The 53,612-nt window shown below is 69.9% G+C and carries 56 protein-coding genes and 1 pseudogene; 29 read left to right on the forward strand and 28 right to left on the reverse strand.

Going from position 1 to position 53,612, the window contains the following annotated elements; translation table 11 throughout:
* Positions 1–136: 136 nt before the first annotated feature.
* The 10 genes from AC07BS_RS29400 to AC07BS_RS29445 all read right to left on the reverse strand — a co-directional run bounded on the left by AC07BS_RS29400 (position 137) and on the right by AC07BS_RS29445 (position 9,346).
* Positions 137–2,452, reverse strand: coding sequence for a hypothetical protein (locus tag AC07BS_RS29400; RefSeq protein WP_478935012.1), 2,316 nt, complete (start codon positions 2,450–2,452; stop codon positions 137–139).
* Between the two features lie 93 nt (positions 2,453–2,545).
* Positions 2,546–3,052 carry a hypothetical protein gene (locus tag AC07BS_RS29405; RefSeq protein WP_478935013.1) on the reverse strand — a complete coding sequence of 169 codons (507 nt, stop codon included), beginning with the start codon at positions 3,050–3,052 and terminating at the stop codon, positions 2,546–2,548.
* 2 nt (positions 3,053–3,054) lie between these two features.
* Positions 3,055–3,762, reverse strand: a complete 708-nt coding sequence (locus AC07BS_RS29410; RefSeq protein ID WP_478935014.1) for a hypothetical protein — start codon at positions 3,760–3,762, stop codon at positions 3,055–3,057.
* Positions 3,762–3,983 (reverse strand): hypothetical protein, encoded by a 222-nt coding sequence (locus AC07BS_RS29415; protein ID WP_478935015.1) that lies wholly within the window; start codon positions 3,981–3,983, stop codon positions 3,762–3,764. The genes AC07BS_RS29410 and AC07BS_RS29415 overlap by 1 nt, the downstream gene beginning before the upstream one ends.
* Positions 3,984–4,072: 89 nt before the next feature.
* Positions 4,073–4,282, reverse strand: a complete 210-nt coding sequence (locus tag AC07BS_RS29420; protein WP_478935016.1) for a hypothetical protein — start codon at positions 4,280–4,282, stop codon at positions 4,073–4,075.
* A 209-nt stretch (positions 4,283–4,491) separates the two neighbouring features.
* Positions 4,492–7,203, reverse strand: coding sequence for a DUF2637 domain-containing protein (locus tag AC07BS_RS29425; protein WP_478935017.1), 2,712 nt, complete (start codon positions 7,201–7,203; stop codon positions 4,492–4,494).
* Positions 7,204–7,426: 223 nt separating this feature from the next.
* The gene (locus AC07BS_RS29430) at positions 7,427–7,903 is read right to left on the reverse strand and encodes a hypothetical protein (RefSeq protein ID WP_478935018.1); all 477 of its coding nucleotides are present in this window, start codon (positions 7,901–7,903) and stop codon (positions 7,427–7,429) included.
* A 134-nt stretch (positions 7,904–8,037) separates the two neighbouring features.
* The gene (locus AC07BS_RS29435; protein WP_478935019.1) at positions 8,038–8,214 is read right to left on the reverse strand and encodes a hypothetical protein; all 177 of its coding nucleotides are present in this window, start codon (positions 8,212–8,214) and stop codon (positions 8,038–8,040) included.
* 156 nt (positions 8,215–8,370) lie between these two features.
* Complete coding sequence (locus AC07BS_RS29440) at positions 8,371–8,628, reverse strand: WhiB family transcriptional regulator (RefSeq protein WP_478935020.1); 258 nt, start codon at positions 8,626–8,628, stop codon at positions 8,371–8,373.
* A 478-nt stretch (positions 8,629–9,106) separates the two neighbouring features.
* Complete coding sequence (locus AC07BS_RS29445) at positions 9,107–9,346, reverse strand: hypothetical protein (protein ID WP_478935021.1); 240 nt, start codon at positions 9,344–9,346, stop codon at positions 9,107–9,109.
* Between the two features lie 193 nt (positions 9,347–9,539).
* On the opposite strand from AC07BS_RS29445, the gene AC07BS_RS29450 reads away from it, so the two are divergent.
* The 5 genes from AC07BS_RS29450 (at position 9,540) to AC07BS_RS29470 (ending at position 14,486) form a co-directional block, all read left to right on the forward strand.
* Complete coding sequence (locus AC07BS_RS29450) at positions 9,540–10,265, forward strand: GntR family transcriptional regulator (protein WP_478935022.1); 726 nt, start codon at positions 9,540–9,542, stop codon at positions 10,263–10,265.
* A 619-nt stretch (positions 10,266–10,884) separates the two neighbouring features.
* Entirely contained in the window at positions 10,885–11,667 is a 783-nt protein-coding gene (locus AC07BS_RS29455) for an aminotransferase class IV family protein (RefSeq protein ID WP_478935023.1), read from the forward strand.
* A 48-nt stretch (positions 11,668–11,715) separates the two neighbouring features.
* The gene (locus AC07BS_RS29460) at positions 11,716–12,651 is read left to right on the forward strand and encodes an SUMF1/EgtB/PvdO family nonheme iron enzyme (protein ID WP_478935024.1); all 936 of its coding nucleotides are present in this window, start codon (positions 11,716–11,718) and stop codon (positions 12,649–12,651) included.
* A 267-nt stretch (positions 12,652–12,918) separates the two neighbouring features.
* Positions 12,919–13,929 carry an AAA family ATPase gene (locus tag AC07BS_RS29465; RefSeq protein ID WP_478935025.1) on the forward strand — a complete coding sequence of 337 codons (1,011 nt, stop codon included), beginning with the start codon at positions 12,919–12,921 and terminating at the stop codon, positions 13,927–13,929.
* Complete coding sequence (locus AC07BS_RS29470) at positions 13,926–14,486, forward strand: P-loop NTPase family protein (protein ID WP_478935026.1); 561 nt, start codon at positions 13,926–13,928, stop codon at positions 14,484–14,486. Before AC07BS_RS29465 ends, AC07BS_RS29470 begins: the two co-directional genes overlap by 4 nt.
* Here the strand turns inward: AC07BS_RS29470 and AC07BS_RS29475 are convergent.
* The 7 genes from AC07BS_RS29475 to AC07BS_RS29505 form a co-directional block, all read right to left on the reverse strand.
* Positions 14,449–15,387, reverse strand: a complete 939-nt coding sequence (locus AC07BS_RS29475) for a DUF1932 domain-containing protein (RefSeq protein ID WP_478935027.1) — start codon at positions 15,385–15,387, stop codon at positions 14,449–14,451. The two genes, AC07BS_RS29470 and AC07BS_RS29475, sit on opposite strands and share 38 nt — an antisense overlap.
* On the reverse strand, positions 15,338–15,988 hold the full coding sequence (locus tag AC07BS_RS29480) for an HAD family hydrolase (protein ID WP_478935028.1): 651 nt from the start codon (positions 15,986–15,988) through the stop codon (positions 15,338–15,340). Before AC07BS_RS29480 ends, AC07BS_RS29475 begins: the two co-directional genes overlap by 50 nt.
* Positions 15,989–16,094: 106 nt before the next feature.
* The gene (locus AC07BS_RS29485) at positions 16,095–16,265 is read right to left on the reverse strand and encodes a hypothetical protein (protein WP_478935029.1); all 171 of its coding nucleotides are present in this window, start codon (positions 16,263–16,265) and stop codon (positions 16,095–16,097) included.
* Between the two features lie 140 nt (positions 16,266–16,405).
* Positions 16,406–17,443: a ParB/RepB/Spo0J family partition protein gene (locus tag AC07BS_RS29490; protein ID WP_478935030.1), complete on the reverse strand. Its 1,038-nt coding sequence runs from the start codon at positions 17,441–17,443 to the stop codon at positions 16,406–16,408.
* A 125-nt stretch (positions 17,444–17,568) separates the two neighbouring features.
* A complete protein-coding gene (locus AC07BS_RS29495) occupies positions 17,569–18,837 on the reverse strand; it encodes a ParA family protein (protein ID WP_478935031.1) in 1,269 nt (422 codons plus the stop codon).
* A 408-nt stretch (positions 18,838–19,245) separates the two neighbouring features.
* A complete protein-coding gene (locus tag AC07BS_RS29500) occupies positions 19,246–19,800 on the reverse strand; it encodes an N-acetyltransferase family protein (RefSeq protein ID WP_478935032.1) in 555 nt (184 codons plus the stop codon).
* Positions 19,793–21,052, reverse strand: a complete 1,260-nt coding sequence (locus AC07BS_RS29505; RefSeq protein WP_478935033.1) for a hypothetical protein — start codon at positions 21,050–21,052, stop codon at positions 19,793–19,795. Before AC07BS_RS29505 ends, AC07BS_RS29500 begins: the two co-directional genes overlap by 8 nt.
* 217 nt (positions 21,053–21,269) lie before the next feature.
* On the opposite strand from AC07BS_RS29505, the gene AC07BS_RS29510 reads away from it, so the two are divergent.
* From AC07BS_RS29510 to AC07BS_RS29525, 4 genes are read left to right on the forward strand one after another with little or no spacing between them, the layout of a single operon-like run.
* A complete protein-coding gene (locus AC07BS_RS29510) occupies positions 21,270–21,581 on the forward strand; it encodes a hypothetical protein (protein ID WP_478935034.1) in 312 nt (103 codons plus the stop codon).
* Positions 21,578–21,808: a hypothetical protein gene (locus tag AC07BS_RS29515; protein WP_478935035.1), complete on the forward strand. Its 231-nt coding sequence runs from the start codon at positions 21,578–21,580 to the stop codon at positions 21,806–21,808. The genes AC07BS_RS29510 and AC07BS_RS29515 overlap by 4 nt, the downstream gene beginning before the upstream one ends.
* Entirely contained in the window at positions 21,805–21,999 is a 195-nt protein-coding gene (locus tag AC07BS_RS29520) for a hypothetical protein (protein WP_478935036.1), read from the forward strand. Before AC07BS_RS29515 ends, AC07BS_RS29520 begins: the two co-directional genes overlap by 4 nt.
* 49 nt (positions 22,000–22,048) lie before the next feature.
* A complete protein-coding gene (locus AC07BS_RS29525; protein ID WP_478935037.1) occupies positions 22,049–23,014 on the forward strand; it encodes a transcriptional regulator in 966 nt (321 codons plus the stop codon).
* 50 nt (positions 23,015–23,064) lie between these two features.
* Here AC07BS_RS29525 and AC07BS_RS29530 read toward each other — a convergent pair whose 3' ends face one another.
* On the reverse strand, positions 23,065–24,312 hold the full coding sequence (locus AC07BS_RS29530; protein WP_478935038.1) for an XRE family transcriptional regulator: 1,248 nt from the start codon (positions 24,310–24,312) through the stop codon (positions 23,065–23,067).
* Positions 24,313–24,687: 375 nt separating this feature from the next.
* Between AC07BS_RS29530 and AC07BS_RS29535 the strand changes: the two genes are divergently transcribed.
* From AC07BS_RS29535 to AC07BS_RS29555, 5 genes are all read left to right on the forward strand, one after another.
* A complete protein-coding gene (locus AC07BS_RS29535; protein WP_478935039.1) occupies positions 24,688–26,028 on the forward strand; it encodes an aminotransferase class III-fold pyridoxal phosphate-dependent enzyme in 1,341 nt (446 codons plus the stop codon).
* Positions 26,007–27,251 (forward strand): SIR2 family protein, encoded by a 1,245-nt coding sequence (locus AC07BS_RS29540; protein WP_478935040.1) that lies wholly within the window; start codon positions 26,007–26,009, stop codon positions 27,249–27,251. Before AC07BS_RS29535 ends, AC07BS_RS29540 begins: the two co-directional genes overlap by 22 nt.
* A gap of 99 nt (positions 27,252–27,350) precedes the next feature.
* The gene (locus tag AC07BS_RS29545) at positions 27,351–28,673 is read left to right on the forward strand and encodes a UDP-glucose dehydrogenase family protein (protein WP_478935041.1); all 1,323 of its coding nucleotides are present in this window, start codon (positions 27,351–27,353) and stop codon (positions 28,671–28,673) included.
* A 44-nt stretch (positions 28,674–28,717) separates the two neighbouring features.
* Complete coding sequence (locus tag AC07BS_RS29550) at positions 28,718–29,182, forward strand: GNAT family N-acetyltransferase (protein ID WP_478935042.1); 465 nt, start codon at positions 28,718–28,720, stop codon at positions 29,180–29,182.
* A 203-nt stretch (positions 29,183–29,385) separates the two neighbouring features.
* Entirely contained in the window at positions 29,386–30,237 is an 852-nt protein-coding gene (locus AC07BS_RS29555; protein WP_478935043.1) for an SDR family oxidoreductase, read from the forward strand.
* A gap of 75 nt (positions 30,238–30,312) precedes the next feature.
* Here the strand turns inward: AC07BS_RS29555 and AC07BS_RS29560 are convergent, their stop codons facing one another.
* Positions 30,313–31,017 carry a hypothetical protein gene (locus AC07BS_RS29560; protein WP_478935044.1) on the reverse strand — a complete coding sequence of 235 codons (705 nt, stop codon included), beginning with the start codon at positions 31,015–31,017 and terminating at the stop codon, positions 30,313–30,315.
* A gap of 11 nt (positions 31,018–31,028) precedes the next feature.
* Positions 31,029–31,205 carry a hypothetical protein gene (locus AC07BS_RS29565; protein WP_478935045.1) on the reverse strand — a complete coding sequence of 59 codons (177 nt, stop codon included), beginning with the start codon at positions 31,203–31,205 and terminating at the stop codon, positions 31,029–31,031.
* 611 nt (positions 31,206–31,816) lie between these two features.
* On the opposite strand from AC07BS_RS29565, the gene AC07BS_RS29570 reads away from it, so the two are divergent.
* Positions 31,817–32,107 carry a hypothetical protein gene (locus tag AC07BS_RS29570; protein ID WP_478935046.1) on the forward strand — a complete coding sequence of 97 codons (291 nt, stop codon included), beginning with the start codon at positions 31,817–31,819 and terminating at the stop codon, positions 32,105–32,107.
* Between the two features lie 589 nt (positions 32,108–32,696).
* On the forward strand, positions 32,697–34,094 hold the full coding sequence (locus AC07BS_RS29575) for a replication-relaxation family protein (protein WP_478935047.1): 1,398 nt from the start codon (positions 32,697–32,699) through the stop codon (positions 34,092–34,094).
* 312 nt (positions 34,095–34,406) lie between these two features.
* Here AC07BS_RS29575 and AC07BS_RS29580 read toward each other — a convergent pair whose 3' ends face one another.
* On the reverse strand, positions 34,407–36,302 hold the full coding sequence (locus AC07BS_RS29580) for a trypsin-like serine peptidase (protein WP_478935048.1): 1,896 nt from the start codon (positions 36,300–36,302) through the stop codon (positions 34,407–34,409).
* Positions 36,303–36,628: 326 nt separating this feature from the next.
* Between AC07BS_RS29580 and AC07BS_RS29585 the strand changes: the two genes are divergently transcribed.
* From AC07BS_RS29585 to AC07BS_RS29605, 5 genes are all read left to right on the forward strand, one after another.
* Positions 36,629–37,045 carry a hypothetical protein gene (locus tag AC07BS_RS29585; protein ID WP_478935049.1) on the forward strand — a complete coding sequence of 139 codons (417 nt, stop codon included), beginning with the start codon at positions 36,629–36,631 and terminating at the stop codon, positions 37,043–37,045.
* 571 nt (positions 37,046–37,616) lie between these two features.
* On the forward strand, positions 37,617–37,883 hold the full coding sequence (locus tag AC07BS_RS29590) for a Scr1 family TA system antitoxin-like transcriptional regulator (RefSeq protein WP_478935050.1): 267 nt from the start codon (positions 37,617–37,619) through the stop codon (positions 37,881–37,883).
* Positions 37,847–38,200, forward strand: coding sequence for a Scr1 family TA system antitoxin-like transcriptional regulator (locus AC07BS_RS29595; RefSeq protein ID WP_478935051.1), 354 nt, complete (start codon positions 37,847–37,849; stop codon positions 38,198–38,200). The genes AC07BS_RS29590 and AC07BS_RS29595 overlap by 37 nt, the downstream gene beginning before the upstream one ends.
* The gene (locus AC07BS_RS29600; RefSeq protein WP_478935052.1) at positions 38,197–38,442 is read left to right on the forward strand and encodes a DUF397 domain-containing protein; all 246 of its coding nucleotides are present in this window, start codon (positions 38,197–38,199) and stop codon (positions 38,440–38,442) included. Before AC07BS_RS29595 ends, AC07BS_RS29600 begins: the two co-directional genes overlap by 4 nt.
* Before the next feature lie 135 nt (positions 38,443–38,577).
* The gene (locus AC07BS_RS29605; RefSeq protein WP_478935053.1) at positions 38,578–38,808 is read left to right on the forward strand and encodes a hypothetical protein; all 231 of its coding nucleotides are present in this window, start codon (positions 38,578–38,580) and stop codon (positions 38,806–38,808) included.
* Here AC07BS_RS29605 and AC07BS_RS29610 read toward each other — a convergent pair.
* Complete coding sequence (locus tag AC07BS_RS29610; RefSeq protein ID WP_478935066.1) at positions 38,790–39,716, reverse strand: Fic family protein; 927 nt, start codon at positions 39,714–39,716, stop codon at positions 38,790–38,792. The genes AC07BS_RS29605 and AC07BS_RS29610 overlap by 19 nt on opposite strands.
* A 590-nt stretch (positions 39,717–40,306) precedes the next feature.
* On the opposite strand from AC07BS_RS29610, the gene mobF reads away from it, so the two are divergent.
* The 3 genes from mobF to AC07BS_RS29625 all read left to right on the forward strand — a co-directional run bounded on the left by mobF (position 40,307) and on the right by AC07BS_RS29625 (position 43,819).
* Positions 40,307–42,220 carry a MobF family relaxase gene (gene mobF / locus AC07BS_RS29615; protein ID WP_478935054.1) on the forward strand — a complete coding sequence of 638 codons (1,914 nt, stop codon included), beginning with the start codon at positions 40,307–40,309 and terminating at the stop codon, positions 42,218–42,220.
* Positions 42,221–42,360: 140 nt separating this feature from the next.
* Positions 42,361–42,552: a hypothetical protein gene (locus AC07BS_RS29620; protein WP_478935055.1), complete on the forward strand. Its 192-nt coding sequence runs from the start codon at positions 42,361–42,363 to the stop codon at positions 42,550–42,552.
* Positions 42,553–42,961: 409 nt separating this feature from the next.
* On the forward strand, positions 42,962–43,819 hold the full coding sequence (locus tag AC07BS_RS29625) for a hypothetical protein (protein ID WP_478935056.1): 858 nt from the start codon (positions 42,962–42,964) through the stop codon (positions 43,817–43,819).
* A gap of 98 nt (positions 43,820–43,917) precedes the next feature.
* On the opposite strand, the gene AC07BS_RS29630 is transcribed toward AC07BS_RS29625, so the two are convergent.
* Positions 43,918–44,946, reverse strand: coding sequence for a hypothetical protein (locus AC07BS_RS29630; protein WP_478935057.1), 1,029 nt, complete (start codon positions 44,944–44,946; stop codon positions 43,918–43,920).
* A gap of 372 nt (positions 44,947–45,318) precedes the next feature.
* Here AC07BS_RS29630 and AC07BS_RS29635 point away from each other — a divergent pair, with 372 nt between their 5' ends.
* The 3 genes from AC07BS_RS29635 (at position 45,319) to AC07BS_RS29645 (ending at position 47,307) form a co-directional block, all read left to right on the forward strand.
* Positions 45,319–45,585, forward strand: a complete 267-nt coding sequence (locus tag AC07BS_RS29635) for a hypothetical protein (protein ID WP_478935058.1) — start codon at positions 45,319–45,321, stop codon at positions 45,583–45,585.
* A gap of 40 nt (positions 45,586–45,625) precedes the next feature.
* On the forward strand, positions 45,626–45,859 hold the full coding sequence (locus AC07BS_RS29640; protein WP_478935059.1) for a hypothetical protein: 234 nt from the start codon (positions 45,626–45,628) through the stop codon (positions 45,857–45,859).
* A gap of 62 nt (positions 45,860–45,921) precedes the next feature.
* A complete protein-coding gene (locus AC07BS_RS29645; RefSeq protein ID WP_478935060.1) occupies positions 45,922–47,307 on the forward strand; it encodes a hypothetical protein in 1,386 nt (461 codons plus the stop codon).
* A 175-nt stretch (positions 47,308–47,482) separates the two neighbouring features.
* Here AC07BS_RS29645 and AC07BS_RS29650 read toward each other — a convergent pair whose 3' ends face one another.
* A complete protein-coding gene (locus AC07BS_RS29650; RefSeq protein ID WP_478935061.1) occupies positions 47,483–48,121 on the reverse strand; it encodes a Cap15 family cyclic dinucleotide receptor domain-containing protein in 639 nt (212 codons plus the stop codon).
* Between the two features lie 2 nt (positions 48,122–48,123).
* Positions 48,124–49,029 carry a nucleotidyltransferase domain-containing protein gene (locus tag AC07BS_RS29655; protein ID WP_478935062.1) on the reverse strand — a complete coding sequence of 302 codons (906 nt, stop codon included), beginning with the start codon at positions 49,027–49,029 and terminating at the stop codon, positions 48,124–48,126.
* 479 nt (positions 49,030–49,508) lie between these two features.
* Between AC07BS_RS29655 and AC07BS_RS29660 the strand changes: the two are divergent.
* A pseudogene (locus AC07BS_RS29660) lies at positions 49,509–49,660 on the forward strand (transposase); the annotation flags it as partial.
* Positions 49,661–49,766: 106 nt separating this feature from the next.
* On the opposite strand, the gene AC07BS_RS29665 reads toward AC07BS_RS29660, so the two are convergent.
* Genes AC07BS_RS29665 through AC07BS_RS29675 form a run of 3 tightly spaced genes read right to left on the reverse strand, consistent with a single transcriptional unit; the run spans position 49,767 to position 53,087 of the window.
* Positions 49,767–50,546: a VOC family protein gene (locus AC07BS_RS29665; protein WP_478935063.1), complete on the reverse strand. Its 780-nt coding sequence runs from the start codon at positions 50,544–50,546 to the stop codon at positions 49,767–49,769.
* Positions 50,547–50,589: 43 nt separating this feature from the next.
* On the reverse strand, positions 50,590–50,733 hold the full coding sequence (locus AC07BS_RS29670; protein WP_478935064.1) for a hypothetical protein: 144 nt from the start codon (positions 50,731–50,733) through the stop codon (positions 50,590–50,592).
* The gene (locus AC07BS_RS29675; protein ID WP_478935067.1) at positions 50,733–53,087 is read right to left on the reverse strand and encodes a helicase associated domain-containing protein; all 2,355 of its coding nucleotides are present in this window, start codon (positions 53,085–53,087) and stop codon (positions 50,733–50,735) included. The genes AC07BS_RS29670 and AC07BS_RS29675 overlap by 1 nt, the downstream gene beginning before the upstream one ends.
* Here AC07BS_RS29675 and AC07BS_RS29680 point away from each other — a divergent pair.
* A complete protein-coding gene (locus tag AC07BS_RS29680) occupies positions 53,025–53,216 on the forward strand; it encodes a hypothetical protein (protein ID WP_478935068.1) in 192 nt (63 codons plus the stop codon). The genes AC07BS_RS29675 and AC07BS_RS29680 overlap by 63 nt on opposite strands.
* Positions 53,217–53,612: the final 396 nt, after the last annotated feature.

A 53,612-nucleotide genomic window follows, 5' to 3' on the forward strand; every position in this document is an offset into this window, starting at 1 on the left:
CGTTCGTGTTGTGGGATTCCGCCTTCTCCCCCTCCTCCTTTCTCCCTCCCCTCCCCCCCCCCCCCCCCCCCCCCCCCCCCCCCCCCCCCCCCCCCCCCCCCCCCCCCCACCAATCAGCGGCCAATGAAGGCGTCGGTCAGGACAGGCTCGCCAGGGCCTGCTGGACGGCTTCGAGGTAGTAGCCGCGGGGCTGCCCGTCGAGCTCGGAGATGCGCTCGGAGGACAGCTCCACCTTCGCGTCGCGCAGCTCGCGGCTGAGCGTCTTGCCCAGTTCCCGGAGCCGGCCGCGGTCGTCGCGGTCGTCCCAGCGTCCCCACCGCGTCGGGTGGTCCTTGCGGAGGTGGGCGTGGATTTGGTCCATGGTCAGGTACGGCGGTTCGCTCTCCTGGAGGAACGCCTCCGCGATGGCGAGCAGGATGGCCGGGACATCGGCCCCTTCCACTCCTCCACCGCCTTCGGCGCCGGGAACGGTTCCGGTGGTGCAGGCGGTCTGGAGCTCCAGCCAGTCGTCGAGCAGGCCGGCTTCGGTGAGGGTGCGGGTCACGTCGGGCAGGCCGGCGGTGGCCCGTTCGGCGCCGATCGTGGCCGCGTAGTCGGGCTGGATTTCGCGGACCTGGTAGCGCACCGGGCGGTCGGGCATGCCGGGCAGGCCCTGGGCGTAGATCTGTCCGGCGTCGTTGCGTTCGGTGTGGGTGGCCGCGCGGATCAGGTCGGCGCGGTAGCCCTCGGCGAGCGCGCCGCCGCCGAGGAGTTCGGTGACGTCTACGCGGCGGCAGGCGCCGAGCATCTTCGCCGACAGCTTCGGGCCGATGGCCTCGCCGAGGTAGTCCTTCGTGCCGAACTGGGAGCCGCCGAAGACCCAGATCGCCTCCTTGCGGCCGAGGAGCAGCAGGCGGATCAGCAGGACTTTGGCCTTGGGGGACAGCTGGGGCCACTCGTCGACGAAGAGGCAGAAGGCCGGGTGTTCGGGGCTGACGCGCCATTTGTTGCCCCACCGGTTGGCGGCGCGTTGCCGGGCGCGGGCGGAGCACAGGGTGAGGAAGAACTGAAGGACGGCGCAGATGAGGTCGTCGTCCATGCAGGCGTCCAGGGTGATCGCGGGGCCCAGGTCGCCGACGCCGGTGCCGACGGGGTCGAGGTTGACCACGACGGCGTCGCGGGTGGAGGTGACGGCCTCGGCCATCGCGAGCATGATGCCGGACTTGCCGCCGCCGGAGTCTGCGACCATCAGCAGCATCAGCCCGGCGAGGGCGAAGACGAGGGGGGTGGCGTCCATGGCGACGCCGAAGTCGAAGGCGTCGGTGATCGAGCCGGACAGCGGGGCTCGGTAGGGGACGGTGGCCACCAGGTCCGGCGTGAACGGGTCGCGCATGATGATGCGCACGGTGCAGGAGTCGCCGAAGTCCGGATCGCCCTCGATGAGCAGACCGTTGCGGCGCACCTTCAGCAAGGTGATCAGGCCCTTGTAGGTCTCGTCCTTGTTGAGGTCGTCCGGGCTGCCGGTGGTGAACGACACCCGTACCGACCACCCCCACGGCTCCTTGACGGCGGTTTCGACGGCTTCGACGTCGCCGCCCTCGTGGATGATGGCGCGGCGCAGGGCCTCGGAGGCTTCTTCAGCAGTGGTGGCCTGGGCGATCGGGTACGGCTTGAGCTCGTCCTCGAGCGTGGGGTCCTCGCCGGTGACGGCGGCGGTGCCCGGGGGCGCGAGCAGGGGGTGCATCAGGTCCGCGGGCAGGGCGCGCTGGGTGAGTTCGACGGGGTGCCGGCCCAGCCACCAGGCGCCCGCCGCCACGAGCGGGAGAGCGAGGGGGAGGACGAGCGGAGCGGTGATGGCCAGAGCGCCGATGCCGAGGGCGGCGGGGAGCGCGCCGAGGCTCATCCGCTGGAGGGCCTTGACCGAACGGGCCCGGCGGATCTGCTCCGGGGTGGGCTGGACCTGCGCGGGATCGAAGGGAACCTTCTCCAGGGCGGTCAGGCCGGCGCGTCGGCGCAGGAGCTCGCTCATCAGGTCCCGCATCTGCTGCTTCTCGCCGCTGTCGAGGCCGAAGGCCGCGGCGTCCGCCGTGAGCTTCTTGAGCTTCTTGTTCACCTGCTGGACGCCGGCGCTGGCGTCGTCGCGCTGCTGGATGTACTCGTCCAGGTGGCGCTTGACCAGGCGGCGGCGCAGCTCCTCGTCCGACATGTAGGCGGCGCTCGTCCAGTGCAGGGACAGGGCCCAGGCGTGGCGGAGCCCGGGCCCGGTGTGTCCGGCGATGAAGCCGATCACGGTCCGGGCGCAGTGTGCCGCGCGCTGTGCGCCCTGGCGGGCGCGGGACGGGCCGTCGGGGGCGTCGTCGTTGTGGGGGCCGGGCTCGTCATCGTCGACCAGTTCGGCCCACACCCACTCGCCCTCGTACGGGGCGACCTCGCTTGGGGGGCGCCGGGTGGTGCGGTCTTCGGCGGTGCTCACGAGTTCCTCCGTTGCATGGGGCTGGTCCGGTCTGCGGCGGCCGCCCACAACCCGCCGGGCGTGGTTGTGAGCGACCGTCACGGGCCGGGGTGCTCAGCCGCCGAAGACGTAGAGGCCGACGTTGTTGCCGGTCAGGACGGTGGCGCCGACGATCCAGCCCATGAAGCCGAGGCTGGTGCCGTAGCAGATGGCGACTCCGGCACCCAGGCACATCTCCTTGAGGTCCCTGGCCCGGCCCTTGGCGGCGAAGAGCTTCACCGCGTACCAGGCGATCCCGCACAGGCCGATGCCGGCGCCGCCGGCGGAGACCTTGGTGACCTGGGTGTGGGGCGGGTTGGGGGTGGTGACCGCTCCGGCGACGCCCTGGACGGCCTTTTCGCCGCCGACGTTCATGGCGCCGCGCAGGGCCCCGGCGATCTCGCCGAGGATGCCGCCGCTGTTGACGGTGACGAGCAGGACGAAGAAGGCGACGAGGAAGAGCGTCTTCTTGTCCCGCAGCCATCGGTACTTGAACCCGGCGACGATCACGACGGTGCCGATCGCGCCGAAGATCAGGGCGCCGAAGCTCGCGTTGGCCGGGCTGTTGTGAAAGATGTCCATGCTCAGGCTCCCGTGAGGATACGGACGATGGGACGTCCGGTGACGATGAGCAGACCGCCGATGGCGGCCCAGATGGCGGGGCGGGTGACGATCCAGCCCAGGCGGGACCGCAGGAACTTGAGGGCCCCGGAGACGAGCGCGGAGCCGACCGACCACCCGAAGTGGCACACCCAGCCGAGGAGCCCAGGGGCGTACTGGCCCAGGAAGACCGCCCCGCCCACGCCCAGCGCCATGCCCGCGGGCACCAGGGGCGTGGTGAAGCCGTAGGTGGTGATGGTCCGGGCCACCCACACGGCGGCCGTGTGGTCGCCGACGGGCACCAGCGTGGCGACCGCGAGGCACAGGAAGTTCCGCTTGAGCTGCAGGCGGCCCCAGTCGACGGGGTTGCCGTCCGCGTCCCACTTGTTGCTGCGCTCGATGACCGTGGCGACCAGGTCGGTCCAGCCGAACCCGAACATGCCGCTGATCGCGGCCTCCGCGCTGCGGCTGGCGATCTCGGTGTAGTCCACGCGCTCGAGAAACCCAGCCGCTGGCGCCGCGTCGGGGAGGTGGCTGGGGGGCGGCGGGGGCGGAGTACTGCCGGTCACGGCGCATATCGGGCTGGTATCCGAGGCCACGGGGCAGGTGGGGAGCAGCGGGCAGGTGGTGCAGCAGCCGGGGCCACCGGTGCCGGCCGGGCCGGGCTTGGTGAAGTCGATGCCGGTCGTCATCAGCGGCTGCCCCCGTTCAGGAGCTGGCGGAGCAGGGCGCGGACGCGCAGCTCGTCACCGCCGAGCAGGACGACCGGGTACGTGGCGGCCGCCGGGGCGCCAGCAACGCAGGACGATGAGCGGCCGGGGAGAAGGGTGCGCGTCGCCGTGGCGGCGAAGGTGCTGCGCGAGGTGGTCAGGTACGGGGCGGTGCGGCGGCGGAGGGACGGGAGCCACAGCATGCTGAAGCGGCCTCTCAAATAGGGGAATACGGGCCCGAGCTGGAGGAAGCGGCGGGAGCCCGGGGCTGGACGGCCCCGGGCGGGCTGGGTCAGGAGAACCAGCCGCTGCGGCGCCGGCCGTGGTCCTGCCGGGCACGCTCGGCGTCCTCCCACGCCTGGCCCTGCCGGTCGACCGCCTGCACGCTGCGCTTGTGTCCCTCGCGGCGTTTGCGGGCCGCCTTCTCGCTGGCCGATTCGCGGTCCTTGTAGGCGGTGGCGGCCAGTTCCTTGTCGTTGCCGAACAGTCCGAAGAAGGCCATCAGCGTTCATCCCCGATCAGGGGACGGACGGCGGTGCCGTGGTGCGTCATGCTGCTCTCAGCTCCTTGCAGTTCGAGGAGTCAGGGAGGGGATCCCGGCCGGGCCCTGGAAAGCGGGCCGGGATCCCCGGGTCGGCCTGGCGGCCGTGGCCGTCCCCAGACCGGCGGGCTGGGGACGGCAGTGAGTGCCAGGACGGGGTGGTCTCGGTCTCAGCCGGTCTCGCGGAGGTAGAGGTCTCGCGCTGCGGCCAGGCGCTTGGCGGCGGTGGACTTCGGACGGCCGGTCCGGGCCATCGCGTCGTCCAGCGAGACCTTCAGTTCGCCGCCGCGAGACCGCATGAGGTCGAGCAGGAGCTTGGTCTCGGTCTTGGGATCCCGCAGCGTGGAGACCGGGACCTCCACGCTGGTCTCGCTCCCGGCCCCGGTCTCGGATTCGGCGGTCCCGGTCTTGCCCGGCGTGGTCCCGGTCCCGGTCTCGCCGTGCGTGCTGGTCTCACCCGGAGCGGTCTCCCTAGGCACCGGGCCGGTGGTCTCTGTGGTCTCGCCGGTCTCATCCGCCGGGATCCGGCACTGCGCGCCGGTCCCGCCCTGGCAGATACCGCTCGCGGCGGGAGGCGGCGTGGTCTCGCTGGTTTCCCCGGAGGGAAGAGCGAGACCACTGCTGCGAGGCCCAGCCGTGGTCCCGTTCCCGGCGCGGGTCTCCAGCCGTTCCAGGACCACGGTCTCGGTCTCGCCGGTCTCACGAGCCGCGAGACCGGGGAAACCGGCGGGAGTGAGACTGGCCGAGACCGGGACCACCCGGAACGTCGCCGGAAGCGGCGTTCCGTTCCGGGCGGCGCGCAGCGCGCGCTGCCGGGCGAGCTCGGTCTCGGCGGCGGTCCACGCCAGGTCCACGGTCGTCAACGAGGCGTCGTTGATCGTCAGGGACCATGCGGCGAACGAGCGCCTCGGGTAGCGGACCCAGCGGATGAAACCGATCCGCGGCCGCGCCTTGGCGACCATCTCGTTCTCCCGCAAATACTGCCGGTGGATCAGCGACGCGTACAGCTCCCACAGCAGCATGCCGACGATGCTCATCGCGGCGAACGCGATGGCCGCCTGGGTCGGCGCACCGCCGGGGCCGCAGTTGTGGGCGTAGTTCATCCCGGCCGCGCCGAGGGCGAAGATCCACGTCATGATCCGGTACTTGAGTCCGGCGTCTCCCTGGCTGCGGGCCTGGTGGTACATCCAGCCGGTGAAGGCGGTCGTGAGCTCCCACGCGGCCGCGAAGCCAAGCGCGAAGATCATCCACCAGCCGAAGGCGTCCATGGCGTAGCGGGTCTGGGAGTACCAGGCCACGGCCATCGGGGCGATGATCGGCCCGCCGACCAGCACCCGGCGCGCCTGGTTGCGCACCAGCGCCCGGGCCCGCTCGGTGAGCGTCGGGCGGCCGGCCCGCTCGGCCTTCCGCTTGGCGCGAGCCTCCTGCCGGCGCCGGTCCAGGGCCTCGCGGCGCTTGTCCCGGGCGTTCTGGCGGATCTTCTTGCGTTCCAGGCGTCGTTCGGTCCGGGAGGTGGCCCGGCGCATCAGCGTCTCGGCCTCGGCCAGCATCTGCTCCGCAGCCTCCTGCGCGCCGGCCGCTTCCGTCTGCTGCTCCTGGGCCTGGGCTAGGAGGGCCTCGGCGGTCTTGTGCTGCTCGGCCGCTGTCCGGCGGGCGTCGGCGAGGATGCGGTCGGCCTCGGTCTTCGCACCGCTGGTCATGCGGTTGGCGTCCTCGGACGCCGTCTGCCGCACCCGCTTCGCGTCGTCTTCGGCCAGCCGGCGCACCCGCGCTGCCGCCGCGGCGGCGGATGCGCGTTCCTGCTCGGCGTCCTCCCGCTCGAGCCGGGCCTGCTCTCGTACGCGCCCGGCATCGGCCTCCGCCGTCCGGCGGATGGAGGCGGCCTCGCTCTTCGCCGCCTCCCGCACCTGCACGGCCTCCTGCCCACTGGCCGCCAGCAGCCGCTGCGCACCCTCGGCGATCTCCTCGGCCCCGGCACGGGCCCGCTCCACCAGCGCGGCCGCCTCCGACGCCGCGCGCTGCTCGAGGCCGGCGGCCTGCCGCCGGGCCTCGCCGAGGAGCTGCTCGCCCTCGGACCGCGCGGTGGCCATTACCTCGGCGGCATGAGCCTCGGCCGCCTCGCGCTGCTCTCGGGCTTGGCGCTCGGCTTCACCCCGCAGGCGCCCGGCCTCCTCCTCGGCCTCCTGGCGCGCCCGGCCGCCAGCCGTCTCGGCTTCGGTGATGATCCGCTGCGCGGACACCTCGGCCTCCGCCACCAGGGCCGCGGCCTTCACGGTGCCCGACTCGCGGACCTCGCGCGCGGCGGCCTCGGCCTCTTTAACCAGACCCGCAGCGCGGGACTCCGCTTCCGCTAGCCGCTCCTCGGCCTGCTCGCCGGCCTGCGCACGCAGATCGTCGGCATCGCGCTGAGCGACGGCGAGAAGCTGTTCGCTCTCCTCGCGGGCCTGCCGGGCGGCCTCGTAGGCGGCATGCGAGCGCTGGTCAGCAGCGGCAATGAAGTCGCTGGCCTGCTGCGAGGCGTAGGCAACGGTCTTGCGAGCACGCGCGTCGGCGTCCTCCCGGACCCGCTGCGCCTGCCGCTTGGCCTGGACGACCACCTCCACCGCGCGCCGCCTCGCGACGCCGAGAAGGCGCACCGCCTTCGTACGGTCAGCGCTGGTGCTCGCCAGCAGGTCCCGGGCCTGCTCGGCGGCGACCGCGAGGATGTCGGCGGCGCGATCCTGCGCATCCGCCAGGTACTCGTCGGCCGCATCCCGTACGAGCACCGGCTGTTCCATAGATGCCGGTGCGGGGGCGGCCGGGGGCTGGGGCGCCTCCAACGAGGCGGGGGTGCGGCGCCGCCGCTGCGGCGACACCGGCTTCTTCTTCGCGCGACGTGCCACGCCGCGACTCCTTTCTCAAGCCGGCCCAGCGCCCCGAAGTCGGGGCGCTGGGCCGCGCCGACCGACCGCGTGCGGTCTGCCGGATGATTCGGGCGTGTTGCGGGCGGCGGCGCGCGGTGATCCCGGCCCCAGCAGGAGCTGACCTTCCGCACGCCGCGCCCCTAGCGCTGCTGTTCGCGCCTGTTGCCGACGGCCGACTCGATGCGCTGGCCGGCGATGGGGCTCACGACGAGCCGCGCGTCCGTTCCGCGAGGCGCGCCCGCATGTCCGCGGCGGTGCGCGGAACCCGCCGGTGGGCAGGCACCCGCGCGTCGGCCGCCCGCACCTGGGCCAGGAGGCAATCGCCCAGCAACTGCTCGGCGGGCGTACGGCCATCAGCGGCCTGGGGGTCCGGAGCGGTCACCCGGACCGAGACACGGTCGCCGACCATGTGGCCGACGGCCTCGCACTGGCCGGGCTGTCGCCTGACCGTCCCCGGAGCGTTGATCTTCTGGGCTAGCTCCGGCAGCAGTCCGGTGCTGGCAGGCGACAGGGAGATGTGGACGCCGATACCGGCCGGCTCGGCGTCGACGCGGACGTTCACGCCGCGCTGGGCGAGCGCCAGAACCTGGTCGGCGACGCCGAGCGCGCGGTCGATCAAGTCGAGGACGTCGTCAACGGCGCCCGCCACGGCGGGCTCCGGTGCTGCAATGATGGTCACGAGCGGACTCCTTGGGATTCGTCCGTATCACTGCGGGCCCAGGCGTCTGATCCACACCTGGGCCCGCGCCGTGCTCTGCCATCACCCACCCCAACAGGGGACGGGTGGTCGAACCGCCGGGCTGAAGCCCCTGGTCACAGCTTCTTGTTCTGCCCCCGGTACGTGGTGGGAGCGGCACCGCGGCGCTCGCCGCGCTGGACGCGGGCTTCGGCGGCGGTCTCCGGGGCGTGGTGGCGCTCGTAATCCCGGCGCGCTTCCTCATGGAGCCTCTCGACGTCCGCCGACGTCTGGTGTGCGATCCTCTTCGGCACGGGTCTGTTCCCTCTCAGTCGGGGTGACTCGTACGACGGCCCTGGGGCGCTATCCCGGGGCCGTCGCCTTGTTCGGCCTCTCGTCACGAGCGACCGCGGCCCCCGGCACCGGCCACCGCGAAGGGTGGAGGTGTCGGGGACGGTGGTCGCTGGTGATCAGGCGGTCGCGTTGCGAGCCCGGTTGCGGGCGGCGCGGCGCTTCATCGCGCGGCGCTCGTCCTCGCTCAGCCCGCCCCAGACGCCGTGGTCCTGGCCGGACTCGAGCGCCCACCGCAGGCACTGCTCCATGACGGGGCAGCGGCGGCAGACGGCCTTGGCTTCTTCGATCTGCAGCAGGGCCGGGCCGGTGTTGCCGATGGGGAAGAACAGCTCGGGGTCTTCCTCGCGGCAGACGGCGTTGTGACGCCAGTCCATGACGTGCTCCCTTCGTCGGGCTGGTTGGCCGGTCGGGCCAAAAGCGGGGAGTGTCCCGCTGCTCTCCCGCCGCCACCGGGCTGGAAGGCCGGTGGAACCTGGGGGCGTTGGGTTGTGAAGTACATGGGTGGACCGCAGGTTTGGTGATCCGGTAGCTCGCCCTGACCGACAGGGCCAGGGGGTGGGCGTCCCGGTGCCCGCACGCTTCCTGCGCCGTACGGGCCGCCTTTTCTCGGAGGCGGGGCCTGTATGAAGCCGAGCGGCTGGCGGTCGCTCGCACTTGCTGGCGGCAGCCCCCTGTGGTGGAGGAGCTGGCCGGCAGCGTTGAGAAGGGAACGGTCGCTTCCTTGGAGCCTTTTCAGGGGCTCTTCCGGGCGATTGGAGGAGAGAGGTCCGGTCCTGGCCGGTCCCTGACCGCCACGTCCCGCCGCTTCGGGCAGTACGTGAGGGCCAGGCAGAGCCAGCGCCGCGGGGAGGGCTAGCGGTCGAGCTGCTCGACGGGCTCGGCGGGGAAGCGTCGGCGGACCGCCAGGCCCACGACGACCCGGTCTCCGCTGGCGTGGCGGCCGAGGATGCACATGCCGTTCCCGGCGGCCTCGCTGAAGGAGTCGTCCTCGCTCTCCACCAGGTGCTCGAGGGTCTCGAAGTCCGCGGTGGACCAGCTGTCCGTGTCGGTCATGTCGCCGTGCTCGGCCAGGAAGTGAGAAGCGGTCTGCATGGTCGTTCCCTTCTCGTTGAGCTGCGGGCATCGCTCGGACTCAAGTCGCGAGCGTGTTACGGGATTTAAGGCGGTATGCGGGCCTTTGCTGACGAGCGGTTCCCGGCATCCGCTTATGTAGGTACTGTAGGTACATAACTTGGGTTGCGCAAGGTTCTGTACCTACAGAAGAGTCATAGGCGAAGATGGATCAATGAGCAGCCGCAGCAGCGCACGCTGGGAGAAGGTCTACGCCGACATCCGGCGCCGCATCACCCACGGCATCCTCAGGCCCGGTGACCAGGTACCCGGCGAGTTCGCCCTGGCCGAAGAGCACGGGGTGAGCCGCAATACGGTGCGCACTGCGCTGACGCGGCTCACGCAGGAAGGGCTCATCACCGAAGGCCGGGGCCGGCTGGGCCGGACCGTACGAGCGTCCGAGACGGTCGAGTGGCACCTCCACGTGCCGAGCCGGGCTACTTCGGTCATGGGCAGCACGGCCGAAGGCTCGCAGCCCGACGTGACGGTCAAGGTCAGCGTCGAACCCGCTCCCCCGCCCATCGCCGCGTTGCTCGACATTCCTGAAGGGGTGATGGCCGCATGCCGCGTCCACACCACATCCCTGGAAGGCGTGCCGTACCAGATCAGCGCCACGTGGTTCCCCGAAGACCTGGCCCGCGACACCCCGCTGCTCGACGAGACGGACACCAGAGACCCCGGCGACATCCTCACCGCCATCGGCCACCGGCAGGAAACGGTCCGAGACCAGATCGCCATCCGGATGCCCTCCCCCGAGGACTCCCGCCACCTGGACCTTCCGGCCGGCACCCCCGTCGCCGAGCACACCCGCACCGGACACGGCCGGGACCGCCCGCTGCGCGTCACGGTCACCATCGCGCCCGGCGACCGCAACCTCCTGGTGTACGAGATGAACGGGTAAGGACGGTCTCGGACCCCTGCCGATCATGCTGGTGACCTCTTTCTCCGCCTGCCGAGTTGAGAGGCCCCATCTCACCGGCTGAAGCGACCTGACAGAATCACAGAGCGTTGTCGAAGTACGTGCACATGCAGCCCTACGCTTTTTCGCATCCCCGTTCACATCCCGATCGGCTCCTCCGCGGCTGCTGCGATGACGAAGGCCGTGGTCGGCGCGCAAGACGATCTCTCGGCGCTGCCGGCGTCATTCCAGTCGCTCCTCGTGCGCCAAGTCGTCGATCAGGGGGTTCCACTCGCGCCCGCCCTTCGGCGGGCGCAGCCATGCCCTCCGTCTCTGGCGCACCTCCCATCCGGGCCACGCGACTGCCATGACCTCGCCAAGGAGGTGGAGGCGGATGTCGCGCACCACGGCCCCGCGGCGGAGCCATGCCGGGACCGTCGGTTGCAACTGCCGCTCACCGGCGGATTGGGAGGGGTCGATTGAATCTTGTTGGGCCATGACAGCAATCTGTCGTCAGCGGCGCACTCCAGGAATGTCCTCTCGCCGCCCTGGCACCGAACTTTTCCGAACTTTCGTTCGTGACTAGGGCTTTCGTGCCCCGAGTCGCTGCCAGACTGGCCGCATGGCCGAACTCAACGGAACCCCGGTGTCCCCCGCCGACCTCCAGACCCTTGCCCTGACGAACTACGGACACTTCACCTCGATGCGCGTCGACGACGGCGCCATCCGCGGTCTGACCCTGCACATGGAGCGTCTCGTCCGGGACTGCCGGATCGTCTTCGACACAGACCTCGATCCCACCCGGGTGCTCGCGTACGTACGGCAGGCCGTTGGCCAGCGCACAGGCTCCTTCACCGTCAGGGTCACGCTCTTCGACCCGGCGCTGGAGATGGGGCATCCCGGGGCCGACGCCGATCCCCAGGTCCTGGTGACCACCCGACCGGCGGGCGCTATGCCTCCGCCTCCGCTCAAGGCAAAGACGTTCACCTTCAGCCGGGACACCGCTGCGGTCAAGCACATCGGCCTCTTCAGCCAGCTCAGGCTGCGGCGCGAAGCCCAGCGCGCGGGCTTCGACGACGCGGTGTTCGTCGAAGCCGACGGCCATGTTTCCGAAGGCGGCACCTGGAACCTCGGCTTCGTCGACGCCACAGGCACCGTGGTATGGCCCGAGGCACCTGTGCTGCCGGGCGTCACCATGCAACTGCTGCAAGAAGCCCACGACACGTCGATCACCGCCCCCGTCGCGCTCGCTGACCTGCCACGCATGCGAGCGGCCTTCGCGACCAACACGTCCATCGGCGTGCGCACGATCAGCGCCATCGACGACACGGAATTCAGCACGGACGATCCCGCCCTGGACACGCTGCGCAAGCTCTACGCGGAGATCCCCGGCGAACGCCTGTAGCAGGCGGAGAAGGCAGCTGTCGGCATCCACTCAGAGGGAGGGGAATCCGTGCCACTCGTTACCCAGTGGACGGGCAGAGAGGTCAAGGCACTGCGCGAGGCGGCCCGGATGAGCCTCATGGAGTTCGCCGACAAGCTGGGCGTCTCCGACCGCATCGTCTCCAAGTGGGAGAAGGGCGGAGCCGACAGCATCCCCCGCATGGTCAACCAGGCCGCGCTCGACACCCTGCTGGCCAACGCCGGCCCCGACGTGCACGGCCGATTCGTCGGCATCCTGTCCGCAGGCGATACCGTTCCCCACCAGCTCATCGAGCCGGACTCCGCCCCGATCACAGCCGGGCAGTACGCGAAGCACCCGCGCGACGGAAAGCTGATGGCCCACGTGGGCGAAGGAATCTTCCTCTCCGGACAGGAGAACGAACCGGTATGGGTCGACGCCTTCTCCATCGACGTCTTCCCAACGACCAACGCCGACTACGCGCGGTTCTGCGCCGCGACCGGACACCCGGCCCCACGCCACTGGGAAAACGGGCGATGCCCGCGCCCCCTCTACGACCACCCCGCGGTCTGGGTCTCCTGGAAGGACGCCGCCGCGTACGCCGCCTGGGCCGGTAAGGCCCTTCCCACCGCCCACCAGTGGGAGAAAGCAGCACGCGGAACCACCGGCGCCATCTACCCATGGGGCGACCAGAAGACCGCAGCCAAGTGCAACGTGCGCGAGACCGGCATCGCAGGCACCACCTCGGTCTCCCGCTACCACAGCGGCGTGTCCCCCTACGGCGTCTACGACATGGTCGGCAACGTCTGGGAATGGTGCTCGACGCCCACCACACCCGGACGATACGAGCTGAAGGGAAGCGCCTTCACCAGCCCCCTCTTTCGAGGCGAGCCCTCGCACTACAACGACGCCGACGACTTCATGCAGGACGACGACACCGGCTTCCGGTGCGTAACCCCGGCGGACCAGACGCCATCAGAGGGCTGAGCAGGACAGACGACGTAAGCCTCCGCCAGTCCCCGATGGGCCCCGCCCGGCAGGCCGCCGTGAACCCACAGACCTCACCGTACGGGCAGGCACCCCCTGGCCCGTACGGTCCTGGCGCTACCGGTGCTGTCGCCTCCCCCTACTTGGCAAGATGCTCTCCCAGATGATCACGCTGAACGCCACTGCATTCGCGTTCACATTTTCGTCTGCGTCATTTTCGACGACCCGGACCTAATGTCCGGACTCATGAGAGCAGAGGTCGTGGCAATGGCCAAGCACCGCCCGGGCTGGCGACCGGACAAGCTACGCGATCAGCGCGAGCTGCACGGGCTCACGCTGGAACAGGCCGGCGAGCAACTGCGCCTGGTCGCCCGGCAGGCCAAGATCACCGAGCCAGCCGGGAACCCTTCGACGCTGTGGCAGCACGAGAACGGCGAGGTGTACCCGGGACCGCCGTACCGGCGCGCGTACTGCCTGCTCTACGGAGCGACGGAGGTCCAGCTCGGATTCCGCAACGCCCTGCCCGGCGAGGAACAGCCCAAGCTGGAGCTCACGCCGCTACCAGAGCAGCGCTCCGGCGAGCACGTCCTCGCGGTCGAGCGGGCGTTGCAGCGGCTCGCCCCCGGCATGGAAGGTCTTGACCATTTGGACTGGCAGCAGCGGGTGATGGACGCCTGGAAACGCCGCCACACCGGGGGTGACCCGCATCGCCCGTGTCTGGTGATGGTGGGCGGGTTCGCCGGCTCCGGCAAGACCGAGCTCGCGAAGTTCCTGACGACGCTGACCGGGTGGCCGCTCCTGGACAAGGACCCGCTGACCAGGCCGCTGGTCGAGCGCCTGCTCGTCGCGCTCGGATCCGTCGCTCACGACCGGCACACCGAGACCTACCGCACCGAGGTCCGGCCGGTGGAGTACGCGAGCTTGATGCAGGCGGTCTACGCCACGGTGCAGTGCCGGATCAGCGCAGTGGTCACGGCCCCCTTCATCGCCGAGATGACGGATCACGCGTGGATGCTCCGCTTGATCAACAAGTGCGGCGCGTACGGCGTCGATGTCGCACCGGTCTGGGTGCAGTGCGACCCAGAGTCGATGCACGAGTACATCACCCACCGCGGCGCGGCGCGTGACACGTGGAAGCTGGAGCGGTGGGAGGAGTACCTGCAGACGATCGACGTGGACCTGCGGCCAGCGGTGCCGCATCTGCTCGTAGACAACCGGATGGGGGCGGCCATCTCCCTCACCGACCAGGTCAGGCACGCATTGGGGGCAATGGCATGAGAGGCAGTCAGGGAATCGTCCTGTACGGGCCGCCGGCGGCGGGGAAGGACACCGTCACCGCAGCGATGGCGAACGCCGACCGCAAGTACACGCAGTTCACGCGGCTGAAGATCGGCAGCGGAAAGACCAACGGCTACCGCATGGGCACCGCAGACGACCTCGCGCGGCTGGAAGCGGCCGGGGACGTGATCTACCGCAACCAGCGATACGGGAACGTGTACGTGATCGACCGGCCCGGCCTCACCGACGCCTTCTCCTCCGGCGTGCCTGTCGTCCACCTCGGACAGGTCGCCGGCGTCCGGGACCTGCTCGCCGGATACCCGGCCCAGTGGCTCACCGTGCTGCTGTGGTGCCCTCGCGCCGTCACCGAGGAGCGCTCGCGTGGCCGTGGGGACGCGGACACGGCGACGCGGATCTCGGTGTGGGAAGAGACCGAGAAGGATCTCAAGCGGCACGCCGATTTCCGGTTCGACCTGGTGCTGCGCACGGATCTGACGCAGCCGCCGCAGGCCGCCCGGCTCATTCGCCAGGCTCGGGCCCGTCATTCGTCGGTGTGAGGGGGGCGGCGAGCTTGTCGAGCGCGGTGTCCAGCGTGAGCTCGCCGTCGTCCTTACATTCTTCCCACCGGGCCAGCACGGCGGCGGTGGCACGCATCATGTCCGCGGGCAATCCGGCGGCCTCGAGGACATCGGCGGCCTCCAGCATCTCCGGCCCCCACCTCCAAGACCGGGCAGCAGTCTTCGCGACGTACTCGGTTTCCAGAAGGTACGAGCCCGCCCGCTTCCCGGCGACGTCGAGGAGCGCCTGGTCGACGCCGTGGTGGCGGGCGAGGCCGAACGAGACGGCGGCCAGGGCACGGGATGCCTTCTGGAACGCGGTGTACGACAGCTTCAGCGCGCTGGCCTGCCCGATGTCCTCGCCGAGGACCCGGGTGGAGACGGCGGTGCCAGCGAAAAGGTCCTCGACATCTTCCACGGCGGCGCTGGGTCCGGACAGGTACATGCGGGGCTTGCGACCCTGAGTGGGCGGAGAGCCGATCACCGAGGCGTCGACCACCGCCCACGCCTTGGGAAGCAGCCCGGCGATGCGCTTCACCCGTTCGGGGCTGATCGCGTTGGCCTCGACGTACACCCCACCAGCGAATCCGTGCTCCGCGACCTGCCCGGCGACGTCCTCAGCGGCCGCTGGCGGACACAGGCTGATCACCATGTCGGAGCGGTCCAGGAGCTCGTCCAAGATGTAGACCGCCTCGAGTCCATACTGCTCGGCCCGGGCGACCGTGCGCTCGCTGCGTCCGGCCGGGCACCACAGCACCGCCGTGGCATTCATCTTGGCGCGCGCTGCGACGGCTGCGCCCATGGCGCCGGGGTGGAGGATTCCCACGGTCTGCTCGAACTGGGGCATGCGCCTACCTCGGGATCTCGTGGAGCAGGATGCCGATCGCATCGAGGACGTCATCGACCGTGTGGTCCGGATCGGGGAGTTCGGCGGGCCAGGGACGGCCGCGCAGCCAGATGCTGCGAAGACCGGCCTGCCGGGCTCCCGTCATGTCTGTGACCGGGCCGTCTCCGCAGGCCCAGCCGCCCTCGGCAAGGTCGCTGCCACAGCGCGCGGCCGCGAGGGCGAAGAGCTTCGGGTCGGGCTTGCGCGTATCGATGTCACCGCTCACCGCCACGCCGTCGAGCAGGCCGGCGATGCCCGTCGCTGTGAGTTTCGCCCGCTGGATGTCCGAGCCGCCGTTCGTCACCACGCCGATGCGCCATCCCGCGGCCCGGAGTCCGGCGAGCGCTTCAAGGACGCCTGGCTGGCATGAGACGGAGGCCGCCATGCGATCGACGTACGCCTGCCACAGCTGCGCATCGGACTGTGGGAGCGCGAACGCTTCACACAGCCGTGCGAAGTCCTCGGGGCCAGCGCGATCAGCCAGCTCCACCCGCAGCCATGCCTCGATTTCCGCGGTGTAGTTGAGGTCGGCGCACAGCGCACGTACGGAGGCGGTGAGGGCGGAGCGGCGGTCCAGAAGGGTGCCGTCCAGGTCGAAGAGCGCGAGGCGGGACACGGACACGGACCCTACCGGGCCGAGCACCGCGGCGGCCGTGCGGCTTCCTATTCAGTCAACTCGGAGGGCAGGCAAGCGTTCGCTGGCCCCGGGTGGTGGGACGTACTTAGTCCGGAAGCTCAATCTCCAGCTCTTTGATCTTCCCGCTACTGCTCACCTCAGCGGTGATCTCCTCGTCGTGACGGGCACCCGCGTCGCGCGCTGCACGGACGAAGTCCTCCAGCTCCTCAAGCGTCATGTTTTTCCATCTCCCCGTGGCTTTCAGCATGCGCGGCATGAGCACCATCCTGGCCCACGGGACGGCACGAACGGCAGCCCGTCACTGATCAGGAAGGACCTAACGAGGTAAACAAAGGCCCTGTTCCTGGAGCCTTCCAGGAACAGGGCCTTTGCCGATTCAGGGGGTTCTGCCCCCGGTCAGGCTGGCACTGTGGAAGCGGCCGAGGCGACACGGTCCAGCAGTATCTCCGCGACTGCAGTGAGCTGCTCGGCCGATAGCCTCTCGGCCAGCGCGTCGACGATCTCTGTCGGAGAGCAGGAAGGGATCAGGATGGGGTCCTGCAGGGAGGAGGCTTCTGAGCTCTCCGGGGCCCCGTTACCTTCCCCGTCATTGCTGCCCTTGGAGACCGGTTGCTGGGCAGGACTGGTTTCTGATGATCCTGCCGTCTGCGCCGGTACCCCGGACGGCAGGGTACCCTCCGGCCCCTGCCCTGCAGTCTGCTGGGGCCCTGACAGCTGTTCCGGCTTCTTTACCGCGGTAAAGCTGCCTGCGCCGTTGGACTTACCGGAGTCCGCGCCGTCCGGGCTCGGCTGCGGCTGCGTCCTCTTTCTTTGTCTCGATGGCCGCGGCTGAGTTTTCTCCTGCTCTCGTTCGACGCACCGAGCCTTCCATGCTGCTACCTGCTCGTCGAGCGGCAGCTTGACCAGGGCTCGCGTTTCGCGAACAGGGAGCTGGCCGGCGCTTACCAAGTCCTGGAGATCCGGGGCCAGATCCAGCAAGTACATCTGCTGTGTGACCCAGCCGCCCGACTTCCCGTAGTACTCAGCGACCTTCGCCTTGCCGTCCAGCTCTTCGACCATCGTCTGGATACCGAGGGCGCGTTCGATGGGGTCGAGGTCTTCTCGGTCGTTGTTCTCCGAGAGCACCGCATCCAGGAAGTCGGCACGTGACTTCGCGACCTCGTCGTCGACGACCACATCGAGCGTCAAGAGGCTGGCCGCATGAGACGCCCGCCAGCGCCGTTCCCCATTGGCGATGACGTAGGGCACGGTGCCGAGGGCCTCCGCCTCCTCTGGCCACAGCTTGAGGTACGCCTCGCGAGTGACTGCGACAGCTGGCTGCAGCTGCTTCTTCTTCAGCTTCAGCCCGAAGTCCCGCAGCTCTTCTTCGGTGCCGAACTTGCGGCGTGGGTTGAAGCGGGTCGGTACGAGCTGCGTGAGCGGCAGGGTCCGCAAGCGGCTGTCTGGAGCCCCGGTCGTAGGGGCTCCAGTGGTGCTGGCCACTGCCTGACGGCGTGCACTGACGCCACCGCGTGCTCGTGCGAAGGAAGCGCCGGTTCCCAGCTGGTCAGCTACTCGGCTCATGAAAGCTCCCGGGCCAGTGCGCGCATGGTCGCGGCCTGCTCTCCGCGAGGGGCGAAGGACAGCAACGGCTGCTTGACGCGGACGGCCTTCCTCTGGTCGGTGAGGTCGCCAATAACGGCGACGACCTTTGGGTCCTTGATGTCGAACCATGCTTCGAGAGATGAGGTGGCGATGAAGCCGCGGCGCGGATCGTACAGATTGACCACGATGCCCAGGTAGTCGATCTCCACACCCATGTCGTCTCGGAGGTCCTCGATCTGGGCGACGAGAAGGTCATAGGCGTCCGCGCTGCTGTCTTCGGCCTGCACCACGATCAACGGGCCGGACCTTCCGGGTGTCTCGTCCTCCCGCCGCCGCCCGTAGTAGATGCCTGCGTCCATGCTCAGTCCGAGGCTGGGCGGGCAGTCGATGATGATGGCGTCGTAGTGCGGCTCGAGCGGGGCCAGAGCGCGTTCGAGAGCGGCCTCCCGGAACCGTACCTTCGACAGGGCCACATCCAGCAGGAAGCCATCCTGGCAGCCTGGCAGCAGGTCGAGGCGACCGCCGTACCGCGGATCTTCGATAGGCACGATCAGGTCGCGGATGTCGCTTCTCGCCTCACCCGTCATGTGCTTGGAGAGGCTGTCGACGTCCGGGGACATGGGGATTTCGTCCTGTCCCAGCTGCCTGGTGAGGTGCCGCTGGGGGTCGAAGTCGACCAGCAGAATCCGGAGGCCAAGCCCGGGCAGTTCTTCTATGTCCAACGGATCTTGGAACGGGTCTTGGAAACCTTCCGCCTGGTCCTGTTTCAGGAGAGAGGCAAGGTGCTTGGAGATCCGTACCGGAAGCAGGGCTTCGGTGTCTTCGGCCAGCGCCGCACCGACCCCAGCGGTGACCGCGGTCTTGCCGACGCCGCCCTTCTGGTTGCAGATAACGAGCCGACGCGGGTGCTTGGCGCGCGCAACCGTGGGCGCAGGGTTGGTCTCCAGCCACAGCTGCACGGACTGGGCCAGCCCCTGGGTCAGTGAGACGCCTCTGTCCGAAGCCGTCTGCCGGAAGGCCTCCCACTGTCCGTTCGGGAGGAAGGTGGAGAACGTCTCCGCACCAGAGGTGTCGACAGTCTTAGGGGTGGAGGCTAGGCCCATCCAGGCGGCGATGCCGTTCTCCACGGCGGTCTGGATCTCAACGCTGTGCTGTGCGGTTCGGACCTTCATCTGCTGCCAGAGCTGTCCCGGCAGTTTAGATACGACCTTTTCGCGGTCGTTTGGGGTGGCTGGAGAACTCATGGAGGGCAGCTTACTAACGTTCAGATCGACTCAAGGTCATGACGCGTTAGGAAAGTACCCTTTACCGCGGTAAAGGCTTCAGGCGCCCGAACGGCCTCACGCCGACCTGCCCGAGACCTCCTCCAACTCAAGCCACACGGGCAGCGCAGCTGCGCCAGTGACATGCGGCCGAGGGGCGGTCGCGTATGCGACACGCGAGCAGGTGCAGAACCGGCGCAGTTTCGCGCCCGGTCGTATGGGAGGTGGCCAGGTCGGGGGCGGGGGAGCCGCGTACCTTCCAGACGGATGTGGTCAGCGCCGCGCCGGTGCTCGCGGCGAAGACGTGCCGTCCGATGACACCCGCATCACGTTCGGTCGTCCGCTCGGTGCGCACCATGTCCGTAGCCCCCTCGTGCCGTCTGCGCGGCGTCAGCTGTGCCGGAGTGGGCGGATCATCACGGAGAACTTTGGCGAGTCCTCGAACGGTTGCTGCCTGCCGATCTCCTTGTACCCCCAGCTCTCGTAGACGGCCTTGAGTTTTCCGTCGCCGGCCGCCGGGTTCACCAGCAGCGTGACGCGTTCCTCTGCGTGTCCGGCGAGCAGTTCGTCGTGGAGCTGCTTGGCCACGCCGTGGCCTCTCCAGGGGGCGCGGACGCAGATCTCCTGGAATGCCAGGGTGCGGCTGCCGGTCTCGGTGGTGTAGCCGTCGGGGAGCGGGGTGAGCATCGAGGACCACCAGCCGGTGATGGGTGCGAGCGGGGTGCCGAAGCAGAAGCCCACCGGCTCCCCGCCGGGCGTGCGGGCGACGACGGTCTCCCACCCGGGCCGCTTGGCGTAGGCAAGCAGCCGCTCGTCGAACCGCTCGACCGTGTTGAACGGGCGGTCGAGGAGCCCGAAGTCCCCGCGGACTTCCACATGGAGGTCGAGGATCGTCTGGCGGACTTCGTCCACGTCGTGGCTGCGGCTGAACTCGATGTCAGGCACTCAGGATGTCCTTCCGGGAGGCGGTCCACTCTTGGGCGTGGGAGCTGGACGGGGCGGTGGCGATGAGGCGGGTGGTGAAGGTGCCCAGCAGGTGCTCGACCCTCCCGTGCACGGCGGTGGCGGGCACCGACTTCGCCGTGGCGACCGCGAGTCCCACCTCGCCTTGCTGGAGCTGTGCGCCCGCCAGGTAGGCGGTGGTCAGGGCCCTGTTGCGGACCATGCTGGGGCGCTGCAGCGCGAGCGCGTGGTGTGCGCGGGTTTCGGCTTCCTGCCAGCGGCCCATCTCCGTGTGGGCTTGGAGGGCGAGCAGTTCGATCTCGGCGCTGTCGTAGAACCGGGTCCAGCGGGGCCGTTGTTCGCCCGCGTCGGCGCGGGAGAGGTTTTTGCGGGCCTGGTCGAGGCTGCGCAGGACGTCGGCGCGGCTGCCTGTGTGGGCCTGGTGGAGGGAGAGCCGGGCCCGGGTCATCGAGGCGTAGAACGGATCGGTTCGGCAGAGCGGGACGGCGCGGGCGGCTTCGGCTGCGGCGGTGGAGTCGGTGTAGCGGCCCATCTGCCGGTACAGGGCGGCGGCGTGCCCCCACACGCGGATCTGCACGGCCTGGTCGCCGGCGAGCGAGGCGAGGGTGACGGCGTGGTGGAGGTGGGCCTGGGCGGCGTCGGTGCGACGGCCGTCGATGGCGGCCCACATCGCCGAGTCGGTAAGGGAAGCGGCCAGCGCGTAGAGCCGGGAGCGGACCCGGCCGCTGGCACTGCCCCGCTGCTGCATCTGCAGGGCCTTCTCGGCGAGGGCGGCGCAGCGGTGCTCGGTAGCTTCGGTGCCGCCGGAATGGTCGTCGGTGTCGATGGCCTGGTCGTGGAGTTGCTCTAGGCGCTCGACGTCGGCGGTGCCGATCCGGTGCGGGCTGCTCTTGGGGCGTGGTGGGATGACGCCTGCAGTGGCTGCGGCGGCTATGGGGGCGGCGACGAAGAAGGTGCGACGCTTCACGGCGTCCTCCGGGTGCTGCTGGTGGTGCCGGGCCGGCGGCACGAAGCCGAGGTCCGCTATGGGGCAGTCGAAGACCGTTTCGAGCGCGAGCGTGGTTCTCGACCGCGGTGTCCGGGTGCGGGTGAGCAGGTCGTGGATCGTGCGCTCGGAGTAGGTGCCGTGCCTGCCCGTGAGGCGCTTGAGCACCAGGTTCATCTCGCGCGCTAACTCGGGCCTGGTCAGGCCGAGGTCGGCCATGCGTTTCCGGAGGATCGCGTTCTCTCCCACTTGTCGAACGTAGCGAGGAACGGGTGGACGGTCGAGGTCACGAGAAGGTCAAAACTTCCTGATCGTCATCGAGAAGTAGGCGCGCCTTCTTCCTGACCCTGCGGTTGGAACCGGCGGTTGACTCCCACATGCGCGGCGGGCCGCCATCCCTGGGGATGTGGCCGGCGGTTCGCCGCCTCCCTGTCGAAGTCGCCATGCCTATACAGAGGAACCTCCGATGAGCCCGACCACCTCTCCCCAGACCATCAATCCGGCGCCTACCCGGACCCCGGTGTTCGTCTCCCACGCCGAGCCGCTGAAGAGAGACCTCGTCTACGACCACGGCGCCGCACAGGCCACCCTGCCCGTACGGGTCCGCTTCCGCGACGGCACGAGCGCCGAGACCGTCCTGGTCCTCACCCCTGGCCAGGTCGAGCTGCTGCACCTCCAGCTGGGGCAGGCGATCGACAGGCGGCGGGACGCGCTGCTGAAGGAGACCGAGGAACGCGAGGCCGCCGAAATCGCCCGCCGGGAAGGCGGTGCCCAGTGAGCGCCCGCCAGGATCTCGGACTCGGACATCAGGAGCACCCGTTACTCGGCCGCCTGGTCGTGGACACCACCACCGACCGCACCGGGGTTCTGCGCGCGATCGCTCCCGAGCAGGTCGAGGGCCCTGGCGGACGGTCGCGCATGGTGACACGGGCCTGGCTGGCCCCCGAGCATGGCGGACGGGAATGGACCGTCCCCGTGGACCGGATCACGGCGGCGAAACGGTGAGCACCCGGCATGCCCGCGACGACGACGCCATCGATACCGCGCACCCTGCCAGGGCCTGCCTGGCGCTGCTCGCCGTCGCCTTCGGTGTTCCCGTCGCCGTGATCCTGAACGGTCACGGCGGCGTGCCGCTCGACGATGCTGGCGCCGATCCGGCGCCGGTGGCCGTGCCGGACTCCGCGCTGGCGGACTGACTGCCCGGCCTCTCCCCTAGCCGCTTGTGAAGGGGTATCTATGTCTGTGATGCCTGAACCTCCGGTGACCGGCGAACCTCTTGGCCCCTGCGGCACCCATGCCGGCCGCCGGGTCGGGCTGGACGATGCGGAGGCGCTTCTGCGGCGCGTGCACGGCCTGCGCCTGGCCGACGACGTGCTCGCCGGAGGCGACCTGGTGGAGCCGTGCGTGCGCGAGCTGCGGCGCGCGGTGAACCTCTTCAACGAGACCTCCCACACCGAACCGGTTTGGCAGCGTCTGCTGGTCGCTGTCGCCGAGATGGCACAGCTCGCAGGCTGGGGGGCGACCGACACCGGCGGCCGGGTGGCCCCCGAGCCGCTCTTCCGCCTCGGCGTATCTGCTGCCCGCCAGGCTGAGGACGGCGCCCTGGCCGCCCACCTGCTCGGCTCCTGGGGCTACTGGGCAGCGAACACCGGCACCCCCCGCCGCGGCCTGAATCTCGTACGCGCCGCCGAGGCAGCGGCTGGCACCGATACCCCGCTCGTGGCGCGGTCGCTCACGGCGGCCCGGCTGGCCTGGACAAGCGCACTGGCCGGGGACGACCAGGGTGCCTTGCGGGCGATGGGGGAGGCGATGGAGCAGATCACCGACGCCGACCCCGATGAGGCTGCCGACCGGCTGTGGCTGTACTGGGTGGACGTCCCCGAGCAGGAGGTCATGGAGGCGCGGGTGGCCACTCAGCTCCACCGACCCTGGCGGGCCGTCCCGCTCCTGCGCCGCGTGCTGAGCGGATACGACCCGACCCACGTTCGCGAGTACGCCCTGTACACGTCGTGGTTGGTCACGGCGCTCCTGGACGCGAACGAGCTGGAGGAGGCGGCTGTTATGGCGAACCGCATGTTCGCCATGGCCGCCTCGGTGCCGTCGACGCGCGCGGCCGAGCGCGGCGACGTGGTCCTCGCGGCCCTGCGGCACCACTGCCGCGTGCCGGAAGTCGCCGAAGTCCTCGCCACGTGGGACGCCCCGCCCGCGTGACAAACGAACGCCCGCTCCAGCGAAGGAGCGGGCGTTCGTGCGGTCTGTGGCTAGGCGACCAATGTGGTGTGGATGCGTTCGCGGAGGTCTCGGACGGCCGGGATGGCGGTGTGGCTGCGCATGCTGGTGGCGAGGTCGCGCAGGGGGCCGGCGGCGCGGTGGGAGCTGATTTCCTCGGTGAGGTCGAGGGCGCGGTGCGCGGTTGCGCAGGCGCGTTCGGGGTCGTCCTGGCGCCATTGGGCGTCGGCCTGCCGGGCGAGGAAGAGTGACTGGGTGCGGATGCGGTCGGCGGGGAAGAGCGCGGCGGTCTGGCTGAACAGGTTCTCGGCGCGGGCGGGCTCGCCGAGGTCGAGGTGGGTGGATGCCTGGGCGCCCAGCAGTTCGGACCTGTCGAACCAGCCGACCCATTCGGGATCGTCGCCGGCGTGCCGGTCGGCGGTGGCCAGGAGGTCGGCGGCGCGGTCGAGGTCGGTGAGGGCGTCGGCGTTGTGCTGGTGGGCGCGGGCGCGGGCCCGGCGGGAGAGGAGCATCGCCTCGACGCGGCGGGTGCTGCGGCCTCGGGAGGCGGACAGGGCGGCGGCGGTCATCGCCTCGGCGTCGGCGGCGCGGCCGGAGTTGTTGGCGGCGATGGACCAGAACGCCAGGATGTGGCTGCCGAGGGCGGGATCTCCGCTCGCGTGGGCGGAGTGCAGGGCGGAGTTGAACAGGGCGTCGGCGCAGGTGTCCTTCAGATCGAAGATTGCCCAGGCGTGCATGCGGGTCAGGTCGGCCGCGGCGGCGTGAAGGCGGGCGCCGTGTACGTCGCTGTACGTGCGGTTCTTCAGCAGGTGCACGAGCATCTGCTGGCTTGAGGCGGTCTCCGTCAGAAGCTGGCCGCCACCATCGACATCGTCGGCGTGCCGCAGTTGCCGGACGCGGTCTTCGATGTGGGCGACAGCGGCCTCGCCCAGGCGGCGTCCCTGGGTGATCTGGCCGGCCGCCGCGGGGTCGGCGGTCAGCCACGCCCACAAAGAGGCCGTCAGGGCGACCCCGGTGAGCTGGGTGAAGTGCCGTCGCTGCATTTCGCTGATCTCCCTCCCGGACACTTCGTCGAGTGCCTGGATGGCGCCGGGTGCGTCCCAGCTGTGGTTGGTGGGCCGTTGGAGCGGGTCTAAGGCGAGCCAGCGCGGCCAGGGGAACTGCAGGACCGCATCGGCGGGGACGCCCAGCAGTTCGGCGATCAGGTACTGGGTGGGCAGGTCCGGCTTACGACCGCTTTCCCACCGGTAGACGCCGTCCTTGCCGGTGGCTACGTGCACGCGGCGTTCTTTGCCGAGATCGCAGATTTGCCGGGCGAGTTCTGGAGGCTTCCAGCCCCGCGCGGTTCGTGCCCGTGCCAGCAGATGCATCCCGGATCCCCTCCCGCTTGCCGCGCTGGGGCCGAACGTATCGACGGTAGCCGGGATATGAGGCTCTGCGGAATGGCCATCGAGGGTGCTCCTCGGGTGCTCTTGACCGCACCCGAGAAGCACCCTGCTTGCGGCTTCTTCCCGGCACGCCGGGCCGGGATGGTGATGCTGCGCAGACCGCCGACGGGCAACGGACCGGAGCGCCACAGGCCCGGATGTCTGTTCGTGACCGACTACCACGCACTTCCCACCTGCCCAGTGGGCACCCGAGAAGGGACTTCTTTCGTGGATCAGCACTTGCCCCGTCGCGAACGGCTGCTGACGTCATCCCGGCCCTTACCGGACTTCGATGTCGTGGCGGCGAGCGGCCCCTGGCTCCACTGCGCTGACGGCCGCCGGATCTTCGACGGATCGAGCGGACTCCTCTGCGTCAACGTGGGCCAGGGAAGCCGCAAGGTCTTCTCCCGCATCGAGGCGCAGTTCCCCCGTTCCTCGTTCGGGGGCGCCGCCGTCGTGCGGCCCCGCATCCAGCTGGAGCTGATGGACCGCCTGTGCCGGGCCGTGGGACGTCCGCAGGACTCCGTCGCGCTGGTCACCTGCGGAACGCTCGGCGTGGAGGTCGCCATAGGGCTGGCACGGAACATCGCCCGTGTCCGCAGCGGAAAGCGGCGCGGGGACATCCTGACGTCCAGCCTGAGCTACCACGGGAACAGCGCGCTCACCCTCGCGCTCGCTGGCAACCACGCCCGAAGGCCCCGCCCAGAGGACGGGCTCGGCCTCGGCCCGGCCTTCCCCGCGCCCTACCCGCCGACCCACGACCACGGTCAGCCGGAGCGTGCGTGCGATGCCTCGTGCGCCGACGAGGTGGCGAAGGCGATCGACAGCCGCGGTGCGGAGAACGTCGCCGCCGTCCTGCTGGAACCCGTCAACGGCACCACCGGCGGCGCGTACTTGCCGCCCAACGGATACCTCCGGCGCGTGTCGGAGATCTGCCGGGAACGGGACGTGCTCGTGATCCACGACGAGGTCCTGACCGGGCTGTGGCGCACCGGCACCCCCCTGGCCAGCGACCACTGGGACGGTGCGGCACCCGATCTGTGCATCCTGTCCAAGGGCCTGGGCGCCGGCTACACCCCGGTGGGAGCGGTCCTGGTGTCCCCCGAGATCGCCCCGCTGCTCCGGCGCCAGGACGCGGACCCTCTGCCCGCGATGGGCACCATGGCCGCCCACCCCCTCCAGGCAGCGGCCTGCCTCGGTGTCCTGGACGAGCTGGAATCCATAGACACAGGCGCCCTCCAGGCGCGCGGAGAACGCCTTGGGACGCTCCTGCGCCCCCTGACCGACCTGGCTGCCGTGCGGGACGTCCGAGGTCTCGGCCACCTGTACGGGGTGGAACTCGAGCCCGGACTGCTCTGGCCCCTGATGGAGGAGGCCGAGCAGCGCGGCGTCTTCTTCTACCCGTTCACCGGGGCCGGCCACCCGAGGAGCGAGGGCCTGGTCGTCGCCCCGCCGCTGACCTCGACGGACGAGGACATCAACTTCCTGGCCGCGACGCTCTGCGACGCGGTGACCGCCCTGGACCCGATGAATCAAGGAGGACCATCGTGTTCCTGCCCCACCCCGTGATCGACTCCCTCACCCCCGATCAGATCCGAGTGTGGAACGCGCATTTCTCCCGAGAGGCCGGTGGACAGCGTCGCCCGGCCATCGAGGAGGGCATCTGGAGGCGCACCCAGGACCCGGCCAACGCCGAGCAGTCCGGATGGAAGGAGGACGAGTCCGGCCGGCGCCGCGTCGTGCACTACCGCCTCCACTACGGCCTGGACCGGACCCAGCCGATGGAACGCCTGGTGCTGGAAGAGCTCTACCTGTACGTGTCGTGGCTGGCCCCGGCCAACGAGATCGCCGGCCACCGGCGCGAGGTGGAGAAGTGGCTCACCGACGGCCGGTGGAAGCCCACCGGCGACGAGGACGACTCCTGGCGCCGCGGCGACCTGCACGCCACGATCGCCGAGCACACCATCCACCCGCAGGACGAGCGGGCCAGCCGGGACACCCCCGCGGGGTTCACGTCGGTCGACGTCACGATCCGCTCCGAGGACTACAGCATCGCGCGGGCCGTACGGAACCTGCCCTGGGACGTGCTGGCCGGCGGCATGCGGGTCAAGGAACAGCGCGGCGACCCGGCCTACGCCGACGACCTGGCCGGTCTGCTGGAGCATCTGCCGTTCGTCGTGGAAGCCGGCTGCGGCATGAGCATCGAGGCCGGCATCCCGCCGCTGCACTGGCTGCACGAGGTCTACCGGGTCACCGCCCGCGCGGGCAACGACCTCACCCAGGGCTACGCCTTCACCCTCGCCCCGGCCTCCGACGTCCTGGTCAAGGAGTTCCTGACGGACACGGTCCGCAAGGTCGACGACATGGTGTCCATGTTCCGCGCCTTGTTCGTCACCGAACCGACCAGCGGGCACCGCGCCCTGAAAGCTCTCCACGACGCCGGGCACATGGTCGGCCCAGTGGCCACGCACAACTTTGACCGACTCTTCGCCCGCGCCGGGCTCCAGGAGGCGTTCATGCGCCGCTACGACCAGCGCACCCCGCACATGCCGTTCCCCGACAGCGCCAAGGCCCTGCTCGTCATCGGTCTGCACGCTGACCGGCGCGAGGTCCAGGCCCGTGCCCGCGAGCGCGGCCTGAAGGTCTTCTACCTCGACACCGAAGGCGTCACCGAGAACGGCGTCCACAAGCCGTACCTCATCGAGGGCGCCCGGGACGGCGACGTCGTGGTCCGCTCCGAGGCCACCCCCGCCCTGCTCCACCTGACCAAGCTCCTCAACGTGAACGTCTGAGCGAAATTCCGTTCGCTCCCGGCTCTGCTCCCGCATCGATAGCGTCGGCGGGGCACACCCAGCACGGTGTGCCCCCCTCGACAGACAAGGAGACCTGCAATGCGTGTTTCCGTCATCGGCTGTGGTCACCTCGGCATCCCGCACGCAGCGGCGATGGCCGACATCGGCCACGAGGTCATCGGCGTGGACATTGACCAGGCCAAGGTCGACCGACTCAACGCTGGCGAATGCCCCATCTACGAGACCGGCCTTCCTGAACTGCTCGCCCGCCACACCGCGAGCGGGCGCCTGCGCTTCACCACCAGCATCCGCGAGGCCGCGGAATTCGCCGACCTTCACTTCATCGGCGTGGGCACCCCCATCGACGCCGACGGCCGCTCCTACGACACCGGCCAGGTCTACGGCGCCATCCGCCAGCTCGCCCCCCACCTCAACCGGCCGTGCACGATCGTCGGGAAGTCCACCGTCACCGTCGGCACCACCCGCCAGGTCACCACCCTCGCCCAGCGCCTGGCCCCCGCCGCCGAAAGCGTCGACGTCGTCTGGAACCCGGAGTTCCTCCGCGAGGGACACGCCGTCCAGGACACCCTGCGCCCGGACCGCATCATCGCCGGCCTCACCACCGCCGAGGCGGAGAAGGCGATCCGCGCCGTCTACGCTCCCATCCTCGACGCCGGCGTCCCCATCTTCGTCACCGACCCGCAGACTGCCGAACTCGCCAAAGGGGCGGCCAACACCTTCCTCGGCCTGAAGATCTCCTACATCAACGCCGTCGCCGACATGTGCCAGGCCGCCGGCGGCGACATCGCCCAGATCGTGGAGATCCTCGGCATCGACCCCCGCATCGGCAGCGGCGGGATGCGGCCCGGCATCGGCTACGGCGGCGGCTGCCTCCCCAAGGACGTCCGCGCCTTCACCGCCAGCGCCAGGCAGCTCGGCGCCGACCAGGCCGCCACCCTCCTGCGCGCCGCCGAAGAGATCAACGAGGCACGCACCGACGTCGCCATGGACCTCGTCACCCGCGTCCTGGGGGACCGCCCCGTCGAGGGCGCCCGGGTCACCGTGTGGGGCGCGGCGTTCAAGCCCGGCACCAACGACGTCCGCGAGAGCCCGGCCCTGGCCCTGGCCCACGCGCTCCAGCAGGCCGGCGGCACCGTCACCGTGCACGACCCGCAGGCCGTCGCCACGGCCATGGCACGCAACCCCCAGTTCGACTACACCAACGACCTCCCCGCCTCCCTCGACGACGCCGACCTCGTCGTCCTGGCCACCGAATGGCCCGACTACCAGCAGGCCGACCCGCACACCCTCGTGGACCGCCCCGCCACCCCCCTGCTCGTCGACTGCCGCACCACCCTCGACCCCGAACCCTGGCGCGCCGCGGGCTGGGCCGTCCACCAGCTCGGCCGACCCGGCAAGTAACCGGAACCCTCGGGGGTGGCGATTGGAAAGGCTGGGGGTCATCTGTGAGCAGCGATGACGTGATGCTCCGTCGTGCCGGCGACGCCGACGCGCTCGGCGCGGCCGACGTGTGGCTGCGCTCCTTCACCGCCGCACTGCCGTCTGTGCGCTGCGCCCACGACGCCACCGCGGTACGGAGCTGGTTCTCGCAGGTCCTCGTGCCGCAGTACGAGACCTGGGTAGCGGTCACCGGGAACACGGCGGTGGTGGGCCTCATGGTGCTTCACGACGCGGAGCTGAAACAGCTCTACCTCGATCCAGCCTGGCGCGGGCGAGGGCTGGGCGACCGGTTCATGGCCCTGGCCAAGCAACGGCAGCCCGACGGGCTGGCGCTGTGGACGTTCCAGGTCAACCGATCGGCGCGACGGTTCTATGAACGGCACGGCTTCGTCGAGGTCGAGCGAACGGACGGGCAGCGCAACGACGAACAAGAGCCCGACGTCCGCTACGCCTGGCGGCCCCAGATCTAACAGCGGCGGAGGAGCGTGCTCCGGCCCGGGCAGTGGTCACCAGCCCGGCCGGAACTCGACGGTCAGCCGGGCCGGACTGGAAACGCGGACGGTTACGGCCGTCGCCGTCAGCCCTGGTGCGGCAAGCGGACTGTTCACCAGCATGGACGACGCAGGAGGTAGAACCGGCCCTCCACCAGCGGGTCCGGTCTACCGTGTCGCGCATGAGAGTGCTGATCATCGGTGGCAGCGGCTTCCTGGGAGCCGAGCTGGTCCGGCAGGCGACAGCCGCCGGACACTCCACGGCCGCGACGTACGCGACCAGGCCCGGAGGCCTCTCCCAGGCCGTGTGGTGCCCCCTTGATCTGCGGGACACGGGCGGCCTCGACGCCGTCATGGCCGAGATCCGCCCGCAAGTCGTCATCAACACCGCGAGCCGCAGGGCCGACTGGGCAGTGACGGCACTGGGGCCTGTCCAGCTCGCGAAGGCCGCGGCGCAGCACGGAAGCCGACTGGTCCATGTCTCCAGCGATGCCGTGTTCTCCGGTGCCCGGGTCCACTACGACGAGACCTGCCTCCCCGACCCCGTCACCCCCTACGGAGCAGCGAAGGCGGCCGCGGAGACCGGAGTCCTCGCGGTGTATCCGGAGGCAGTCATCGCCCGCACGTCGCTGATCGTTGGGGACGGGGGGTCCGTACATGAGCAGGCGGTGCACGAGCTCGTCGCCGGCACCCGCAGCGGCGTCCTGTTCACCGACGACATTCGCTGCCCTGTCCACGTCGCCGACCTGGCCGCCGCCCTGCTGGAGCTGGCGTCGAACGACGCGCCCGGCATCCACCATCTCGCAGGACCCGACGCGGTGAGCCGGCACGAGCTCGGCACCCTCATCGCCCGGCGTGACGGTCTCGACGCCTCCCGGCTGCCCGAGGGCCTACGGGCCCACAGCACCCTTCCTGGCGCTCTCGACGTGCGCCTCGACAGCCGGGCGACCCAGCGGAGGCTGACCACAACACTGCGCGGTGCTCGGCTGTTCTGCATGGCCACCGGCGTGACCGCCCAGCCCGTCGGCCCATAAGCCGAGGCCGCAGGACCTGCGCACGGTACGTTCATCGGGCGACCAGGAGGCCCTGCCCGGGCGGAGCCCCGTCGTCTACCGAGGGCGGGTGACGGCTCCAAGACCCTTCCAGCCGTGGCCGAGCCCGCGGCGGCGTCCCTTCCGGCTTGCCTCCTTGGCGGTCAGGGCGGCGGCGACTTGCTGCGCGGCTTCGGGGCTCATGCCGGCGGTGACGTGTCCGGAGTCCAGGGTGCGGGCGTAGGTGCTCGGGCCGTATGCGGTGAGCGCGTCGCCGAGGGCGGCGGCCTCGGTGGCCGCCGGCCCGGCGCCCCACTCGGCTTCCCGCGCCGAGGCGTGCGGGTGCTGATTGTCGGGTTGGGCGAGCAGGACGGCGAGGGCCTGGGCGTCGGCGGCCTCCAGGGTGACCGTGATGAGCGCGGCCCCGAGCTGGTAGACCCGCCCGGTAACGCGGTGCACGCTCAAGGCCCGCCGCAGCTCCGTCGTCGCCCCCGGCCCGCCGCGCACCGCTCGCCCGCCGGACGCCGGGGACTGGACCTGTTGTTCCGCGCGCTCGCGCAGCGCGGCGACGGCGGTGGGGATGAGAGCGAGGATCTCCGCGCTCTCCGGATCGCGCTGGGCCAGGGCACCGGCCAGGACCTCCAGGGCCGTCGCCACGTCCTCCACCGCCCCCGGACTCCACCCGCCCGGGACCGCCGTATCAGCCAGGGCGCACGCGGCGAGGACCACCGTGTCGGCGTGCTGCTCCAGTCCTGGCTTCTTCTCGGAGGCCAGCTCCCTCACCCACTCCGGTCTCATCCCGTCCTGCGCTCGCGGACGATGATCACCATGATGACGCCCGCCCAGGTGGGCTGGACAGTGCGGTGCGCACCGCGATGCACCGCACTCTGCGCGCCGGTGCGCGCACCGGCGATGCGGTGCACTCCCGCCACCGCACCGGTGCGCATCACGATGCGGTGCACGGTGCGCACCACCCGGAATGTGTGCACGTAGAGTGACGATGCGCGGGCTGATGCGGTCAGTCCTTACCCCTTGACCAGAGTGCGGCGCACCCGGTGCGCACCCCTTGACCAGGGTCGTCAGTGCGGGTGAATCCCCTTGACAACCCTCGCTAGCCGCCCGCATTGCCCCGTTATGCGTGCGCGATGCAGTGCACCAAGGGGAGAGTTCTCCCTCCCGCGCCCGGACCGCACATTGTGACTCTGTGTCAACCGGTGCGGGAGGGTGTCGCGCACTCCGGCGCCGGTCGGTGCACCGTCTGGAGGGAGTGCACCGCATGGTGCGCACCGGGGGAGTGCGCCGCACCGGGTGCGCATTGCCGGTGGGGGAGTGCGGTGCATCGTGCGCCGCGCATCGTGTTGGTGCGCACTTGAGTGCGCACCAACACGATGCCGGGTTCGGTGTCGTGGCGCGCGGCCGTCGCCGTACGGCGGCTCTACGCTCCGCCCGTGGGTCAGACTCCGGCAAACAAGGCCGCTAGGGCGGCGGGCGGGCAGCAGCCGAAGAAGAAGCAGTCCGGTAGGGCGAAGGGTGAGGCAGCAAGAGGGCGCAGGCGGCGAAGAAGTCGCGCGGCAAGCCGGCCGTGAAGAAGGCCGCGGCGAAGAAGGCGGTGCCGCTGCCGCGTGGTGCGGTCCGCGCCGCGTACCCGGGCACCTGCCCGGCCTGCTCCAAGGGCTACGGCAAGGGTGAGGTCATCACGAAGGTGACCGAGGGCTGGGGGCACCCGGGCTGCGCGCCTCGCCGGATGTCGGCGGCCGAGCTGGCGTTCGCACGGAACAAGGCCGCGATCGAGGCCGGGGAGACGTTTCGCTCCCGCAAGCCCTCGGACTGGCGGCTGGGTTCCTCCCCGTCCAGCACCCGCCCCGCCCGGTGAAGACGGCGGGCTACGGAACCCTCCGCACCCGACCGGGATGTTCTCGGTCACGGACAAACCGGCCGTGCAAGGGGTGGTCAAGGGGCATAACGGACAGCGCTAGCAGGGGTGAACAGACCGTGGTCAAGGGGTGATCCCGCAGGGTGGCGCCCGTCCCGCACGTGCCGGAAGCGCGCGGGACGAACGAACAGCCACCTACCCCGGGCTCCGCCCGGGAGAGAGCGAGGACCACCGTGCCCGCACCCGATCCCACCGCCCCTGCCCAGCGCCGCGCTCGTCCCAGACCCTGGAGCTGCGCACGCCGCCGCGATGTTGCCGCCCGCCCCGGCCACACACACCGCGCCCGGCGTTGGACAGGCCCTGGCGAGCCCCTGCTGCCGGCGCTTGCGTTCCCCCTGTCGATGCCACTTCCGTGCCCGGCACCCACCAGGCCCGCATTTCCCCTGGCCACCACGGTTTTCCGGGGCTGCGCCGGATCGTCACAACCCTCTTCTCTCCTCCTGGACCTGAAGGGAATGTCAGTGGTGGAGGAGATCATCGGGTCCAGGGGCCGGCGCCCGGCCGCGCGGACGTCGGGAGGGCGGATCTGATGGCGGGCAAGCGCAAGGCGAACGAGGCGGGATCGACCAACGACCTGCGGGCCGATGTGCTCCGCGTGCTCGGGGTGCTGAAGGTCGCCACCGCCGACCAGATCCAGCGGCTGTCCTCCCCGCACCTGGCCTTCCGGCATACCCTCAAGCCGACGGCGGCCAGGCGGAAGGAAGCGCGCACCGCCTCCCACCGCGGCGCGGCGAACGACCTGCGACGGCACGGCCTGGTCCTGGGCGGCGGCCGTACCCGGGACGGGGAGGAGGTCCGCATCCTCACTCCGGCCGGGCTGGCCGCCGCCGCGGTGGAGCTGGACCGCGCGCCGGAAGAGATGGGCGGCATACCCAAGGGCGTGGGCCGCTCCGGGGCTTCACACCCGATGACGGTGAACGAGACGGTCATCGCGATGATCCGCCCCAAGCCGAGCCTCTCCCTGGTCGCGGGAGAGCCGGCCGAAGCGCTCGCCGCCGCCCAGGGCGTTGTCGACGCCCCGGACGGCGTCGGCACCATCGCCTCCTACTTCACCGAGGTCGCGCTCCCGGCGAAGGGCACCTGGAAGAACCCCGGCCTGGGCAGCGCTCGCGCCGACATCGTCCTGACCGCGCCGGAGGCAGGGGTGCCGCTGCTGTTCATCGAGGCCGACAACTGCTTCGAGGACGCCGCCCTCATCGCCGCGAAGTTCGACAAGTACGCCCGGTTCTTCCGGCGGAAGGAGACGGACACCGACGGCATCGACAAGCCCCTGTGGCGCACCCGCTGGTCCGCACCCGAGTCGGAGCCGTACGAACGCGTGCACCCGCCGGTCCTGCTCGTCTTCCACCAGGTCGGCCCGCGCCCCGCCACCGGCCAGATGAAGAAGGTCGCCGCACTCACCCGCCAGCACTGGCAAGGCGCCCTGTACCGAGAGGACGGCTTCCACTCCTACGACGGCCGCATCCCGGTCGTGGCGACCACGCTGGAATGGCTGCGCGAGCACGGTCCGGCCGGGCCCGCGTTCTGGCGCTTCGGCCGCGAGGGCCGTCAGCCGCTGCTGGAGGCGATCGGCAACCCCCGCCGGGACGCCGCCCTCGCCCGACGCCGGGATGCCGCCCGAGCGGAGGAACGGCGCCGCGCGGAGAAGGAGGCTGCGGAGCGGGAGGCCCGGCGTCCCGTGTGTGCGGACTGCGGGCAGAAGTTCACCGACGAGCGGTGGAAGGCGATCGACTCCCGGGCCTGGAGCCAGCCCCGCGCATCCCACCCGCACCTGTGCGACGCATGCCAGAGCCGGACCATCGTGGCCGAGAAGGAGGCCGAAGCCGACGAGCGCGAGCGCCAGGAGCACGAGCGGCGGCGCCAGGAAGCGGAGGCGGAGCAGGCCGCGCAGAAGTCCGGCGGCTGGCTGTCCCGCTTCCGCACCTGACCCGGGCAATCCGAAGGCGACCCTCTGGCCCGTTCCCTGCGCTCGACCCGGTCGTTGGCCCGGGCATGACGACTGCTGACGTGACCGCGCTGCTCGCGCAGTACACGGCCCGCGCCTGGGAGCCGACTCCTGCCGAGCGCGCGTTCGCCGAGGACCTCGCTCGCGCCCAGACCTCGGCGGCCTGGCTCCGGATTCACCTTCGCCGACCTGCTCACCCCAGCCCTCACCGGCGCCGGGGTGGACGTCACCATGCAGCGAGGCCCGCCACCATATAGTGGCGGGCCTCTTCAGACTGCTTGTAGCAGCCGCAGCTTATTTACGGCTCGGCTTGGCGGGAGCGTGGTCAGGTGCCTTGGCGATGCGCTGAAGGCCTCCATGCTGTGTGAGCCAAGCGTTGAGGTGTGCGATTTTCTTCGGGTCGACGAGTTTGTTTTCTCGGCCGATGCTTGAGGCGTTGCCGTCGGTGTAGAGGGTGAGCTCTCCATCGGACCAGCGCACGACGGTGTCGTCGGGGTGGTTATTGTCGTTGAAGTCACCGCCGGTCACGAGGATGGCGTGCGTCCATGTTGTGTTACGGTCTTGCCATTTGTGTTCGTTCCAGGTCTTATCTCCGGTGAAGTCTTGATAGTTTGTCAGCTCTCCATCGGACCAGCGTACGGTGAGATCCCAGGTGTCGTTTCCGGTGTAGTCGCCGGACCCGATTTCTGTTGCGTACTTCCAGGTGGCGGCTTCCGGCTTGTTCGGATCGACGACCTGGATTTCTTTTCCGAGCGACTTTCCAGTGTTTTGGAAGAGGGTCAGCTCACCGTCTTTCCAGCGGACGACGATGTCGTCGGTCCAGTTGTTTCCACCGAAGCGTCCGGCGGTTACCGCTTCGGCATACTTCCAGATTCCAGGGTCTGCCAGCTTCTGCTCGCCATGGAATCCCTTTTCGTCGACGTCTGGGTAGAGGGTAAGTTCGCCGTCACTCCAGCGCACAACGATGTCGGAGTTGTTGTTTCCGGTGAAGTCGCCTGCGAAGACTTGAGTGGCATGATCTGCCCAGAATTGATTCTTTTTTTGGACGGTGAATTCTTTGTCGAAGTAGCGGCCTTTTCCGGCGCCACGGTAGATAGTCAGTTCGCCGTCGGACCACATGACGAACATGTCCATGCGGTCCTTGCCGGCTGCGCTGGGTGTGAAGTAGCCGTTGGCGATGTCTTTTGCGTGTGTCCAGGTGGAGGCCGGGGGGAGTACGGGAGAGGGGAGCTGTGTGCCGGCGATGGCTGCGTCGAGGAGTCTCTGGACGTCATCGTCGAAGTAGGAGGCGTACGAGATGTCGGGGGAAGAGCCGCCTGTCTTCCAGCCTCCGAGTACCCCTGCGAGTGCGAGGTGGTTTCCATCGCCTCTGGGTATGAGGAACGGTCCCCCGCTGGTGCCGCCAACGTAGCCGTCGCAGTGGACTTCGGAGAAGGTCCCTCCAGTCACCCCATCTTGATCGCCTGTTTCGAACTTCCGCATGGGTGTAGTGCATGTGAGCGGATTTTGTGTGGGCTTGTACTTGTCGCCGCCCGGGAGGTAGGGGTAGCCGATCACCGTGGTGTCGGTGTGGTTGAAGCCGGAGTTGAGAGCAAGCGGGATAGCGCCGACGACCTCCTCGAGTTTCTTGCCGTCGGAGCGGGGTTGCGTCTTGAGGAAGGCGTAGTCCAGACCGGTTGCCTTGTCAGCTCCGTAGATCAGGTACTCGGGGTACATGAACACATCGCCGACATTAATCGGGAACACTCCGAACGGCTTGGGGTCTTTGGCGCTGTGCTTCGGAACGAAGACCAGTCTCCGCTTCCGGTCATCCGAGTCGAAGCAGTGTGCGGCGGTGGCGACGATGTTCTTCCCTGGTGACGGCACGACAGTTCCTGCGCAGAATCGGTAGCCGTCTTTGGCGTCGGGACCTTGTGTCTCGTAGTAGAAGGTACCCACCTGAGGGATTCCCTCGAAAGGCTTGGAGGGAGACTGGATCAGTTCCCGCTTCGCTGGCGGGATCTTCGCGTCCCGGGCTTCCTGCTCCGTCGTGGGTTTCGCCTGGGCCATTCTCTCCGGCGTCCAAAATTCATCGAGCTCGCCGGCTAGGGCGTTTTCTGGTCGTTTTTCCGAGGGCGTGGGCGACTGCGGTGCCGGTGCCAGCGATTGGGCGGGGGCCTGCGAGGCAGAGCTTGACGGCCCGCTCTGCACGGGGGCCGGCGCCTTGCTGGGGAGGCTGGTCGACGGTGCGCTTGAGGGCGGAGCCGGTATGGGCAGCGGCCGCGCGATCTCAGCAAGCGCAGGTGAGGTGCTGGATAACGCTGCCGTCACACCCAGCGCCAAGGCGGGGAGCAAGGGTCTTAATCGCATGCGTTGCTGGTCCCTCCAACTGTGATCATCGAGATGATGATCATTTGCGGTTCCTGCGGATCAAGCTGGACGAAGGTATCTGCATCCGACATCCAGGTGCCATCTAGTTCGCGTCAGATCCGCTTGAGACGTTGTTGGCTGGAACGTAGGCCACGTACGGTGCTGCCATGAAGCAACAACCTGTGACAGAAAACGGATTAACGCTCTCCACTACCTGCGTCGCGACCCGTCGCTGGCCTGTCTGGATTTCGACGACAGCAACCGTCCTCGCCTGCCTATTTTCCCTCACGTCCTGCAGCGGCGAGGCACCTGAGCGCGACACTAAGGAATCGGTTGCGCCGAGTGATGAAGCATCCGAAAAGTCTCCGGCGGGGGGAGGCGAAGGAGGTGAAGAAACGCCAAAGTCAGCCTTCGCATCAGGCTTTAAAGTTGGCCAGGAAATACTTGAAAAGCATGGTAAAGGTGCAGCCGTGAGAGAGGTGTTGAACGGCTGCGAGCAACGCGCTAAGGAATCATCCACCGACTACCCGGCAGAGTGGGCAGCAGGATGCAAGAAGGGTGTTCAGACCTTCAAGGAGAGCTGACCCCACGTAATCTCTTGGGCGCTGCAGCTCCCGTTGACTGCCTCGGAAGCCGCGGAGTAGCCCGGGGTGCTTCCTTGACCGGTGACATGGAGCAACGCGCCTGAGGACCCGGGCACTGGCCGAGGGGCACGTGCAGACCGCTGGTGCCGGGCAGGTACAGGAGCCAGTACCGGTGGCGTGCGCAGACGCGCTGTTCGGGTGACAGGTACTGGCGTGCGGGCACGCGCCGACCAGTGCGGGCAGCGGTGCAGGCAGGACACGCCGGGTCCCATGAGGCGACGGCTTCCTCACCGCGCATCAGCCGCCCGCATCGCTCGTGCGGGCGACCGCCCCCGCGTGCCCCCGCCGGGCGCCGGACCGTCGCGCCCAGGGTCCCGGCCATGACCGATAGCGACCTCACACGGCGGCGTGCCCTCGCGCTGGGCGGCGCCGCGGCCGGTGCCGTCCTGGGACTCGGTATCGCCTCCTGCTCGTCTTTCTCCTCCCCGGGCCACGGCTCCCGCGCGTCGACGCCGGAGAGATCCACCGCGACTCCCTCAACCGGGGCTGGTGGGCCCAGTACCGCAGCGTCATGCCGTCGGGCATGGCCACCTTCGTCGGCCTGGAGAGCGGCGCCCGCCACATCCGCGGCTGGCAGCCCAACGTCGTCTACGGCCTGCTCCAGACCCAGCGGTATGCCCGTGAGATGCTGCTGGGGGCGAAGCTGGTAGAGGAGACCACGACCGAGTTCGTCGAGCGCACCATCGAGCTGCGCATGGAACGCAAGAACATCCTCACCCGCACCAGCAGCCCAACGGCACTATGGGTCGTACCTGCGAGGCCGTCCTGCGCCGCGTGATCGGCGGCGCGGACGTGATGCGCGAGCAGTACGAGGAGATCGCCCGCCTCGCCGCGCTCCACAACGTCACGGTCAAGATCCTGCCGATGGCCACCGCCACCTACCGCTCCAGCACCAACTTCATGCTGCTGGATTTCGAGACCCCGCTGCCCACCGTCGTCCAGAGCGACGGCGCCGAGGAATCGAAGGTCAGCGACAAGGACACCACGGTCTGGGCGTTCACCCGCAAGTTCGACGCCCTTCGGGCGGGCGCCCTGCCGCCAGGGGAAACGCCCGCCTTCCTGCACCGACTCGCACGAGAGACGACGGCACCGTGACCCACCACCGCACCCGCATAGCCCCCGACGTCGCGCCCGAGACCGCCTGGTTCAAGTCGTCCCACAGCCAGGAGAACGGCACCGCCTGCGTCGAGGTCGCCGACCGCACCCACGCCGCCGGCCACGTCGGCGTCCGCGACTCCAAGGACAAGACCGGCCCCGCCCTCCTCGTCACCACCGGCGCCTGGACCTCCTTCATCGCCGATGTCCGCTCCGGCACGCTGGACGACCCGACACTCTGACACCGCACCATGCTGCCGCCCCCCTCTCGGCCATTCCAAGAAGGGGGCGCGAGCAACCCGCACCAGTCCTGTCACCGTCTCGTTGGACCAGGTGTGACACTCCGGTGATCCCTCGCCAGAAAGGCCCCATAGCCCGTGCCTCGTCACACCGACGATCCACATCGTCATCGTCTGATCGCCGTCCTCACCGGGCAGCTGGCCCGCGCCTGCCCACCGGGCGGTGGAGGCTTCGGCGGCTCCTACGAACTGCGCCTTACCGACGAGGAGGTCGCCGACCTCGGCGGACTCGACGCACTCCGCCCCGCCCCTGACCAGCACGGGCGGCCGGGCCCGGCCGCCCGTGCTGGTCAGGGGCGGGGCGCGTAAGGGTCGGCGTAGGGCTCGACGGCCTGCCGGATCTTCTCCTGCGCGCCGGCCATGCGAGGACCTGGTGCGTAGTAACGGGAGCGTGCCCGGCCCTGGGCCTCGAGCCAGCCCAGGCGGACCAGCTCGCGGATGTCGCGGATGGCCTGCTGCTCGGACAGGTCGGCGTCGGCCTGGTAGACCGTGCGGCGGACCTTCGATCCCCAGAAGGCCGGCAGCAGTGCGTAGACCACGCGCTCATCCAGGCCGTCGCGCTCGGCGGCCTCGCCGAGGTGGATCCAGGCGCGGGAGAGCAGGTCGGTGCGGCGCTGGGCCTGCTGCGCCTGGCGGTGGTGGGCCTCCAGGCAGAAGCGGATCCATGGGTGGGTGTCGCGGTCGGGGGTCCATTTGGGGCCGCCGACCTGTTGCAGGACGCGGTAGTAGGCGTAGGTGTTCTGGGCCCGGCCGAGCCATTCCTCGATGGAGGAGAACTCCGGCGGCAGCAGACTCTCAGACTCCCGCGCGAAGACGAGCGTGGACACGGCGCGGGACATGCGCCCGTTGCCGTCCTTCCACGGGTGAATGTTCACCAGATTCAGGTGCGCCATGGAGGCCCGTACGTGGACCGGGGCGTCGAGGTCACCGGTGTTGAGCCAGTCGATCAGCTCCCCCATCAGGTCGGGCACGTCCTCGAAGTCTGGAGCGGTGTAGGCCGGGACCAGAGGATCGTCGGGGCTGGTGACGTAGACCGGGCCGTCGCGCCAGCGGCCCGGGATCGGCGCTCGGCCCTGGGTGTCAGCGCCGACACAGTCGCCCGCCGCTACCGCTGACCGGGCGCCGGGCCGGCGCGCCGTATCGGGCCGCCCGTCAGCTGCGCCGCGGGCCGGAGCGGACCGGCGGGCAACTCCGCTGCACCTGCGCCATTCCCCTATAAACCACTATATTGGGCAATTCTGGTTGGTGGTGGAAGCGGGCCCGGGACGTCCGCCCCCGGGCGCGGTGCGGGGTGGGGCGGGAGACTGGGTGGGTGAGCACTCCGAGCACCAACTGTGCCCTGGGGCGCGGCCGTCGCGCTCTGATCCCTGCCGACGGTGACACCGATCTGCAGTCGCCGGCGGCCCGGGCCCGTGCGGCGCTGGCCGCTGTCCAGACTGTGCCCGTCCCCCTGGTCGTCCTGACCGGTTTCGCCGGCCTGATGGAAGAGCTGGAAGCCCCCGGCGTTGCAGGGGGCGGAGAGTCGGTGACGTGGTGCAGGGCGCGGCGTCTTTGGCCGTCAGGTCGGGGAGCGGTACGTAGATGTGCACTCGTTGACGGTGGAGTCGTCTACTGGCGGTTTCCGGTGTGTGAGGCGCGTGTGACTGGCGGCCGCGCAGCATTTGCATGGCCCTGGTGGTGTCCGCCGGGCGGGCACGATGCCGCCGCGAACGCCCGCCCGGCGGGATCGGCCGTGAAGTTCCGGTGAACCCTCCCGCCTCACGGGATCACGCTTTTTCGCAGGTCAGCGCCGGTGTGTGCTGTGGCGATGCTGAGTGTCGCGAAGATCCAAAGGCGTAACGCGTGGCGGTACTACATACGCGGAGTCGCGTTCGGCGACGGCCGCCGCCCGGTCGGACAGTCATTGAAGGACGCCCAGGAGCTGGTCGGGCTCCCACCGGGACGGTGGCTGGGGCGTGGTCTGCGTGCGCTGGGGCTCGCCGAGGGCGGCCAGGTGTCCGAGCGTCAGCTGGAGCTGCTGTTCGGCGAGGGCCGGCACCCGGACGCCGACCGCATCGAGCGCGGCCTCCTGGACGACGGCGTCGATGCGGCCACGGCCCGTCGGCTGACGGTGCTGGGGCAGCCGATCGAGGAGATCGAGGCCCGCAAGCAGACGCCGCTGCTCGGCATGGACTTCACCTTCCGGCCGCAGGCGTCGCTGGTCGTGCTGTGGGCGCTGGGCGACGCTGCCACGCGCCGGGTCATCGAGCGGGCCCACGAGCGGGCCGTCGCCACGGCGCTGCGCTGGCTGGAGGATGAAGTTGCCGAGACCCGGTGGGCGTCAGGCCGCGGCCGCGCGAAGACACCCGCGCTCGTGGTCGCCGCCTTCCGGCACATCGACAACCGCGACGGGCTGCCGCTCCTGCACGAGCACTGCCTGATCCTCAACCGCGTCCAGCGCCTGGGCGCCGGCGGTGAACCGGTCTGGGGCGCTGTGGACACCTACCGCCTCTACCAGAACGTGGTGGCCGCCGGGACGCTCTACACCCTGGCGATGACGACCGAGGTGTGCGAAACCCTGGGGCTGGCGACCGTGTCGCGCGAGGTCACACCGGGCCTGCGTCCGGTCATGGAGATCGCCGGAGTGCCCGAGGACCTCATCAACTGGTCGGCGTCCCGCCGCCAGCGCATCGAGGACGCCCTGGAGGTGCTCACCGACCAGTACGTGAAGGACCACGGGCACCTGCCCTCAGAGCGCGGCCGTCACCAGCTGGGCTGGTGGGCGGCGCAGGAGACACGGCCCGCGAAGAAGAAGCCGAAGCCGCTCGCGCAGCTCCTCGCGTGGTGGCGCGCCTCCGCGATCCTCCGCTTCGGCCAGCAGCTCATCGACGGCCTCCTGGACAGGTGCCGGGCAGCCGGAGCGGCGATTCGGGCGCGGGTGGATCCCACCGTGGACGTGACGCTCGCCGCCGTCGACGTCGCCGCGGTCGTCTTCACCGTGCGAGAGAAGTTCTCCCGGCGCCACATCCTGGCCGAAGCGCGCCGGCACCTGCTGGAGACGCTGCGCGGCCGCGAGTTCACCCGCGGCCTTGACGACTACATCACCCACCGGGCCCTGCTCCGGTACTCCCGCCGCCGCACCGTCGCGAAGCCCGGCCGGAAGGCCCCGACGCCGGACCGGATCAGCTACACCGCCGACTTCCCGGTGCCACACCGGTGGTGGATCGCCCCCGCCGAAGGCACGCCGCCGCGGGAGTCCAGCCGCTACGAGCGAGCCCGTGTCGCCAGCCTTGCCGTGCAGAACGCGATCCGCGACGCCCGCATCCGAGCCGACACCGCCACCGCCAACGAGGCGACGACCTCGGCCGTCTCCGCACCCGCCGATCACCGCGACCTCGAGGGCGAGACGGCATCCGCTCCCCACACCGTCGACCACCCGGGCCGGGACGCCGCCCTGACCCCGGCGCAACGGGCCGCAGCCGTCCAGGCCCACCAGCAGGCCGCGATGCCCGAGGAGTACCTGGAGGGCCGCACGACCGACCCGGCGACATGGCTGCGCACACCAAAGAACCTGGACCGGCTCGCTGCCTTCACCCGCGCCGCCGACACCCGCCGCCGCGCCATGGAGGACCGAAAGGCTCCGGCCGCCGATCCGGCCAGTCCGGTCGACCAGCGCCGTCAGGAGCACGAGCAGCAGCGCCAGCAGCCCGACCCCGGCCAAGGCCAGGGCCTCCGGCCGTGAAGCGCCGTGCGGCCCGCACGGCGGGACGGACGGCGAAGTCACCGTGCCAGGCGCCGGGACGCGACCGACCGCCCACCCCCGAAGTCACCCGGGAGCGGGGGAGAGTGCCAGGGACTGCTCCTTCAAGCACGGAGGCCCCCATGGTTGCCCCGACCCCGCCGCACCTTTCGCCGGAGCAGCGCGAGCGCCTGGAGCAGCTCGCCGAAGCCGCCCGGCTGCGTATGGCGCTGTCTCCGTCACCGACGCCGCCACCCGCCCGGCACCGCTCCCGGCAGTACCCCGGCGGCCGGCCGAACCCGTGGCGCACCGCGCGGGGCCGCCGCCGGGGATGAGTGGACGCGATGGACTCCACCGCGCGCCCGTGCACGGAGGCGAGTGGAGACCACGGTGGTGCGGATCGAGCGCCTGGCTCTGGGTCGGCCTGCGTGTGGCGCCGCCCGGTCGCCTCGTCGGCGTCCTCGTCCCGGCGGCCGACAGGCCGCCGCACCGGGGGCCAGCTGGCAACGGCTCAGGTTCGTGATCGGCAATGAGAATGGCGCGTGTTATGTGTCTGTTTCGGATCAATCGGGGCTATTGTGTGGAGCGCGGGCCGGGGACGGTCCTGGGGCTTGCGGTCCGCCCGGGCGGACGTGCACGGTGCCTCGAGGGTGTGATGCCCGGTCCTCTTCCACGACCTTTCTCGTGCCGAGCGGCCCGTCTTCAGCCGGCCGCTGCCCGGGCAGCGTGCCGAACGGACCCGCGATGCCACACACCCGCGACGCCGCGCGCCGTCGTACCTGCGAAGAGCTGCTGGGGATCCCCACCGGCGACTTGCCGCGCAGCCCCAAGGGACTGCCCGCCCTGGACCCCGACACCTCGGCCGGCCAGCAGCGGTTCCAGGCCCTGCTCGCCACCTGCCTGATGAACGGCCACAGGCAGCAGCCGCACCCCTTCGACAACCCCACGCGCTGTTCCGCGATGGCCAGTATCTGCCTCTACCTAAACTGGATCGTCGCGCGGCCCGACCGTCTCGACGTTCACACCAACACCGCCTGCCGGGTCGCCTCCCGCATGATGCCCCTGCTCCACCAGGGCAGCCGCGTCTCCGGTATCCCCGGCCTGCGCCTGACCGGAATGGGGAACCGGCGGCTGCGGCTGTACCACCTGCCCACCGGCGCCCGAATCGACCTCATCGACTCCCGGAGCCAAGGGCGTCGCCGCGACTTCGGCCGCGTCCTGGCCTCGGAGACGCGATGGCACAACAACCTCGATGTCGAGCCCTTGTGGCGACAGCCGTCCCTGACCGAGGCGGAAGCCGCCCACGCCTACCGCTGGGCGCACACCCCGTGCACCCCACTGCGCAGCGCCCTCATGGTCCGTGCCACGGCCCTGTGGAGCTCGCTCCGCATCCGGCCGGCATGGGAAGAACCGACGCCGGGAGTCCTCCCATACCGCCTGGTCTGGAACGCCGGGCCCGGCACGCAGGAAGTCGCCGACTTCCTACTGCGTACGGAAGCGCGAATCCCTGGCGCCACGTACGAGCCGCAAGGCCCTGACCACGGCGTGCTGCGCCTGGAGAACGGAGGCGTCACCTTGGCCAGGGCCCCGCATTACACGTAGCCGCGTGCGACGGTGCATGTCGTATTCCGAGGCGTGGTCCTCAGCGCCGGCCTGGAGCTCGTGCCGGGGCCCGTGCGTCGAGGGAGGAACGCGTCCTTTCAGACGGCTACCGCTTCGCTGGCCTGTCGGTGGTGCTGGGGGAGAACGTGCTCGAGCCAGGGTGTTGGGGCTCCTGTAGCGGTGAGCCTCGTGTAGACCGTGGTGATGTCGCGGTCCTTGTCCGTGGAGCGGAAGCGGAAGCTGATACCGGTCGATCGCCGGGAGGAGGGGCTGAGCTCAATCCAGCACATGCGTTCGCGGCCGCCGTCGCAATCGCAGGGCCGGCATGCGCAGTGGCGGTGGTCGACGCGCAGCGGGAGCCCCCAGACGGGGTGGGTCAGGTACTGGATGAGCTCGTCGTGGTTCACGGGAACGCCGTGCTCGTACTTGAGCTCGAACTTCCAGTCCTCGCCGTCGAACCAGTACCTCAGGCAGTAGGCGTTGGACACGGTATGGAACAGGCCGATGCGGCGCAGGAGCCCGCTTCCCAGCCAGGCGCTGCGGCTCAGGATGTGCTGCCATGTCGGGTGTTCGGCGCGGAAAGCGGCCTCTGACTCGCTCAGGCCGGTGTGCTCCCACAGGGGAGCAAGCCCGTCCTCGCCGCACGCAGCGCGATGGTCGGCCAGGAGCGTGCGCCACCGCGCGGGCGGCGGCCCGGCCAGGGTGGCGGAAGCGTCGCTGTCGGCCATGCCGAGGTGCAGACCGTGGTGGTCGATGCCACGCAGACGGATACCCGGGACGCCGTAGGGGTTCTCGTCGCTGTGGGTGTTCTGGGTGGGCAGCAGCCGGGCCAGGCTGTGCTCTGCCAGGGGACGGCCGGGCTGGCCGATGTACGGGTCGAGGTGGACCGTCAGGTGATCGCGTTGCGGATGCACCGAGTGGATTCCGGCGGGATGGGCGCAGTAGTCGGCGGTGCCGCCGATGTGTTCGAAGAGCGCAGCCTCCAGCAGCGCCTGCTCCCCGGTCACTTCCGGGATCGGTGTCGCCGGCCGAGCCGTGCTCAGGAACTGGTGCTCGCTCTGGTGCCCGCGCCCCGTACACCGTGCACGGTAGCGGGCTTGCTGGGTGAGGCTGTTGCCGTGACTCATCTGGAGCTCCTGGTTCGCGTGTCGCATGCCGCCACCGACCCCGGCACGCCCAGGTGAGACAGACGAGAGGGATTGCACGAGTGCTTCTGGGGCGGGGCTTGGCTCCTTCTCCCCCTCTATGGGCCAGCCGGGTCGGGCGGCGGCCAGGAGGAGGGACCTCCCCTGAGGCCCACTAGCACCAGCATGCCCTGTTATATGGTGTTTTGCGTGTTCTAGGTTTTTGGGGAGTGTCTCTGTAGCTCTCAACTCCACTTCGTTGTCCACAGCGGCCCAGCTCCGTGCGTAACTCTGTCCACAGGGGAATCGTCGTAGAACCGTCGTGTCCGCTTCCGGGTGTGAGGTGCCCGGACGCACACCGAAAGGGCACGACCGATGGCGCAGACGAAGCTCGACAAGCAGATTGAGGAGACCGTCGAAACCCTTGTGCTCGGCATCGGCCGCATCCTGGCCGGCCAGGACTTGGACGGCGTCAAGCGGACCGACGCCACCTTCTGGCGGCCGGGCACCCGCGTCCTGCCGAAAGTGGAGGGCCGCGTACGCCGCCGTTCCTACCGGGCTGGCTGGCAGCGCCTGGCCCACCGACTTCCTTGCCGACGCCTGGAATACCGCCCCGGCCCTGTCGTCCACGGCCACCCCTGAGCCCTCCCCGGCCGCCGAACCGGCCGACACCATCACCACGGTGGCGACGCCGCCGGCGGGCCCGGACGACACCGTGGTCGGGCTGCGCGAGGCCCACGAACACCACCTGCCGGCCATCACCCTCGCCGCTCTGCGCTACGCCCGCCAGAACGACCCGACCTTCCCGGGTTCGGCGGGCAAGCGCGGTGCCGAACTCCTCTACCGCGTCGGTGACCTCAAGCGCTGGGCCCGCAACCGGCCCCGCGCCGGCTCCGGCACCACCGACCTGGACTGACCTGCCCCGGCGGTGGGCAGATCCCTCTCGTCATGGGGAAGATCAGACCGGGGAGGGACGCGGTGGCGTTGTTCAACAAAGGCAAGGAGCAGGACCGGAAGCCGGGGTATGAACCGTTACTGCTGCGGCTGCCGGGCGAGGGCACGGCGGAGTTCGACCAGGCGGAGGTCGTTCGTGGCTACGCGGTCCTGCGCTGGGAGACCCCTGCGGGTGGTATCGGGCTGGTGCACTCGCTGCGGGACGGAAACGCCTATCCCCGGTCGGTCATCGACGCCTTGTACGGCCGGTACGGGGAGCGCCTGGCGTCCAGGTATGCGTGCGTGGTCGTCGCGCAGGCCGGTACGCAGGTCAGCGAGCCGTACGTGCCGCGGCTCCTCGCCCTGGACGTGCTGCCGGGACTGAAGCTGTCCGAGCAGTACGAGCCGACGTGGAAACACCTGGCCGCCACGGTGGGGATGCGGGCTCCGTACTGGTTCGCCTCGCTCCGGGACCGCGAGACGATCGCCGCCTGGAGACCGGGGACACCGCCGGCCATCGTGCCCGCCTGCCACGTCACCAGCCGCATCGAGGCGCTGGTGGAACTCGCCGCCGACGAGCCGGACGGCTCTCCGGCCGCTCGCCTGTGCTGGTCCTTGGCCCGCGAGATCCGCGCCCGCGATCACAAGTCAGTCACCCGCGACATCCAGGAACTGCAAGACAACGCCGCCGACAGCGGTGACGGCGCCCACCTGGTCCTCGGCGCCGTCCCCGCCGAGCTGCGCCGCCCCGACGAAGAGCCGCTGCCCGAGGTGGTACGCCGTGCGGGCTGGCTGTCGATCACCGAACGCCGCGACGTCCTGGCCCACCGCGTCGCCGCCCTCGCCCAACGTTGGGACGGCGGCCAGGACTGGCACACCGGCGACGCGGTCGTCGTCCGGCCCGACGAGTGCGCCACCGCCCGCGAGTGGGCCCAACGCCTTCGACCCGTCACCCGGGACCAGGCGCCCACCGTGCTGGAGCAAGAACTGCTCACCAATGCCCGTGACACCGAAACCGACGAGCTCCTGCACGACCCCGTCACCGGCGTGCCGGCGATCCGGCGCCGCAAGCGCTGGTCCCACGACGAACCCGAGGACATCTTCACCCTCGCCCTGCAGCGCCTGCCCACCACCTCCCCCCTGGCGGCCCTCACTGTCAGCGACCACACCCCCTGGATCCGCACCCAGGACGGCACCCTGTGGCCCGCCCCGGCCCGCTCCGGCTACGGCATCAGCTGGGGCTACAACGGCACTGGCAACCACACCCTCGCCCGCCTCGTTGACAAACTCCTCGACGACATCTCCGCACCCGCCGTCACACCCCGCGAACCCGACCCAGCCCAGGGCCTGGTCGACCTGCTGCGCACCACCCCGCAGGACGGAACCACCACCTACAACCGCGCCCAGCTCCTGGCCGCACGAGCCGGCTGAACCGCCCGGCCCTGCTGCTCGGCGCCCTACGAGGCCCCAGCAGGCAGTTCGCTCGTCGGCGACGGACCAGAGCATGCCGAGCTACTTCAGCCGGTGGCCCTGCTGTCGTCGTCGACGAGGGATCTGGTGATCTGGAGATGCTGCGGTGCAGGGTTTGTCGGTTATGCGGGCTGGTTCAGCCGGAGCTGCGGTCGGGGTCGGCGGTTTGGGCTTCGGCGTAGGTGCCGTAGCCGGTGGAGCGGTCGAGGAGGGTGAAGTCCATGTCGCCGGCGCTGAACCGGCTGGTGTAGTAGTGCCCGGTGGCAGCCTTGGGCTGTAGCCCGGTGACCGTGATTCGGCAGGCTCCCTCATGCCGGGGGCTGCGGTGCTGGTGCTCCACGCGGGGCGTGTTCTCGTACAGGAAGGCAATCTCGGCGGTGCCCGAGTTCTCGGGGGCACTGATCGTGGCATTGCTCGGGCGGGAGGTGCTTTCCTTCGTACGAAGCGTGGCGTGCAGGCTCCAGAAGGTCTGCTCGATCGTCATGTATGTGGTGATCGGGCCCCGGTTTATCCCTTCGGGTATGTGGCTCTCCGGGCTCGGGGAAAGCACTACCCGCCAGGTGCCCGTGACCCAGGGGCGGCTGGTGAAGCGGTGGATGACGGGCCAGTGCCAGGCCCACTTGTCGAAGACGATGACGCCGTATCCGATAGCGGCCGGGATGTAGGCGAACAGGTACCGGAACTGCGACGGGTACAGGCCCAGGACGACCAGGATGACGGTGTAGAGGGTCGCGGCGATGGTGGAACCGGTGCGGATGGTGGCGGCCGTGCTCATCATCAGCCTCCGTAGCCGAGGTAGTGCCACGCGCCCTCGATCAGCTCACCGGCGTCCTTCGCGTTCCACTTCTGTCCTTCGCCGAAGACCTTCTTCATCTCGTTCGGCTCCCGCATGAGCTGAAGGCTCCAGAAGGAAGAGAGCTGACGGTGGACCTCCCGCAGGCTCGCGCGGATCGCGTCATCCAGGTCGCCGGTGAGGAAGATATGGTCCGGGACGTTGTAGATCAGGCACTCGGAGAAGTACGACGGCAGCGCCTTGATCACGCCCTCGGCAGCGAGGTCGTTCTCCACGTTCTTCAGGACTCGCACCACGAACTTGTACCGGTACTTGGTGTTGATGTTCTTCGTGCGGCCGTTGGCCAGCTGGAGCTCGGGCCAGTTGATGACCTGCTTGCCGTTGCGTCCGTAGACGACGCTCCCCACGCGCTCGCCCCCGGGAGCTGCGGCGTCGTACTTCACCCACTTGAAACACGGCACCACGTCGATGCTGGGGCGGCTGCCGACGACCTCCGGGACGTAGAAGGCGATGTTATGGTCCGCGTCTACCCACCCGAAATGGCTGGTGAGAGCGGCGTGGACCTCCTCGCGGAGGTGGGCCTTGGTCCACGGCCCTGGGTGCCGGGCCGGTTGGCCCCACCACCACGACGCCAGGCCATCGGTGTGGAAGGGGTCGTTGAGCTTCACCATGATGTCCACGTCGCTGTCGCCGCGGACGTTGGTCTTGTTGGGGTAGGAGCCCTTCGCAGCGACCGTGATGTCGAGCCCTTGGAATGCCTCGTGCTGGCTGATCGCAACCTTCACCATACGCTCGGCCCGCTCCAGCCGGAGCTGCTCGGAAGCCCCCGGGGGATTCTTCCACTTGTTGATCAGAACGAGCCGCTGAGCGTACGTCAGCTGTTGTGCCATTAACCCCTCCCCGCCTCCGACCCTGTACCTGAGACATCGTACGAGCGGGTCTGACAAACCGACCTCAGCAGAACACTTCCACCCAAGGTCCCGCGCACCATGAGGGTCCCGAGAGCCGCTGCGCCCAGGACCGCGCCCGCCTCGTACGGACGCTCGAGACCCGGCTGGACCGCCTCGCCGAACATGTCCCGGCCGCCACATTGCCCGCAGAGGGGGGGAGCGGCTTATGACCCCAGGACCTACACGCACGCCAGTGCGATGTCGCTGCTCAGAGCCCATGGCATCGCACTCAAGTACGTGTACGCCCTGGGGCTCGATGTCGCTGGCCCCAGGCAGCGAAGGACCCCGGGCGCCCAGTGCGCCCGGGGTCTCTGTCCATCGGCGTCACGCCTTCTCCAACTTCGGTCCGTGAGCGGCGGCTCGCCCTAGCCTGTCTGATAGGTCAGTGATCGTCCGGGCTGTGGTTCGTTCTCAGCCATGTGGGGCGGGGTGATTTGAGTGAGGCGGAGTGGGTTCGGCTGGAACCGCACCTGCCCGGCAATGCCGGCGGTGGAAGTGCCACCGCAGGGTGATCAACGGGATTCTGTTTCGGTTGCGCACAGGGATTCCATGGCGGGACCTGCCGGTCCGGCTCAAGGAGGAGCTCTACCGCCGGGGCTCGACGGCTTCCTCGCCGCGCACACCCAGGGCGTCAGGCGCCCTATCGCCTGAACACCCTGGTCAAGCGGGCGCGCCGCTCAGGCCGTCTGGGGGGCGGGCTTGAGGATGGCGAAGGGGGCGCCGTGCGGGTCGGCCAGCCAGGCGATGCGGCCGACGTCGGGCACGTCCGAGGCGGGCATGACGACGGTACCGCCCTGCTCCTGTGCCCGCGCGACGGTGGCGTCGGCGTCGGCGACCGAGAAGTACGGAATCCAGCGCGGCTCCATGCCCTCCTGGGCCGGGGCGAGGCCGCCGAAGGAGGCGTCCTGCTGGTCGCCCTCGGCGCTGGACAGCACCGTGTACGTCATGCCGGGCGCCTCCATCTCCCGCGACCGCCAGCCGAACAGGGCGCGGTAGAAGGAGAGCGCGGCCGGGACGTCCGCTGTGTGCAGCTCGGCCCAGCACAGCGTGTTGTCCGAGGAGGTGTCCTCCAGGCCCTTGACGGCCGCGGGCTGCCAGAGGGCGAACTCGGCGCCGCCCGGGTCGGTGAGGCACGCCATGCGCCCGGCCTCCATGACGTCGAACGGCTCGGCCCGCACGGTCCCGCCCGCCTGCGTGGCGGACTTGGTGGTGGCGTCCGCGTCCGGGGTCTGGAAGTACACCGTCCAGGCCGGGCTCGCGCCCTCCTCGGTGAGCGGGCCGAGCGCGGCGACGGTCTTGCCGTCCTTCTTGAAGAAGCCGTAGTCCCCGGCCTCGGGGCCCGCGGACTCGAAGTCCCAGGCGAAGACGGCCGAGTAGAAGGCGGCGGACACCGCCGTGTCCGGGCTGCCGAGGTCGAGCCAGTTGGGTACGCCGGTGACGAAGTCGGTGGAGAGCATCGTGACGTGCCTGCCTTCTGGGGATCGGGCGGAGGGGCCGGGCTCATAACGGATCGTAGGGGTGAGGGCACGCAGGGGCATCCCGAATGGCGATTACCGTGACCGCCATCGTCTGGAAGTCGCCCATCCGCTGACGCGGGCCAGCGCTGACTTCCTGCTTTCCCGCGCCATGCTCGCGTGCGGTCATCACGCCGCTCCTTCCGTGGCCGCCCACTCCAGCCCGAGGCCGGCGAGCGCGGCGAGCTTGTCACCGGTCAGCTTGGCCCGGCGGCTCTTGCTGTTGGACAGGAACACCCCCAGCTTCACCTCCGTACCGTCCTCCAGCCGCTCTACGTGGGCCCTGGGGACGGTCACGGAGCCCGTGCGGGCCTTGTATTGAGCCAGGGCCGCAACGCCGCGCTCGAAGGTGCTCACGGGCGCCGTGGACGGCTTCGCGGGCGCTTCCGGCTCGGGCGCATGCGGGAAGACGCCGATGGCCTCCAGTCGCTCGTGCTGCCCGTCGGACAGGGCCGCCCATACCTCGGGCTTGCGCTGTTTGGCCAGCCACTTCCCGATGTCCATCCCGTGCACGGTGACGCCCGGCTCGACGTAGGCGAGGATGCTCTCCTCGGCGAGCATCTCCCGCACCACGGCGTAATGCCGCTGCCACTCCGCCGGCCACGACGGGTTCCAGTCCTCGTCCACGGCCTGCAACGCGGCCTCCCACTCCGGCCTGTCGGCGAGCGCCCCCGGCCGTCGGAGATTCGAGAGCCACTGCCCGATCGGCTTGTCCAGCGCGGACGCCGACCGGGGCGCGCACAGCGTCCAGTGCTCCTCGAAGTACACCCGGGCCGCCGCCAGGTTCTCCTGGAACCGCTCATCGGCGACCGACCAGACCATCCCCAGCTTCTCCAGCCGCTGCGCCCGCTTGCCGGTCATCTGCCCAGCCCCGAACGCCCGCCGCTGCTCAGCGACCCAGGTCCCGAGCGGGAACGCGCCCTCCTTGTGCTCGTACGGCACCCGGGCGTGCCCCTCACGCTCGGTGAACTCCTTGAGCTTCGCCCAGCCGCGCGCCCAGTCCTGCCGCTCCGTGTCGATCACGTTGAAGCTCACCCAGTCCGCGACCATCACCGGGTCACGCGGAGCCGCAAAGCGCAGCAGCAGACGGGATTCCGCCTCGCCTTCCTCCGGAGCCTCACCGATATTCACCGAGGGCTGCGCCATATCCTTCTGCGGCTCCTGTGGAATCGCCAGCAACTCCACAGCCTCTTCATCATGAGCCCGCAGCCCTTCGAGCACCTTCACCAAAGGACGGTACGACCCGGAGGTGAACATGTCCTCCGGCTGCTCTCCAGGCTGGAGGAATACCGGCACGATCAAAGAGGCGAGTTTCCCCTGCCCGGGCTTCTGCCGCAGGGCCCGGCCGATCGCCTGCACGATGTCGTGCGGCGCGCCCTTGGGGTCCAGCAGGGCCACGGAGTCCACGGCCCGGATGTCCACGCCTTCCCCAAGGACGCGGCAGTTGGACAGGACGGCGCGCAGTGTGGTGGCGCCGAAGTTGCCCAGGACCTCCCGCCGGCGCTCGGGGACGTGCTCCCCGCACAGCCAGTCCGCCCAGACCTTCGCCGGGTACATCTCCGGCTGGTCCGCGTGCAGCTTCGCCACCACCCGCTCCAGGCCCTCCGCGTACGCCTGGGCCTCTATGGTCCGGTGGTGGAAGGTGATGCAGGTCTGGAGCCCGTGCTGCGCCATCGTGTGCAGCAGCGCGGCCTGCAGCGCCCCGAGCCGCTGCCCGCGGACTTCCTCGGTGTGCCGGTCCTCGCCCATCAGCCGCTCGGGCGTCACGACCGGGTCCTGGAGCTCCAGGACGATGATCTGGTACCGCGCAAGCAGCTTCCGCGACACGGCCGACGCCAGCGACAGCTTGTAGAGCACGGGCCCGAAGACGGCCTCGTCGTCCATGCTCGCCGCCATCTCTTCCGGCAGCGCATCACGGACACCTTCGGCGACCTCCCAGTGCGGGGGCCGCTCCTGCCAGATCCTCGGCGTCGCGGTGAGGTACAGCCGACGGTGCGCCGGGATCTTCGTCTGGTCGTGGATGTCCGCCCACGCCTTACCCATCGACCCGGACGTCCTGTGCGCCTCATCGACCACCGCGAGGTCCATCGGGGCCAGCTGCTGCCCGTAGACGCCCGCGAACGCCTCCACGAGAACGGGAAGAGACGCGTAGGTCGCGTAGATGGTCACAGGCCCCGTGCCATGCCACATCGCCAGCCGCACTGGGTTCGTGGTGGAGCGCACCTGCATGTTCCACAGCTCCGGGTCGTCCAGGGGGCCGCACACCGTGATGGCCGGCCCCCTGTGCCCGGCGTTGTGCCACGCCTTCACCGTCTGCGCCAGGAGATCCAGCGTCGGCACCAGGACGAGAACGCGGCCCTTGGGAACAATCCGCTTCGCGGACGCCGCTGCGATGATGGTCTTCCCCGTTCCGCACGCGGCGTGCACCTGCCCGCGCAGGCCATTGAAAGGAATGCCGCCCGGCGGGATATCGAGACCGCGCACAATGGCGGCTACGGCCTCAATCTGGTGTTCACGCAGTTTCACGGCCATTCCCGTGCTCTCCTTTTCGCGGAATGCGGCGCGCAATCAGAAAGAAAGTCCGGCACGGTGTGTGACGGGCCGGGGTGGTGATGTATGGCCCCAGACTCTACACAGCCAGCATCAGTGATGCATCACCCAGGCAGCAGGTTCGCCCTGTAGGCTGATACTTGGCTGAAACTTGCCTCGCACTCACGGTTCATAGGGTATGCTGGCAGGGCATTGGTGAACGTGTCCGACCGGTTTCGAGGGTGGGGGAGGGGTTCGGGTGGAGCGCAGCGGAGCCCGTTACTACGGTGAGGCCGGCACCCCGTCAGGCCGACCAGCCGTCACCTCCGTCGCAGGGTGACGGCTGGGATTCCCAAGCCCTACACAGGCCCGCGCATGATGCACCTCCCCTTGCTGCCAGCCTCGGCGCCCGCGCTTGCGCGGGTGCCTGCAATTCGCGCTTGCGCGAATTGCCCTGCTTTTTGAATTCCGCTTGCGGAA

This window comes from Streptomyces sp. NPDC044063 (assembly GCF_056434285.1).

Coding starts and splice junctions, on each gene's coding strand:
- AC07BS_RS29405 (WP_478935013.1), bottom strand. CDS start 3,052: ATGGACATCTTTCACAACAGCCCGGCCAACGCGAGCTTCGGCGCCCTG.
- AC07BS_RS29410 (WP_478935014.1), bottom strand. CDS start 3,762: ATGACGACCGGCATCGACTTCACCAAGCCCGGCCCGGCCGGCACCGGT.
- AC07BS_RS29415 (WP_478935015.1), bottom strand. CDS start 3,983: ATGCTGTGGCTCCCGTCCCTCCGCCGCCGCACCGCCCCGTACCTGACC.
- AC07BS_RS29420 (WP_478935016.1), bottom strand. CDS start 4,282: ATGGCCTTCTTCGGACTGTTCGGCAACGACAAGGAACTGGCCGCCACC.
- AC07BS_RS29440 (WP_478935020.1), bottom strand. CDS start 8,628: ATGGACTGGCGTCACAACGCCGTCTGCCGCGAGGAAGACCCCGAGCTG.
- AC07BS_RS29445 (WP_478935021.1), bottom strand. CDS start 9,346: ATGCAGACCGCTTCTCACTTCCTGGCCGAGCACGGCGACATGACCGAC.
- AC07BS_RS29450 (WP_478935022.1), top strand. CDS start 9,540: ATGAGCAGCCGCAGCAGCGCACGCTGGGAGAAGGTCTACGCCGACATC.
- AC07BS_RS29455 (WP_478935023.1), top strand. CDS start 10,885: ATGGCCGAACTCAACGGAACCCCGGTGTCCCCCGCCGACCTCCAGACC.
- AC07BS_RS29465 (WP_478935025.1), top strand. CDS start 12,919: ATGGCCAAGCACCGCCCGGGCTGGCGACCGGACAAGCTACGCGATCAG.
- AC07BS_RS29470 (WP_478935026.1), top strand. CDS start 13,926: ATGAGAGGCAGTCAGGGAATCGTCCTGTACGGGCCGCCGGCGGCGGGG.
- AC07BS_RS29475 (WP_478935027.1), bottom strand. CDS start 15,387: ATGACGTCCTCGATGCGATCGGCATCCTGCTCCACGAGATCCCGAGGT.
- AC07BS_RS29485 (WP_478935029.1), bottom strand. CDS start 16,265: ATGCCGCGCATGCTGAAAGCCACGGGGAGATGGAAAAACATGACGCTT.
- AC07BS_RS29495 (WP_478935031.1), bottom strand. CDS start 18,837: ATGAGTTCTCCAGCCACCCCAAACGACCGCGAAAAGGTCGTATCTAAA.
- AC07BS_RS29510 (WP_478935034.1), top strand. CDS start 21,270: ATGAGCCCGACCACCTCTCCCCAGACCATCAATCCGGCGCCTACCCGG.
- AC07BS_RS29525 (WP_478935037.1), top strand. CDS start 22,049: ATGCCTGAACCTCCGGTGACCGGCGAACCTCTTGGCCCCTGCGGCACC.
- AC07BS_RS29545 (WP_478935041.1), top strand. CDS start 27,351: ATGCGTGTTTCCGTCATCGGCTGTGGTCACCTCGGCATCCCGCACGCA.
- AC07BS_RS29555 (WP_478935043.1), top strand. CDS start 29,386: ATGAGAGTGCTGATCATCGGTGGCAGCGGCTTCCTGGGAGCCGAGCTG.
- AC07BS_RS29575 (WP_478935047.1), top strand. CDS start 32,697: ATGGCGGGCAAGCGCAAGGCGAACGAGGCGGGATCGACCAACGACCTG.
- AC07BS_RS29585 (WP_478935049.1), top strand. CDS start 36,629: ATGAAGCAACAACCTGTGACAGAAAACGGATTAACGCTCTCCACTACC.
- AC07BS_RS29590 (WP_478935050.1), top strand. CDS start 37,617: ATGCCGTCGGGCATGGCCACCTTCGTCGGCCTGGAGAGCGGCGCCCGC.
- AC07BS_RS29595 (WP_478935051.1), top strand. CDS start 37,847: ATGGGTCGTACCTGCGAGGCCGTCCTGCGCCGCGTGATCGGCGGCGCG.
- mobF (WP_478935054.1), top strand. CDS start 40,307: ATGCTGAGTGTCGCGAAGATCCAAAGGCGTAACGCGTGGCGGTACTAC.
- AC07BS_RS29620 (WP_478935055.1), top strand. CDS start 42,361: ATGGTTGCCCCGACCCCGCCGCACCTTTCGCCGGAGCAGCGCGAGCGC.
- AC07BS_RS29625 (WP_478935056.1), top strand. CDS start 42,962: ATGCCACACACCCGCGACGCCGCGCGCCGTCGTACCTGCGAAGAGCTG.
- AC07BS_RS29630 (WP_478935057.1), bottom strand. CDS start 44,946: ATGAGTCACGGCAACAGCCTCACCCAGCAAGCCCGCTACCGTGCACGG.
- AC07BS_RS29635 (WP_478935058.1), top strand. CDS start 45,319: ATGGCGCAGACGAAGCTCGACAAGCAGATTGAGGAGACCGTCGAAACC.
- AC07BS_RS29650 (WP_478935061.1), bottom strand. CDS start 48,121: ATGAGCACGGCCGCCACCATCCGCACCGGTTCCACCATCGCCGCGACC.
- AC07BS_RS29655 (WP_478935062.1), bottom strand. CDS start 49,029: ATGGCACAACAGCTGACGTACGCTCAGCGGCTCGTTCTGATCAACAAG.
- AC07BS_RS29665 (WP_478935063.1), bottom strand. CDS start 50,546: ATGCTCTCCACCGACTTCGTCACCGGCGTACCCAACTGGCTCGACCTC.
- AC07BS_RS29670 (WP_478935064.1), bottom strand. CDS start 50,733: ATGACCGCACGCGAGCATGGCGCGGGAAAGCAGGAAGTCAGCGCTGGC.